This window comes from Microcella indica, assembly GCF_013414345.1.
In the GTDB taxonomy this organism is placed as follows: domain Bacteria; phylum Actinomycetota; class Actinomycetes; order Actinomycetales; family Microbacteriaceae; genus Microcella; species Microcella indica.
Genome location: NZ_CP058670.1, coordinates 1,357,955 through 1,412,870 on the forward strand (window position 1 = coordinate 1,357,955; position 54,916 = coordinate 1,412,870).

Sequence of the window (54,916 nt, forward strand, 5' to 3'; positions counted from 1 at the left end):
CCTCCGGGCCGGGCACCGCCCGCGGTCCGTGCTCACGAGCGAGCGCTGGCTCGACGACCTCGAACCGCTGCTGGTCGGCCACGACGTGCCCGTGTACGTCGGCGCGCCAGGACTGCTCGAGGAGCTCACAGGCTTCCACCTGCACCGCGGCGCGCTCGCGAGCATGCACCGCCCCGAGCCTCTCGACCCTGCAGACCTGCTGCGGGATGCTCGGCTCGTCGTCGTGGTCGAAGACGTCGTCGACCACACCAACGTGGGCGCGATCTTCCGCTCCGTCGCGGGGCTCGGCGCGGACGCCGTGCTCATCACACCGCGCTGCGCCGACCCGCTCTACCGCCGCAGCGTGCGCGTCAGCATGGGCACCGTGCTGCAGGTGCCGTGGGCTCGGCTGCCCGACTGGCCCGAGGGCGCGCGTCTGCTGCACGAGCACGGCTTCACGATCGCGGCGCTCGCGCTCGCCCCCGACGCAGTGGGGCTGCGCGAGTTCGCCGCCGAGCGGCTCGACCGCGTGGCACTGCTTCTGGGCTCCGAGGGCGATGGGCTCAGCCGCGGCGCACTCGGTGCTGCCGACGTCGTCGTCACGATCCCCATGGGGCACGGCGTCGACTCGCTCAACGTCGCGGCGGCCAGTGCTGTCGCGCTCTACGCGCTCGGCAGTGCGGCCGCGCCCCGCACTCCGCCTGCTTCCTAGACTGGAGCGCGTGACCCGCCGCCGCCCCCTCCTGCGCTCGGTCGCCATCGCCGCTCTCGTCGCCCTCGGCGCGAGCACCCTCGGCTACAGCGCCTTCGCCGTGCTCGCCCCCGTGCCGGCCGTGGAGCCTCACGTGCAGGCCCTGCCGGAACTCGTCACACCCGCGCCCGAGGTGAGCATCCCCGGCTACGGCGCCGCCGCGATCGGCGCCGCGGACCGGCGGCAGGTGTTCGCGAGCCGCGGTCTCGACGAGGTGCGCCCCATCGCATCGATCACCAAGGTCATCACCGCTCTTGTCGTGCTCGACGCGCACCCCGTCGAGGAGGGCTCGTCCGGCGCGACGATCACGCTCACCCAGGCCGACAGCGACCTCGTCGCCCGCTATCGAGCACTCAACGGCACGACGGCTCCCGCTCCGGTCGGTGCGACGATCACGCAGCGCGAGATCATCGAGCTCATGATGGTCGCCTCCGCCAACAACTACGCCGAGACGCTCGCGACGTGGGCGTTCGGCTCCGTCGCCGACTACCTGTCGGCCGCGCGCGCCTGGCTCGACGCGCACGACCTGGCATCCATCTCCGTGGGCGATACGACGGGGTTCTCGCTCCTCAACCGCGCGAGCCCCCGCGCGCTCCTGGACCTCGGCCGGCTCGCTCTCGCCGATCCGGTCGTGGCCGCGGCGGCCGCGCTGCCCGCGGTCACCGTGCCCGGCATCGGCACCTACGAGAACCGCAACCTGATCGTGGGGGTCGACGGTGTCACGGGGCTCAAGACGGGCACCCTCATCGAGGCGGGAGCGTGCCTGCTCTTCTCGGCGCGAGAGGTCGTCGACGGCGAGGAGGTCGATGTCGTCGGGGTGGTGCTAGCCGGGCCCGACCATCCCACCGTGGCCGACGACGTGCGCACCCTCCTCGCGAGCGCTCGAGACGACTTCCACGAGATCACGATCGCCACGGAGGGGCAGCTCGTCGCCCGCTACGAGACCGAGTGGGGCGCGAGCGCGAGCCTGCACGTCGCCGAGACCGTCGCCGACCTCGTGTGGGGAGAGGTGCGTGCGATCGGCGTCGTGCGCGCCCCGCAGCTGCAGCCGGGCGTGCCGCTGCCCGACCCCGGTAGCGTGACGGTGCGCTACGGGGACCGTCGGGTGAGCATCCCGCTCGAATGGCGCGGAGCGCTCGAGGGGCCCGACCTCGCGTGGCGCCTCGCGCAGCCGCTCGAGGCTGTCTGGGGCGAGTAGGGGAGTGCCGCGTCAGCGGTGCGGGTGCGAGGCGTCCGGTCGCTTGGGCGTGATGTAGTCGCCGGAGGACTGGTGGCGGATGCGCCTCACGACCCACGGGACGAGGTACTCGCGCGCCCACCCGAGATCCTCGACGCGCGCCTGGCGCCAGCTGCGGCGGGGCAGCGGTTCCGGCTCGCGCGGCTCGAGGTCGTGCTCGACGCCGAGCGCCTCGAGCGCCATGATCGCGATCGTGTGGTGGCCCATCGGCGAGAAGTGCAGGCGGTCGCGGTCCCACATCTGAGGGTCGCGAAGCTCACGCAGCTTCCACATGTCGGCGACGATCGCGTCGTGCTTGGAGGCGATCGCCCGCAGATTCTCGTTGTAGATCGCCACCTTGCCGCGCACGCGCCGCAGCACGGGCGTCATGCCGATATCGGGGCCGTTGAACATGAGCACCGTCGCGCCGTTGCTGCGCAGCTGCACGACGAGCTCCTCGAACCGCTCGGCGACCTGGTCGGGGTCTGTGCCGGGGCGGATGATGTCGTTGCCACCCGCCGAGACGGAGATGAGGTCGGGGCGCAGGGCGAGCGCGGGCTCCACCTGCTGCTCGGCGATCTGCTTCAGCAGTCGACCGCGCACGGCGAGATTCGCGTAGGCGAAATCATCGGTGCGCAGTGCCAGCTGCTCGGCCACGCGGTCCGCCCATCCGCGATGGCCGCCGCGGCTCTGCGGCTCCGGATCGCCGATGCCCTCGGTGAACGAGTCTCCGATCGCCACGTAGCGGGACCAGGGGTGAAGCTGTGCCATGGCTCTAGAATGCCAGAGCCGCACCGACTGCGCGGCCTGGGAAGTTTCTGAACGTGGAGTACCCCCGAACGGGGTCGACCTGGTTGACTACCTGCTGAGCGTTTCCACCGGAGCGCTCGAACAGCGGCTGACACTCGAACCGCGTGCCGCCATAACGAAAGGAGCGCCCCATGGGTTTCCTCGCATTCCTGCTCATCGGACTCATCGCCGGAGCCATCGCTAAGGCGATCCTGCCGGGCAAGGGCCCGGGAGGCTGGCTCGCCGCCCTCGTCATCGGAGTCATCGGCGCCCTCCTGGGCGGCTGGCTCGGCAGCGTCATCTTCGGCGTCGACCTCGGCGGGTTCTTCTCGATCGAGACCTGGCTGCTCGCCATCGGCGGGTCGCTTCTCGTGCTCGTCATCTACGGCGCCATCGCGGGCCGTCGACGCGCCTGACGCAGGACTCGCACGACGCCCGCGACGGGCGGGGCGCCACGGCGCCCCGCCCGTCGCGCTGTGTGAAGATGCATCGGTGAGGATGCACCCGTGAGGCGGCGAGCGTGAGCAAGCAGGACGGCAGCGGCCGGCAGGTCACCGCGACGCCCACGGACGACACGAGCGCGAGCATCCTGCACCTCGACATGGACGCGTTCTTCGCCTCCGTGGAATTGCTGACACGCCCCGAGCTGCGAGGGAAGCCCGTGATAGTCGGGCACCGCGGAGCGCGCTCTGTCGTGACCGCCGCGACCTACGAAGCTCGGCGCTACGGCGTCAACTCGGCCATGCCCATGAGCATCGCGCTGCGCCGCTGCCCGAACGCGATCGTGCTCGAGCCCTACTACGAGCGCTACCAGGAGGCGTCGCGCGCCGTCATGGCGATCCTCGGAGATGTGACACCGCTCGTCGAGCCGCTCAGCATCGACGAGGCGTTCCTCGACGTGAGCGGCGCCCGCGGCCTCTTCGGGCCGCCGTACACGATCGCCCAGAGCCTGCGCGCCCGCATCACGCACGAGACGGGCCTCGTCGCCTCGGTCGGCGCCGCCGCGACCAAGTTCGTCGCCAAGCTCGCCTCGAGCCGCGCCAAGCCCGACGGAGTCCTCGTCGTGCCCGAGGCCGAGACCGCGGCCTTCCTGCGGCCGCAGCCGATCAGTGCGCTCTGGGGTGTGGGAGCCGCCGTCGCCGAGCGGCTCGAGCGCATCGGCGCGCGCACCGTCGGCGACGTCGCCGACCTCCCGCTGCCCGCGCTCGATGCGGCCGTCGGCGCCGCAGCCGCAGGCAAGCTGCATGCGCTCGCGAACGGCATCGACCCGCGGGCCGTGACCCCCACACGGCTCGAGAAGTCGATCGGCCACGAGATGACCTTCGAGAGCGACCTGCACGACCGCGCGGCGCTCGACCGAGAGCTGCTGCGTCTCTCCGACCTCGTCGCGCGCCGGCTGCGGCGCGGCGGGTGGGTCGCGCGCACCGTCGCGATCAAAGTACGCTTCGGCGACTTCACGACCCTCACACGATCGCAGACGATCGCCGAGCCCACCGAGGTGGCGCAGCGGCTCGCGACCGAGGCCCGAGCGCTCTTCGCCGCCGCGCCGACCCAGGGGAGGGGCATCCGCCTCATCGGCGTGCGCGCCGAGAACCTGCTGCCGACGGGTGCCGTGGCGCGCGGCCTGTGGGACGACGACGAGTCGTGGCGCGAGGCGGAAGGCACGATGGATGCCCTCGCCGCGCGCTTCGGGCGCGGTGCCGTGCAGCGGGCGTCCCTGTTGTCGACCCCGGAACGCCGGCGCTCGGCGCTGTCGGGTCAGGATGCTCCGCCCGCGTCCCCGGAGCCGCCCGCCCGCGCGTGACCCTTCTGGGCTCATCGCCCGCAGTCCGCGTCGGCGACGTCGGTCGCCTCGACTAGCATCGAGGTCGCATGTCTCCGACCTTCCGCCGCGCACCCCACGTGGGCACCTTCGCCGCGGAGCATCTCTCGCCGTCCTACCCGGAGCGCGCGGCACGCGGCACGGCCGACCGGCTGCGCGCCTGGCAGGCCGAGGCGCTCGACGCGTACTTCGCCCACGAGCCGCGGGACTTCCTCGCCGCCGCGACGCCGGGAGCAGGCAAGACGACCTTCGCCCTCCGCCTCGCTGCCGAGCTGCTCGCGCGGCGCACCGTCGAGCGCGTCATCGTCGTGGCCCCCACCGAGCACCTCAAGCGGCAGTGGGCCGACGCGGCGCACCGCGTCGGCATCCGTCTCGATCCGGCCTTCCGCAACGCCTCCCGCGTGATCACGCGCGCCTTCCACGGGGCGGCCGTCACGTACGCCCAAGTCGCCGCGCAACCCTTCGTGCACCGCGTGCTCGTCGACCAGGTGCCGACCCTCGTCATCCTCGACGAGGTGCACCACGGCGGAGACGCGCTCAGCTGGGGGGAGGCCATGCGCGAGGCGTACGGCTCCGCGACCCGGCGGCTCTCCCTCACAGGCACGCCGTTCCGCTCCGACACCGCGCCGATTCCCTTCGTCTCCTACGTGGACGAGGGCGACGGCATCCGCGTCTCCCGCACCGACTACAGCTACGGCTACGGGCGCGCCCTGCGTGACGGTGTGGTTCGGCCCGTCCTCTTCCTGTCGTATGCGGGGCGTGTGCGCTGGCGCACGACCACCGGCGACGAGATGGAAGCCGTGCTCGGCCAAGGAGACACCGCCGACGTCACCGCCCAGGCCTGGCGCACCGCGCTCGACCCCGAAGGGCAGTGGATGCCCGGGGTGCTGCGCGCCGCCGACACCCGGCTGACCGAGGTGCGGCACGCGATCCCCGACGCGGGCGGGCTCGTCATCGCGAGCGACCAGGCGACTGCACGTGCCTACGCGGGCGTGCTCGCGGGCATCACGGGCGAGCAGCCCACCGTGGTGCTGAGCGACGAGGCGGGGGCGTCCGAGCGGATCGCGCACTTCGCCGAGTCGGAGGACCGCTGGCTCGTCGCGGTGCGCATGGTGTCGGAGGGCGTCGACGTGCCGCGCCTCGCCGTCGGCGTCTACGCGACGAGCGCCTCGACGCCGCTGTACTTCGCGCAGGCGATCGGGCGCTTCGTGCGAGCCCGCCGACGTGGCGAGGTCGCCTCGATCTTCATCCCGAGCGTGCCGACGATCCAGTCGCTGGCGAGCGAGCTCGAGCGGGAGCGCGACCACGCGCTCGACCGGGAGGGCGACGAGCTGCTCGACGACTCCCTGCTCGAGGCCGCGGAGCGGGAGGAGAAGGCGAGCGAATCGGAGCTCGCGGAGTACACCTACCAGGCGCTCGAGTCGTCGGCGACCTTCGACAAGGTGCTCTACGACGGCACCGAGTTCGGGCAGGTCGCCGAAGTCGGCAGCCTCGAAGAGCTCGACTTTCTCGGCCTGCCCGGCATTCTCGAACCCGACCAGGTGCACGAGCTGCTGCGCAGCCGCCACCAGCGCCAGGTGCGTCGCGCCGCCGAGCGGCCCGCGACCCAGCCGGCGCCTCAGCCCATGTACCGGTCGCTCAAGGAGCAGCGCACGCTCCTGCACAGCCTCGTCGGCCTGCGGGCGAAGCTCACCGGGCAGCCGCACGGCATCATCCACGCCGAGCTGCGTCGCGTGTGCGGCGGCCCCGCCGTGGGCCAGGCGACGGTCGCGCAGCTGCAGTCGCGCATCGAGCACGTGCGCCGCCAGCTCGCCACCGGCGGCTAGCGCGCCCGCGAGTTGTGCCAGATCTGGCGCGAACGGGCGCTCGCGACGAGCGATAGCGCCCATACTCGGCAATTCTGGGCCCCGTGCGGCGTGCCGCACACCTCCTCGTCGCACACCCCCACGTCGAACCCTCGCGCACACCCACGCACATCGGAGCGCCTCCAGATTGGTCGCAAAAGGTGACTCGGCCGTCGTGCAAGCGCCCGTTCGCGCCAGATCTGGCCCGAACGGGGGAGGATGGGGGGATGCGCGAGACTCCCTACCTTGTGGTTGACGAGCTCGTCGCCGAGGGCAACCTTGCGACGATGGCGGCGCACGCCCGCGCCCTCGGCGTCGCGCTGCGGCCGCACGCCAAGACGCACAAGACCGTGGAGCTCGCGCACCGGCAGCTCGAGCACGGGGCCGTCGGGCTCACGGTCGCGACCGTCGGCGAGGCCGAGGTGCTCGCCGACGCTGGTCTCGATGACCTGTTCATCGCGTATCCGCTGTGGGCGGTGGGGCCTCGAGCCGACAGGTTGCGTGCGCTCGCAGGGCGTGTGCGGCTTCGCGTCGGTGCCGACTCCGTCGACGGCGTGAGGATGCTCGCACGGGCTGTTCACGCCGGTCGCGACAGCGCGGCCCCCCTCGCCATCGCGGTCGAGGTCGACAGCGGTCACCACCGTAGCGGCATGCCGCCGGAGGATGCCGCGGAGGTCGCGGTCGCAGCGCTCGATGCTGGCCTCGCGGTGGACGGCGTCTTCACGTTCCCTGGGCACTCCTACGGTCTCGAGGCCGCGGGGCCTGCGGCGAGGGACGAGGCCGCCGCGCTGGAAGCGGCGCGCGATGCGCTGACGGCCGCGGGCATCCCGTGCCCTGTGGTGAGCGGCGGATCGACGCCGAGCGTGCGCTCGGCCGATGGCAGTGTGCTCACGGAGCTCCGGCCCGGTGTCTACGTGTTCGGCGATGCTCAGCAGTGGGAGCTCGGCGCCACGACCTCCGAGTCGATCTCCCTCACCGCCCGCGCGACCGTGGTGAGCCGTCGCGACGGAGTCGCCGTGCTCGACGCTGGCAGCAAGATCCTCGGCGCCGACCGCGCCCCCTACGCCACCGGATACGGTCGGCTCCTCGACCACCCCGAGGCCCGCATCAGCGCGCTGTCGGAGCACCACGCGACGGTCGCATTTCCGACCGGCACGACGATCCCGGCACTGGGCGCAGAGCTGCGCGTCGTGCCGAACCACGTCTGCAATGCGGTGAACCTCGTCGACGAGCTCATCGTCGAGCGCGACGGCATCGAGGTCGGTGCGTGGTCGGTCGCCGCGCGCGGTCGCAACACCTAGCCGAGGTTCGCGTAGCGGGCGCGCGCGAAGCAGTACACGCCGTAGGCGATGAGCCCGCCGCCGACGAGGCCGAGAATCCAGACGCCGAAGGGCAGCCCGAGCAGAGATCGCAGCGCCCCGTCGAGCCCCGTCGACTCTGAGGCGTCGGAGGTGACGGCCGCCGCGATGAACAGCCCGCCGACGGCGAGAAGCGCGACGCCCTTGGCCGCATAGCCGGCGATGCCCAGACCGGTGATCACGGTGCCCGCAGTGCCCTCGGGAATGCTGAGATCGTCGCGGAAGCCCTGGGTGACGCCCTTGTGGATGAAGTAGCCGCCGACGGCGAGGACGACGAGACCTACGAGGAACACGAGGATGATCCCCGCGGGAGCCGCCATGAGCTGCGCCGTCATGCTCTGGGTATCGCCGGAGGAGTCGGACGAGCCGCCCAGGGCGAAGGACAGCGCGGTGCTCGCGAGTGCCAGGTAGACGAGGCCCTTCACGATGCCGACCACGAGCTTCTTCTTAGAGTCCTGAGCGGGCCCCTGCAGGATGCCGTCGACGATGAGCCACAGGCCCAGCATGGCGAAACCGATCGTCACGATCCATAGCAGGATGCCGCCGAACGGTGTGGACGCGAGGCTCTGTAGCGCGCCGCTCTGATCGGCATCGGTGCTCTCCCCGCCGGTCAGGAGGAGCTGGAGCGCGATGACTCCGATGAGGATGTGGAGGAGGCCGTTCACCGCGTAGCCGCTGCGAGCGATGACGCGCACGGCGTGGCTGTTCTTCGCGGAGCGAGCACTGCTGCGTGTGGAGTGCGAGGACGACGAGTTGCTGGTGGACGGCATGGCCGTCACGGTAGCGCGGTGAGGCTCGGTGCCCTCCGGCACATTCTCAGGAGTCGACCGTTCGCGAGTGTCGCTCGCTCTGCGAGCACGAGGTCAGCGGAAGTCGCGGCTCGGCATCGTGACACGCAGGGGCAGCTGCTCGACGCGGTCGGCGACGATGTTGACGACGCCCTCGGCCGAGCGCTCGAGGGTGCCGCGCACGATGAGCGCGCGGGATTCGCGCACGGTGCGGCGGTAGCGGCTCCACAGCCCGACCGAGCAGATCACGTTGACGAGCCCCGTCTCATCCTCGAGGTTCAAGAAGGTGATGCCGCTCGCCGTCGCGGGCCGTTGACGGTGGGTGACGACCCCCGCGACCTCGACGCGTCGGTTCGGCTCGGCACCGCGCAGCTCGCGCGCGCTCAGCACCCCGCGCTCGCGCAGCAGCTCGCGCACGAAGCGCACGGGGTGGTCACCGGGGGCGATGCCCGTCGAGACGAGGTTGGCGACCATGGTCTCGTAGCCGTCGAGCTCGGTGAACAGCGGCGGCTGCACGGCCGTGACGATGCCCGGCAGGTACTCGGGCCGCGCCTGGGCGGCCGCGCCCGCCGCCCACAGCGCCTCGCGCCGGGAGAGCCCGAGCACATCGAAGGCGCCGGCGGTCGCGAGGGCTTCGACCTGCGCCGCCGTGAGCCCGGTGCGGTAGACGAGCTCGGTGAGGTCTCTGTACGGGCCTCCGCGCTCGCGCTCGGCGACGATGCGCTCGGCGGTCGGGCGGCCGATGCCGGTCACCCCGGCGAGCCCGAGCCGCACGGCGAGGTCACCGTCGCGGCGGTGCAGCGCGCAGTCGTCGAGGTCGCCGTTCGTCGAGGCGGGCTCGAACTCGGGCACGGGCGGCTGACGGCGGTGGATGCACTGCTGGAGCCCGGTCGGAGCCGCGCGCCGGGCATCCGGGGCCACGAGGTCGTGCGCCGAGGCGACGACCAGATCGAGGCGCTCGAGCCCCGCGTCGACCTCGGAACGGAGGATGCACGGCGTGCGCACCTCGACGCCGTGGCGTTCGGCGTCGGCCGTGAGCGAGGCGGGGGAGTAGAAGCCCATCGGCTGGGCGCGCAGCAGGGAGGCGAGGAAGACGCCGGGGTAGTGCAGCTTGATCCACGAGCTTGCGTAGACGAGCAGCGCGAAGCTCAGGGAGTGACTCTCGGCGAAGCCGAAGTTGGCGAAGGCCTGAATGCGGCCGTAGATCTCGTCGGCGAGGTCGCCCGTGATGCCGTTGCCCGTCATGCCGGCGTAGAGGGTCTCGCGCAGCGACTCGATGCGCTCGAGGCCGCGCTTGCTGCCCATCGCGCGGCGCAGCAGGTCGGCGTCGTCGCCCGTGCAGCCGCCGACCGCCATGGCGACCTGCATGAGCTGCTCCTGGAAGACGGGTACCCCCAGCGTGCGCTGGAGCGGGCCGATGAGCTTGGGGTGGTCGTAGGTGATGGGCTCCTGACCGAGCTTGCGGCGCACGAAGGGGTGCACGGCGCCGCCCTGGATGGGCCCGGGGCGCACGAGCGCGATCTGCACGACGAGGTCGTAGAACTTGCGCGGCTGCAGGCGCGGCAGGAGGCCCATCTGCGCGCGGCTCTCGACCTGGAAGACGCCGATCGAGTCGGCGCGGCACAGCATGTCGTAGGTCGCCTGCTCCTCCTTGGGCAGGGTCGACAGCTCCCACCGCTCGCCGAGGTGGGCATCCATGAGGTCGAAGGAGTGTTGCAGGGCCGCGAGCATGCCGAGGCCGAGCAGGTCGAACTTGACGAGGCCCATCCACGCGCAGTCGTCTTTGTCCCACTGCAGCACCGTGCGGTTCTCCATGCGGGCGTGCTCGATGGGCACGATCTCGCCGACGGGCCGGTCGGTGAGCACCATGCCGCCCGAGTGGATGCCGAGGTGGCGCGGGTAGGTAAGCACCTGATTTGCCAGGTCCACAACCTCGTCGGGGATGTCGTGGGTGGGTTGTTCTGGTGCCCGACGACCGGGACGGTCGTCGGCGCTGGCGTCGCGGCGACGACCAGAAATGGTCGTCGCTCTGTGCTCCAGCGCGCCCCATCTCTCCACCTGGCGACTCCAGGCATCCTGCTGCCCGGTCGAGTACCCGAGCGCACGTGCCATGTCACGCACGGCGTTCTTGGGCCGATAGCTGATGACGTTCGCGACCTGCGCGGCGTTGCGCCGGCCGTACCGCGCGTAGACGTACTGGATGACCTCCTCCCTGCGGTCGGAGTCGAAGTCGACGTCGATATCGGGCTCCTCGTCGCGCAGGGCGGAGAGGAAGCGCTCGAAGGGCAGCTGGTAGCCGATCGAGTCGACGGCCGTGATGTCGAGCAGGTAGCAGACGGCCGAGTTCGCGGCCGAGCCGCGGCCCTGGCAGAGGATGCCGCGCGCCCGCGCGAACTGCACGATCTCGTGGACGATGAGGAAGTAGCCGGGGAAGTCTTTCATCTCGATCACGTCGAGCTCGCGCGCGATGCGGGCGCGGTCGTCGTCGCTCGCGTCGGGATACTTGCGCGGCACGGCCGCCCAGACGAGCTCGCGCAGCCAGCTCATGGGCGTGTGGCCGGGGGGAACGGGTTGCTTCGGCAGGTTCGGCTTCGCCTGGCGCAGCGGGAACCCCAGCTCGGTCGCGAGCTCGACGCTGCGCGCCACGGCCCCCGGGTGGCGCGCGAACAGCCGCTGCATCTCGTCGCCGCTGCGCAGGTGGGCGGTGCCGGCGGCGGGCAGCCAGCCCTCCATCTCGTCGAGGCTGCGGTGCGCGCGCAGCCCGGCGAACGCGGTCGCGAGCGGGTGCCGCGCGGGGGTCGCGTAATGCACGGCACCGGTCGCGACGATCGGCAGCCCGCGCTCGGCGGCGAGGGCGGCGAGCACGTCGTTGTACACGGTGTCGAGCGGTCGGCCGTGGTCGAAGAGCTCGACGGTGACGCTGGATGCTCCGAAGCGGTCGACGAGCGCGTCGAGCTCGGCGCCCGCCGCGGCGATGTGCGCCCGCGTCGGCCGCGTGCGGGCGACGGCATCCGGCCCGGAGGCATCGCGCGCAGGATCGCGGCCCTCCAGCGCCGACCGCACGGCACCCTTGCGGCACCCGGTGAGGATCATCCAGTGGTCGCCGCTCGTGGTGTCGCCGCCGCGGCCCGCGTGCTCGGCGAGCGCGTCGAGGTCGTAGACCGGTCGGCCCTTCTCGCCGCCCGCGAGCTGCGCCTCGGTGATGGCGGCGGCGAGGCGGTGGTAGCCGGCCTGGCCGCGTGCGAGGACGAGCAGGTGGGTGCCCTCGGGGTCGGGCACGCCCTGCTGCGGGCCCGTGAGCCCGAGCGACAGCTCGGCGCCGAACACCGTCGTGAGGCCGTACGGTTCAGCGGCCTCGGCCAGGCGCACAACACCGTAGAAGCCGTCGTGGTCGGTCAGCGCGAGCCCGCTGAGCCCGAGCCGTGCGGCCTCCTCCAGCAGTTCTTCGGGGCTCGAGGCGCCGTCGAGGAAGCTGAAGGAGGAGTGCGCGTGCAGTTCGGCGTAGGGCACGACCGTGGCGGGATCGGGCTGTTCGATGCCGGATCGACGGTAGGGCGCCCGCTTGGGCGACCACGCGGGGGAGTCGCCCCCGTCGGCGCCGGGGGGCGGTGTGGTGCCGGGCCGATTGCCGTTGCGCAGGCTGCGCTCGAACTCGCTCCACGGGATCGGCGGGTTGTGCCAGCCCGCCATCAGGGCACCCTCGGAGGCGTGCGCGCAGTCCACTGAGACTGTGCTGCCTCAGTCATAGCGCGCCTCCGCCCACCACGAGCCGCCCTCGAGCACGAGCAGCCACGCGACCCCCGCGGAGTCCACGACCTGCAGGCGGTGCAGCAGGCGCCGCCGCGGGATGTCCCACCAGCGCTCCTCGAGCGGCCACGGCCCCGCCCACGAGGTCACGGGCCGCGCCGCGCCGCCCGCACTCGGGGCGAAGCCCGCGGGGGCAGCGCTGAGCCGCATCCTCTCGTCGACGTGCACCGGGGCGCCGGACGCATCGAGCACCATCACAGCATGCCGCGAGGGGAATACGGTGCCGGGGGTCGGCTGGGGCAGGGCGCCGGGCCAGGGTCGATCCACGGGGCGGGGGCTCACGAGCCGGTCGCCCCAGGGCACGAGGGCGCCTCGTTCGGCGAGCGTGCGGCCGCCCGTGCGCTGGGCGGTGAGCACGGCCTCGTGCCCGAGCAGGCTCTGCACACGCGAGAGGGCGTGGTGCACGCGCTCATCGGGCGCGGCCCCCCACAGCCCGGGTTCGTGGTGGGCGAGCGCGTCGACGCTCTCGGGCACGATCGTGACGCGCGTGATGGCCGAGCGCAGCCCCGGCCCGCGATCACTGTTGGCACGCGCGCCGAGGGTGCGCGTCTCACCGCTGAGCTGCCAGCGCACGCGGTCGACGATCTCGCTCGCCCGGAAGGAGCGGGGGTGCAGCCACGCGCGCTCGCTCTCGACGCCGTGCTCGTCGCGGAACCCGATGCGAATGGCCGTGGCGACGAGCAGGCGTGCGACGAGGGATTCGACGAGATCGTCGGCGATCTGCCGCACGGCGAAGGCGAGCTGGTCGACGCGGTCGAGGGGCGGCTCGAGCTCGAGCGTGCGCTCGAGGTCGGGCGGGGGAGTACGGGGCCTCAGCGGAGTGGCATCGGCGGCGCCCGCGAGCGCGTGCCGGTGGGATCCCGCCGCGCCGAAGCGGTCGCGCACGGCCTCGGCGGGCAACGCGGCGAAGTCGCCGAGCGTGCGCACCCCGAGCCGCCCGAGGAGGGTGGCGAGGTCGGGGTCGCCGAGCGTCGTGACGGGGAAGGGCGCGAGGAAGGCGGCCGCGGCGTCGCGGGGCACGATGCGCACGCTCTGCCCTGGCGTCGTGGATTCAGGCGCGGTGCTGCGGGCGGCGAGTTCGGCGGCGAAGGGTCCGTCGGCGAGGCCGAGCCGGGCATCCGGCACCCCCTCGGCGAGGAGGGCGCCGCGCAGGGCGAGGGCGGCGGCCTTCTCGCTGCCGTAGTAGCGGGCGGGCCCTCGGGAGGCGAGGGCGAGCAGGCCTGGCCGTACGACCTGCACGCCCGCGACGAGGGATTCGATGACGTCGACGAGGGGGGAGAACAGGCGGTGGTCGCGGTCGTCATCGGCGGGCAGGATGCGCAGCTCGGTGCACAACGACTGGGCTTCGCGGCGGCGCTGCCCCGCCCGCACGCCCTGCGCGCGCGCCGTCGACGAGCACGCGCGGATGCGGTTCTGCTGCACGACTGCGACGGCCTGCTCCGCCGTCACGAGCCCCTCTCGCACGGCGGCGAGGATCGGCCAGTCTGGTACCCACGCTACGATCGTGCGGGTCATCAGCCGGCCCTGCGGGCGGGCGTGCTCCAGCGCTCGTGCGCCCGCTGCGTCGCATCACCGTGCTCGTCGGCGCCCCCGCGCTGGGCTGCGTCAGATCGGTCCAGACGCCGGATGCCCAGCTCACCATCGGGCAGCAGCAGTCGCCCGCTGCGGGGGCGCGGGCTGCGTCGCGAGCTCACGGTGATCGTGACCTCGCGCTCGCTCAGGTAACCGTGGCCGTCGCCGAGGCCCGACCAGCGGCTCTCGGTGATGCTGATCATGGCCTCGGCCTGAGGCCAGGCGCCGGTCACGAGCAGCGTGGAGCCGCGCTCGCGTACGCGCCCCGCGAGCTTCGCGATCGCGCCGTCGCTCGCCGCACGCCCGGGCCGCACGACGATGACGCTCAAGGCGTCGGCGATCGCCGCGGTCACGGTGAGCCACTGGTCGCCGGGGTGCGGCACGAGCACGAGTCGATCGAGGTCGATGCCCATGGCCTCGGCCGCCTCGATGCCGAACTCGGGCATACCCACGACACCGCACCAGGCCCCTGCCGCCGACGGGCCCGCGAGCAGCGCCATCGTGAGGGCGCTCGAGGGGCTCAGCGTGTAGACGGCGCCCTCCTGCAGCCCTCCCGCGGGCAACAGGTCGGCGAGGGCCTCGTGCGTGGGCAGCAGACGAGTGTCGAGGCGCGTGCGCTGCAGGGAGTCGATGCGGGCCTGCAACGCCTGCACGGTGTCGACCGTCTCAACCCGCGCCGCACCCGTACCGTCGACGGGGGGCTCCTCAACAACAGAGAGCGCAAGGGCGGGCATCTCTCCATGATCGAACATACATTCGAATATGGCAACTGCCACCGACACTCGAGCGGCGTGTCGCGCGAGCCTCCGAGGTTGCTGGCAGGTCACCGCGGGGATGCACGCTCGAGGCCAGGATGGAAGGTGACGACCGCACCGGCGAGGGAGAGGAAGCCACCCGATGCAGAGCGAACTGGCCGCGAAGATCTTCGGCGATCGCGCCGACCCGAGCGAGCGCCTGCAGCGGCTCTTCGACGACTACTCGACGACGATGGGCGCTCCGCCCTCAGCGAGAGAGTGGGCCGCGAAGGTGCTGCGTGAGCGGCGCATCGACCCCAAGACGGATCCCGAAGGCGCTGTGGCGGCCGTGCGGCAGGCCTACCCGCGCCTCACGACGAAGGTGGCGCGCTACCTCGTGGAGGATGCTCGCCAGCGCTGAGCCCACCAGGGCTCGCGCCCTCGAGCAGCTCTGCGCGAGCATCCCGACCCATGGCGCGGTAGGCGACCGCCCAGTCGTCGGCGCGCGCCATCACGAGACCCCGCCACGTACCGCCCGCCCTGGCCGGAATCGCGACGACCCCGTCAGGAGTGCGCAGGGCGAAGCCCACGAGCACGTCGATCGTGTGATCGCCCGCGTCGACCGTGAACATCGCCTCGGTGGCATAGAGCGGATGCTCGTCCGCAGCCCGCGTCGCCTCGAGCCCGAGCGCCGCGAGCACCCGCTCGACGGCCTCGACGCTGCCCGCCGGCAGCACGAGATCCCAGTCCCTCGCCTCGTCCACCAGCTCGAGGGCGGCGAGAAGCCCGGAGCCCCCGACGACGGAGGGCACCCCCGCCTCCGCGAGCGCCGCCTGCAACGCGCGCACCGTCTCGAGCGGGGGAGTGCGCGAGGCGGTCACGGCAGCTCGGCGACGCGGCGACGCAAGAACGCCGCCCCCGCGTGGTCGTGCACGAGGTCGCCCTCGACGACGACGTCGTACTGCTTGCCGAGCACGCCGTCGGCCGGCCGCACATCCAGGTGCGCCACGGGGATGCCGCGCGCGTGCACCGCGTCCGCCATGCGGTAGTCGGAGCGCGAGTCGCCGACCGACCACCAGCGCTGCGCGGTCACCCCGCGCGCGGCGAACCAGTCGAGCGCGCGATCCGCCCCGCGATTCTTGTCGAGCAGCACCGATTCGACGTCGGTCGAGATGATCGTCGAGTCGATGCGCCACGGCACGCGGCCGAGACCGTCGTGTGCCTCGCGGTCTCGATAGCGCAGCCCGAGGCCCGAGCCGACGAGACGCTCGTAGACCTCCGCCTCGTAGCGCGCCTGGGCGGCGTGGTAGGCGGCGGGGGAGACATCGGTGCACGCTTCGAGGGAGATCATGACGTGCTTGCCCTCGTCGACGAACATCGTGTCGGCGTACTGCTCGCGCGCGAGCCCTTCGACCGCCTCGCGCACCGACTCGGGCACGGCGAGGTCTCGGTCGATCTCGAGCTCACCCAGCCCCGTCGCGCCAATGCTCGCCCAGCAGCCGCCCTTCTCGAACACGCCGAAGACGTGAGATCGAGCATCCAGCCCACCGTCGACGAGTCGTGCGACCACCTGCTCGCGCATGAACGCGTCGCTGCGGCCCGTGATGAACGCGATCGGGATGCCCGCTGACGCAAGGGTCAGCAGGTCGTCCACGATCGAGTCGAGGGCGATGCGACGCGACTCGGGGCTCGCGATGGGGCCGTCGACGTCGAGTAGCAGCCCGAAGGGGGCGATCATGGTGTCATGACTCGTCACTGGAATGCTCCTGCCATCGTGTTCCTCATCCTCGCCGTCGTGGGGCTCATCGGCACCTGGACGTACAACATCCAGGCCATCGTGCAACGCACAGACTTCCTCGGCGACTGGTTCGCGAACGGCCCAGCCGTGGGCTCCCTCACCATGGACCTCCTCATCATGGCAGTGGCCGCGTGCGCGTTCATCGTCATCGAGGGGCGGCGCCTCGGCATGCGTCACCTGTGGGCGTACATCGTGTTCTCGGGGCTCACGGCGATCGCCTTCACCTTTCCGCTCTTCCTGGCGAACCGCGAGCGGCATCTCGCCGCTCGACGCGACGCCGTGGCACCCTCCTAGCGGGGGAAGGGGCGCGACCGAGTGACACGATGGCGAATCTTCGGCGTGCTGCGCCTCGCAGCGGCCGTCGCCGGTATCGTCGCGCTCTCGAGCCGCTTCGTCTACGGCCTGGGGTTCAGCAGCTTCGCCTCGCTCAACTTCTTCGGCTATCTGACGGTGCAGAGCAACATGGTCGCCGTCGTCGCGAACGTGATCGGCGGTGTCGTCGCCCTGCGCGCTCGCGGTGAGCCGTCCTGGCTGCCGGGGATGCGCGTCTCGATCGCGACGTTCCTCATCGTCGCGGGCATCGTGTTCACGATCCTCGTGACGCAGTCGGCGAGTCGCGGCTACCTCATCGAGGTGCCGTGGAGCGACCGGATCCTGCACTACTGGCTGCCGGCCTTCCTGCTCGTCGACTGGCTCGTCGGGCCTGGTAGCCGGCGTGCGCCGTGGCGCACGCTCGCGATCGTCGTCGGGTATCCGCTCGGCTGGGGAACGGTCACGCTCGTGCGCGGGAGCATCGTGGGCTGGTACCCGTACTTCTTCATGGATCCCGCACAGGTGTCGGGGCCGGGGGAGATCGTCGGCTACGGCGCCGCCGCGCTCGCGCTCTTCGCGGGTGTCGCCACGATGCTCCTGCTCGCTCCCGCGGTGGAGGATCGCGTCGTCGACGCGCGCGTGATGCAGATTCTCAGGGAGCGCCGAAGAACGGCGCGAGCTCGGTCATCGCTCGGTCCACAACCTCGTCGTCACTGAGCGCCGCGAGTCGAGCGACGCTCTGCGGACCGACGATCCCGACGAGCACGGGCGCGCTGACGAGCGCGTCGAGGTTGATCCACTCGGTCACGAGTGCCTCCTGCGTCGGGTCGGTGAGCCACACGTGCGCCGTCTCAGCCCACGTCGCCTCGTCGAATCGGAGGATTAGCGTGTCGAGCGACCCCACCCCGAGCGAGGCGATCGCCTCGCGGTGCGCGAGCGGCAGTGCGGGCTCGAAGGTGATGCCGTCGTCCTGCAGCACGCCGAGCGGCACCGTCACGACGACACGGTCGACGGCCAGCGACTCACCGGAGCCGAGGCGCAGGGCGGCCCCGTCCTCGTCGTAGAGCACGGCTGCCACGGCGCTCGCCCGCAGCACGTCCACCCCCTCGAGGAGGCTCTTGATGAAGCTCTCGAGCCCGCCCGAGACGAGGGCCTCCCAGCCACCGGGCACCTCGTCGAGGCCGGGGTCGACCGAGATCTGGCGCGCGAGCGCCCCGAAGCGCGCCCCGACCAGCTCCGCCGTCGCGGCTGCAGCCGCCTCCGTCTCGCTGAGCGCGTTCTCCGCAGAGTCGGTCCCGAGGGGTGCCAGTCGGGCGAGCGCGGTCGAGAGCGGGATGTCGAACTCCACCTCGCTGGCGACCTCTCGAGCGCGCGCGAGAACCGCCTCCCGCATCCCATCCGCGTCGATCTCGTCACCCGATGCCGCCCGCCGCATGATCGTCGTGACATCCAGAACCGACAGCTCGAGCTCGTCCAGCGCGTCGCGCAGGGCGCTCGGCTGCTCCCGCCCGATCCGCAGGGCGCCGAGCTCGACCGGAACCGGCCAGTCGCGTGCCGTCAGGGTGTGCACACGACCGCCGAGTCGCTCGCGCGCTTCCACCACGACGACATCGTGACCCGCCTCGCTCAGTCGGTGAGCGCACGCGGCACCCGCCATACCGGCACCGATGACGGCGATGCGCTCCCCGAGGAGGGCGGTGCGCAGAACCTCGCCAGCCGCCCGCAGGCCGCTCGCCCGGGCGCCCTCGACACTGTTGGGCGCGTCCACCGACGTCGCCTCACCGGCAAAGAACAGTCGGTCGGCGACGGGCGCGGCGAGGCGCGCCCGGTCGGCCGGTTCGGCACCGACCGGCAGAAAACTCGTCGCACCGCGCGAGAACGACTCGGTGGCCCACGCACTGCGCGCCATGCCGGTCGGGCGCGGTGGGCCCGCCGTGGACGGTGCGCTGGGTTCGGGGCTCGGCCCGGGCTCCTGAGTGCACGCCGCGACGGCCAGAACGGAGAGCCCGGTGACCCCGGTCATCAGTGTGCGTCGCGTGATGCTCATGACAGGGCCACTGTATCGGCGTGGCCCGCACGCGCGATCGGTTCGGGATGCGACGAAGCCCCGGCGGGTGACCCGCCGGGGCTTCGTCGTACTGTCTCAACCAGTTCGTTGTTCACACACGGGGTGAACCGTGCGCGAGGGGGGACTTGAACCCCCACGCCCTATCCGGGCACTAGCACCTCAAGCTAGCGCGTCTGCCATTTCCGCCACCCGCGCTGGTCGTGATCGCGCCGCACGAGGCGGCTCGACCGAGGTATGACATTAGCACGGAATGGGCTCTCGCCAGCACGCCCGGTAGCGTGGTCAACATGGCCCTCGAGCAACTCGACGACACGGCGCGCATCGCCCGCGATCTGATTCGTTTCGACACGACGAACTACGGCGAGGGCCGCAGCAAGGGCGAGACCGAGGCAGCCGAGTACGTGGGCGCGATCCTCGAGGCCCTCGGGCTGCAGACGGAGTACATCGACTCCGCGACGGGGCGCACGAGCGTCATCACCCACGTCGAGGGGCGGTACGAGAACGACGTCGATACGCGACGCGGCGAGCGCCCGGGTCTCGTCGTCCACGGTCATCTCGATGTCGTGCCCGCCGACCCCGCGAACTGGTCGGTGGACCCCTTCGCCGGCGAGGTCCGCGACGGCATGCTGTGGGGGCGCGGGGCGGTCGACATGAAGGACATGGATGCCATGATCCTCACCGCGCTCGACGAGATCCTGAGCGGGGGCGGCCAGCCGAACCGTGATCTGACGATCGCCTTCTTCGCCGACGAGGAGAACGGCGGCGCGTACGGCTCCCACCACATCGTGCAGAACCGGCCCGAGCTCTTCGCGGGGGCGACGGAGGCCATCAGCGAGGTCGGCGGGTACTCCGTCGAGATCGGGGGCAAGCGCGCCTACCTGCTGCAGACCGGCGAGAAGGCTCTCGTGTGGATCAAGCTCATCAGTCGCGGCACGGCCGCGCACGGCTCGCGCGTGATCCACGACAACGCCGTGACGAAGCTCGCGGAGGCGGTCGTGACCCTCGGCCGGCGCGAGTGGCCTCTGCACCTCACGGCGACCACCGAGCTCCTCCTGAGCGAGCTCGGTCGCATCCTCGGTGTCGACGTCGAACAGCTGGGCCCCGACGAGGTCATGCTCCGCACCGGCACTGCGGCGGGGTTCCTCACCGCCACGGTGCGGACGACGAGCAACCCCACACTGCTGAGCGGGGGGTACAAGCACAATGTGATTCCCGACCGGGCCGAAGCACTCATCGACCTGCGCATGATGCCGGGCGAGGAGGATGCGATCCTCGCGGAGCTGCAGAAGCTCGTGGGAGACGAGATCGAGATCGAGGTCATGCATCGCGATCTGGGGCTCGAGAACCCTTTCTCCGGCCCGCTCGTCGACGCGATGGTCAGCACGCTCAACCGCCACGACCCCGAGGCCGAGGTGCTGCCGTACCTCATGAGCGGCGGCACCGACAACAAGGCGCTCAGCCTCCTCGGGATCGCCGGCTATGGGTTCGCGCCCTTGCGCTTGACGCCCGAGCTCGACTTTCCGGCCATGTTCCACGGGGTGGACGAACGCGTGCCGCTCGAGGCGCTGAGCTTCGGGCACCGCGCGCTCACCGACCTGCTCACGAACTACTGAGCCGCTCTCCGCTCACCAACCCCCTTCTCAGAACGGACGCCGCCGCGTGTCACTCCTCGAAGCGCTCATCCTGGGGCTCATCCAGGGCCTCACCGAGTTTCTCCCCATCTCCTCGAGCGCCCACCTGCGCATCGCGGGGGAGGTGCTGCCGAGTGCGACCGACCCCGGCGCCACGTTCACCGCGATCACCCAGATCGGCACCGAGGCCGCCGTGCTCGTCTATTTCTGGAAGGACATCACGCGCATCATCGGCGCGTGGTTCCGGCACGTCACGCGGCGCGGCCTTCCCGCGAGCGATCCAGACGTGCGCATGGGGTGGCTCATCATCATCGGAACCGTCCCAATCGTCATCATCGGGTTCCTCGCCCAGGAGTACATCCGCTCCGCCTTCCGCTCGCTGTGGCTCGTCGCGATCGTGCTCATCGTCTTCGGCATCCTGCTCGGCATCGCCGACTGGCTCGGCCGTCGCGACCGCGAGCTCACGCAGCTGACCTACCCGCACGGCCTCGCCTACGGGGCCGCACAGACGCTCGCGCTCATCCCGGGCGTCTCGCGCTCGGGCGCGACGACCTCGATGGGGCTCGCCCTCGGCTACACGCGACCCGCGGCCGCGCGCTACGCCTTCCTTCTCGCGGTGCCCGCGGTCTTCGGCAGCGGCTTCTACGAGCTGCTCACGGCGATCCGCGAGCCGGGCTCGAGCCCGTTCAGCTACGTCGAGATCGCGGCGGCCACGGTCGTCGCCTTCGGCGTGGGGCTCGCGGTCATCGCCGGCCTGATGGCCTACATCTCGAAGCGCTCGTTCCTGCCCTTCGTCATCTACCGGCTGCTGCTCGGCGGCACGCTGCTCGTGCTGCTCGCCACGGGAGTCATCGACCCGCTCTGACCGGGAGCTCGCCAACCGCGGCGGCCCGACTGCCGACTCCGCGAGCGCGCCCCCGAGCATCCCGTGCCCGTCTCCACAATTCAGGAGATGCCAGCTTCACATAGGGCCTCAGGATGCTCGACCGGCGTGTCGCGCAGGCGGCGAGCGCGCGACTCCTGAGTTGTGGAGACGCGGCTCGGCAGCCGCGCGGGCGGTGAGGTCGCCTAGGAGACTGCTGAACAAGGGGTCTTGACCGTGGTCGGCTGGGCCGTGTCGGTTCTCTGGGCGGGCGTCGGTGGCTCGGTTCTTGGTCTGCCGTGCCAATAGTTGTCTGCCCGGAAGGCGGCGTTGCGGCACTGTTGGCGGGGGTTCCGCCGAGCTGCGACCGTGATTGGGCGCACTGGCTGGCTCTATCCGAGCGCCCAGTTCCCGTTGTGGAAGGTGAGGCCGAGGTTGAGAAGTCGTTTGAGGTTGATTCCGGCGGCGCGGGTGACCCACCAGGCGTTGTTCTTCGCGACGCCACGGAACGGCACGCGTCTGGCGTCGCGGGTGAGCCACGCGATTGAGCGTTCGACCATTGGCCGGTGTTGCCGGTAATCGGCTTGGAAGCCAGGATCCGCGGCTCGGGCCCGGTGTTCGCGTTTGATCCGGTCATGCGCAGTCACGGTCATCTTCCGTCCTCGCGCCGCCGTGGTGCATCGAAGCTTCAACGGACAGGAGGAGCAGACGCTGCCGAAGGTCACTGTTCCCTTGGCGGCGATCGGTCGGGTGACTCCGGCCGGGCAGGTCATCGTTCCCGCGGTGTCATCGACGGTGAAGTCATCGATGGTGAACCCGTCAGGAACCGCCCGGGCCAGCGGCATCGGCTTGATAATCGCGGTGTGACCGGCGGTTCCGATCTGGTCGAGCAGCTCACCGCTGCCGTAGGCCGAATCGGCCAGCACGTCGACCGGTTCCTCGCCGATGCTGGTATCGGCGGTGAGCAGCTCCGCCCCGCGGGCCGCGTCGCTGTTCGCCGCCCCGGACGCCTTCGTGAGGGCGGCAGCGGTGACCAGACCGGTGTCCGGCTCGATCACAACGTGGGCTTTGAAGCCGTCCTGCTTCTTCTCCCGCGACTTGTGCGCATGCCGGGTGTCCGGATCAACGGTTGAGATCATCCGCTCCGGGGCGACCTTCCGGGCGATCCGCCACCGCCCATCGGTGCCATCGGAATCCTCCGCCGGCTCAACGTCCTGCCCTGCGACCAGTGCCAGCAACGCCACCGTTTCCTGCTGCTTCTCGCTCAGTTCGACACCGTCGAGCTCCGCCAGCAGCGTCAACGCGTCGTTCACCAACGCTGAGACGAGCAGATCGCGGGCGGCCGGGTCATCCCAGGCAATGTCCGGCTTCCCAGGCGTGGAGTAGTCATGCCCGGGCAGGCCCGCGATGAGCTCCGCCGTTGCGGGGACCTCCCGCCCGACTCGGCGGATCTGCGCGATCAGCTGGGTCACCGTGTCCTGCCGGGCAACCGCATCGTCGAGGATCGTGGAATCGATCGCCCGTCGCCGTCGACCGGTCAACGCCCCCGACTGAGCGATGACCTCGGCCACGGCATCGAAGATGCGATGCGGCCGCTCACTGCCAGCCAGACGGCGCCGCCAATACGTCAACACCGACGGGTGGAACGCTGTCTGGGCCACCGCGAACCCACAGGCCGCTTTCCAGCGCAGATCAAACGTGACCGCCTCCGCAGTCTCCCGATCGGAGAGGTTATGAATCGTCTGCAACACCAACACCGACGCGATCACATCCGCCGGGATCGAGGGACGACCCCGCCCGGACGGGAACAGATCCGCGAACGCGTCATCCGGGAACAGTTGCCTCCGGTGAGCGGCCAGGAACGCGAACACCGACCCCCGCGGGAGCAAATGACCCGCCCAGGACTGAACATCCAACAGTTGACGCTGACCATCGTCACTACCCTGCATGAACCAAGTCTTAACCCGCAGCCCGGACCAGTCCGCAGGCGCGCCTTAAACCCCCGAATTGTTCAGCGGTCTCCTAGACGGGGTTCTCGCCCGCGACTCCGCCGGCCGGCGGGTCGTCGCGGCGGCGCCGCAGGTAGCGCTCGAACTCCTGCGCGATCGCCTCGCCGCTCGCCTCGGGAGCCTCGACGGCGTCTCGTGCCGTCTCGAGCTGCGAGATGTAGGCGGTCATCTCGTCGTCCTCGCCCGCGAGAGTGTCGATGCCCTCCTCCCACGCGCGGGACTCGTCGAGCAGGTCGCCGCGCGGGATGACGACGTCGACGAGCTCCTCGAGCCGGTCGAGAAGAGCGAGGGTCGCCTTGGGGGAGGGCGCGTTGTGCACGTAGTGCGGCACCGAGGCCCACAGCGACACGGTGGGGATGCCCGCCTCCTCGGCCGCCGACGCGATGACGCTCAGGATGCCGACCGGCCCCTCGTAGGTCGAGCGCTCGAGGCCGAGCTCGTCGCGCACGTCGGGGTTCTCGCTCGAGGCGTGCACAGCGATCGGTCGAGTGTGCGGCACGTCGGCAAGCAGCGCGCCGAGCAGGATGATGCCCGTGATGTCGACGGCGAGCGCTTGGTCGATCGTCTCCGTCGCGAAGGTCTTCCACCCGCGGGAGGGCTCGGTGCCCAGCAGCAGGTAGATGTTCTCGTGATTGTCGCCGCTCACGTCGAGAGGCGAGTCGGTGCTGGGACGCTCGCGCGGCATCCCGTCATCGCCCACGGGCCCGAAGAGCGTCACGCTCGGCCACTGCAGGCGCCGATTGCCCTCCTCGTCGAGCTCGATCATGGGGCGGTTGAGCTGGAAGTCGTAGTAGTCCTCGGGGTCGATGTCGGCGATGGGCACGACATCGAGCACGTCCTTGAGCGAGCGCACGGCCCCGCTCGCCGCCTCGCCCGCATCGTTCCAGCCCTCGAAGGCGACGACCAGCAGTCGGCCGCCGCGGAACAGATCGCTCGTCGTCACTCGCTCACTCTCGTCGCCGGATCCCCGAACCTCACCGGGGCGTCGCCCCAGGATAGAACGCAACTAGACTTGCCCGTCGTGACCACTCCGATCCGCCCCTCCGCCGTGCTCTGGGACATGGACGGCACGATCGTCGACACCGAGCCGTATTGGATGCGCGCCGAGGTCGACCTCGTGACCTCCCACGGCGGCGTCTGGACCGAGGCGGACGGCATGCAGCTCGTCGGCTCCGGGCTCGTGCAGTCCGCGCGCATCCTGCAGCAGGCCGGCGTCGATCTTCCCGTCGAGTCGATCATCGACGCGCTCACCGACCGCGTCCTGGCGCAGATCGAGAAGGAGGTGCCCTGGCGCCCCGGGGCCCGCGAGCTCATCGAGCACCTGCGCGACGCGGGCATCCCGATCGCGCTCGTGACCATGTCGATCCGGCGGATGGCGCTCCAGGTGGCTGCGGCGATCGGCGACGACGTGTTCGACATCGTCGTCGCGGGCGACGACGTGGCGAACCCCAAGCCGCACCCCGAGCCGTACCTGCGCGCCGCCGAGCTGCTCGGCGTCGACATCGCCGACTGCGTCGCGCTCGAGGATTCGCAGTTCGGCCTCGTCTCGGCCGTCTCCTCCGGGGCCGCGACGATCGGCATCCCATTGCACTTGACGCTCCACGAGGGCCCCACGCACGAGCTGTGGCCGAGCCTCGCCGGCCGCAGCGTCGACGACCTCTCCGCCGCGCTCGCGCGGCATCAGCACCGGGCGACGGGAGTCGAGTCGTGACGCTGCGTCGCCAGAGCGGCCCCTTCGTCGAGGGTGACCAGGTGCAGCTCACCGACCCAAAGGGCCGCCTCAACACGATCACGCTCATCCCCGGCCAGGTGTTCCACAGCCACCGCGGCACGGTCGCGCACGACGACCTCATCGGCCTGCCCGATGGCAGCGTCATCGAGAACTCGAGCGGCATCTCCTACCTCGCGCTGCGCCCGCTACTCACCGACTTCGTGATGTCGATGCCGCGCGGCGCCGCGATTATCTATCCGAAGGATGCCGCGCAGATCCTCGGGCACGCCGACATCTTCCCCGGCGCCCGCATCGTCGAGGCGGGGGTCGGCTCCGGCGCTCTCTCGATGTGGCTGCTGCGCGCGATCGGCGACCATGGCGAGCTGCTGTCGTTCGAGCGTCGCGAGGAGTTCGCGCAGATCGCCCGCGGCAATGTGAGCGCCTACTTCGGCGCGGAGCCCGAGAACTGGTCGATCACGCTCGGTGATCTCACGGATGCTCTGCCGGAGCGCGTCGAGGCAGGCAGCGTCGACCGCGTCGTGCTCGACATGCTCGCGCCGTGGGAGTGCCTCGAGGCGGTCGCGCATGCGCTCACGCCCGGGGGAGTGGTGCTGTGCTACATCGCGACCGCGACCCAGCTCTCGCGCGTCGCCGAGGCGATCCGCAACACGGCATCGTTCACCGAGCCGGTATCGAGCGAGACGATGGTGCGCGGCTGGCATGTGGACGGGCTCTCGGTGCGTCCCGACCACCGCATGGTCGCTCACACGGGATTCCTCATCACGGCGCGCCGGCTGGCCGACGGCACCGAGCGCTTCATCAAGGCCAAGCGCGGTTCGAAGACGGAGTTCACCGACGAGGACGTCGAACTGTGGACCCCGGGAGCGGTCGGCGACCGTACCGCGAGCGACAAGAAGCTGCGGAAGGCCGCCCGTGAGGCGCAGTCCCTCGCCGAGCGGTCGGCGCGACGCCAGCCGATAGAGTGACCTGCGACGCTGCTCGCCCGATCGAAAGAGGTTCCGTGCGCTCCCTGGCACCCGCGCTCATCCTGACCACCGCACTGGTCGGCTCGCTCGCCGCGTGCTCCACGCCGGTCGATGCGGAGTCCTGCACGCCGCTCGTCCCCTCCGGCGAGCCCGCTTCCTACGTGCAGGCCTCGGGCGCCATCGGCACGCCTCCCGAGGTGACCTTCCCCACTCCGCTGCGGGCCGAGAGCGCGCAGCAGGCGGTCATCGAGAGCGGCGACGAGGGGGGCGCGATCGCGGGCCCCGGCCAGGTCGTCGACTTCCAGGTGAGCCTCTTCAACGGCGCCGATGGCGAGCTCATCACGCAGACCTCCTACGACCCGGACGCCGCGCCCGTGCGGCGCACCGCGGGTGCCGACACCGACATCCTCGCGAGCGTCGTGCAGTGCGCGGCGGTCGGCTCGCGCATCGCCGCGACCGGCACGATCGCCGACGTTTTCGGCGAGGGCCAGCTCGACGCGGGACTGGGTCTCGCCGACGACGATGCCGTCGTCATGGTCATCGACGTCGAGGCCGCCTACCTCGGCAAGGCCACCGGTATTCCGCAGCTGGGCAGCCAGGGTGTTCCCGCGGTCGTGACGACGCCCGAGGGCGTGCCGGGCATCACCATCCCCAACGAGGACGCCCCGACCGACCTCGTCGTGCACACTCTCCTGCTCGGCCAGGGCGCCGAGGTCGCGGAGGGCGATGCGGTCGTGCTCCACTACACGGGTGTTCTGTGGAACACGGAGCGTGTGTTCGACTCCAGCTGGGAGCGCGAAGTGCCGTCGACCTTCACGGCGGCGAGCTTCGAGGACGACCCCACGGGCGTCGTGCCGGGCCTCGCCGACGGCCTCATCGGCCAGACGGTCGGGTCGCAGGTCATCGTCGTCATTCCGCCCGAGCTGGGCTATCCCGCCGGGCAGGCGCCCGCGAGCGTGCCCGAGGGCTCGACGATGGTGTTCGTCGTCGACATCCTCGGCCTCGAAGGCTGACCGCCGGAAGCGCCGGAGTTCTCGTGGCCCGCACGATTCCCGTCGAGGAGCGCCTCTTCAGCCTCGTGCTGGCGCTTCTCGCGACCGAGCACGGCCTCACGAAGCACGAGATCCTCTCCACCGTCACGGGATACGCGGCCCGCTACGCGACCGACCGCGATCGCGGCAGTCTCGAGCGGCAGTTCGAGCGCGACAAGGAGGAGCTGCGCGACCTCGGCGTGCCGCTGGAGACCTTCGATGCGCAGGGCGCGGAGAACGACACGAAGTTCCAGCGGTACCGCATCCCTGCCGACCGCTACCAGCTGCCCGAGGAGGTGCGCTTCACGCCGGACCAGTACGCGCTCCTCGGTCTCGCCGCGCAGGTCTGGCGCGAGGGCTCCCTCTCGCAGGACTCGCGTCGAGCGCTGACGAAGCTGCGCTCGCTCGGGCTCGCGCTCGACGACGCCATCATCGGCATGGCGCCGACGATCCGCACCCGGGACTCCGCGCACGAGCCGCTCACTCTCGCGATCGACCGCGGCCAGCAGGTCACCTTCCGGTACCTCAAGCCGGGTCGCACGTCACCGGAGCTGCGCCGCGTCTCGCCGCTCGCCCTCGTGCATCACGAGGGCCGCTGGCACCTGCAGGCCCACGATGATGCCGCGGATGCTCCGCGCACGTTCCTGCTGCGCCGCATCGTCGGCCAGGTCGCGGTCGCGGGCAGCGCCACACACCGCCCTGCGCCCGACGAACCGGCTCGAGCCCTCGCCGAGCTGCGCGAGATCTGGCAGAGCACGGTCGCGGTCGTGCGGCCCCGCCCCGGCAGCGAGGCCGACGTCGTGCTGCGCAACCGCGCGGAGACGCGCACGGTAGACGGCGGGCTCGAGATTCATACGACCGACCTCGACATCCTCGCCGACGAGCTCACCGCTTTCGGCGCCGACGTCGTGGTCGTCGATCCGGCGTCGTTGCACGATGCGGTAGACGCGCGCTGGCACGCGATCATGGAGCGTCATGGCTAAGCGCGCTCCCGCCCCGAAGGCGGGCGACAAGCTCACCTTCCTCCTCGCTCTCGTGCCGTACCTCATCGACCAGGTGCGCGTGAGCGTCGATGAGGCCGCCACGCACTTCGGCGTGTCGCCGCAGCGCGTGCGCGACGCGGTCGCGCTCATCACGACGAGCGGCCTGCCGGGCGACGACGGCGCATACTCGCACGCCGACCTCTTCGACATCGACTGGACGGCCTACGAAGAGCGCGACCTCATCACGATCATCCGCGCACCCGTCGACGAGATTCCGCGCCTCTCGTCTCGGGAGGCTGCTGCGCTCCTCGCCGGCCTGCAGGTGCTGGCGGCGAGCCCGAGCTTCGCGGCACGCACCGACGCCGTCGAGCTCATGGAGCTGCTGGGCAGGGGCGCCTCCGAGTCCGTCGCGCCCGTCGCCGTCGCCCCGTCCGCGCCCGATGACCTGCGCGCGCTGCTCACGCGAGCCCTCCACGATCAGCTCCGCGTGCGGCTCGACTACGTGTCCACGCGCGGGGAGCGGCAGTCGCGCGAGGTCGATCCGATCCGCCTCGACGGGCTCGACGACGTCTGGTACCTGCGGGGGTGGTGCCTCCTGCGCGACTCCGAGCGCACCTTCCGGCTCGACCGCATCGCGGGGGCCGAGCTGCTGGGCCCCGCCGCCGAGCACGAGGCCGTGAGCGTCGACCCCGAGCAGCTGTTCCGTCCGGCGCCCGACGATCAGCGCGTCACCCTGCGCCTGCCGGTCTCGGCGCTACCGCTCGTCACCGACTACCGCGGCCCCGATGATGAGCTGAGCGTCGACTCCGAGAGCGGCACCGCGACTCTCACCCTCATGGTCAGCCACGACGGCGTGCTCGGGCGACTCGTGAGCTGCGCTCCCGGCGCGATCGAGATCGTCGCCCCGCCCGAAGCGCGCGCAGCGGTCGCGGCGTGGGCGCGCACGGCTCTCGCCGAGGAAAGCGTCTAGACTCGACGCACACTGCTTCTCGAGCTCAAAGGATCAGAGCACATGCCGGCAAATCTCGGAGGCTGGACAGGCCTCATCCTCCTTCTCGTGGTCATCCTCCTCTTCGCCGCGCCCAAGCTTCCCCAGCTCGCCCGCAGCCTCGGCCAGTCGATGACGATCTTCAAGAAGGAGATCAAGAACAAGGACGGGGATGCTCCCGCCGACGCGAGCGGCGAGGCGAGCTCCACGAAGCAGGAGTCGACGGGCTCCAGCGAGGGTTCCGACTCCTCCAGCTCGAAGTAGGCCGTGGCAGACCGCCCGCCGCGGTCCCGGAATCCCGAGGGCCGCATGTCCCTCGGCCAGCACCTCGTCGAGTTGCGCAAGCGACTCACGCGCGCCGGTGCGGCGATCCTGGTCGCCGCGGTCGGCGGCTGGTTCCTCGTCGACATCGTCTGGGCCGAGCTCAGCCGACCCGTGCTCGAGTTCGCCGAGCGCGCCGACCGCGAGGCCGCGATCAGCTACACCACGGTGACCGAGGCGTTCGACACCCGACTGCTCATCACTCTCACGCTCGGCGTCGTGATCGCCTCGCCCATCTGGCTGTATCAGCTGTGGGCCTTCATCGTGCCCGCTCTGCATCAGCGCGAGAAGCGCTACGCGATCGGATTCCTCGGCGCGGCCGTGCCGCTCTTCCTCGCGGGCTGCGCTACGGGCTGGCTCATCCTGCCCAACATCGTGAGCCTTCTAACCGGCTTCGCTCCCGATGACACGACGACGCTGCTCACGGCGCGGTTCTACCTCGACTTCTCGCTCAAGCTCATCATCGCGATCGGTATCGGCTTCGTGCTGCCCGTCGTGCTCGTCATGCTCAACTTCGCGCGGGTGCTCACCGCGGCGTCGATCCTCAAGAGCTGGCGCTGGGCGATCATCGCGATCGCGCTGTTCACGGCTCTCGCCACTCCTGCCGCTGACGTGCTGTCGATGTTCCTCCTCGCGATCCCCATGGTGGGCCTGTACTTCCTCGCCGCGGCGATCGCGACCTTCCACGACCGTCGACTCGCCAAGCGAGAGGCGGCCATGAACGCGAGCTACGGCATCCCCACCGATGCCGAGTAGCGGCGTGCCGGCGGCAGAACCCACGCCGGCCGAACGATTCGCGGCAGCGCGCACCCTGCGCGGGCTTCCCCGACTGCGCGCCTTCCGCGACGGTCTGGCGATCGACCTCGACCCGTTCCAGCTTGCCGCGTGCCAGGCGCTCGAGGAAGGTCGCAGCGTGCTCGTCGCCGCCCCCACGGGTGCGGGCAAGACGATCGTCGCCGAGTTCGGCGTGTTCCTCGCGATGTTCGAGCCGAAGGCGAAGATCTTCTACACGGCGCCCATGAAGGCGCTCAGCAACCAGAAGTACACGGAGCTCGTCGCCGAGTACGGAGCGAGCGAGGTAGGGCTGCTCACGGGCGACACGAACATCAACGCGAGCGCGCGCGTCGTCGTCATGACGACCGAGGTGCTGCGCAACATGCTCTACGCCGATTCGCCGCTCCTGACCGATCTGGCCTACGTCGTCATGGACGAGGTGCACTACCTCGCCGACCGGTTCCGCGGGGCCGTGTGGGAGGAAGTGATCATCCACCTGCCGCTCGCAGTGCGGCTCATCTCCCTGAGCGCGACAGTCTCCAACGCCGAGGAGTTCGGTGACTGGCTGCAGGCCGTGCGCGGCGACACCGACGTCATCGTGAGCGAGACCCGCCCCGTACCGCTCACGCAGCACGTGCTCGTGCGGTCGAAGCTGCTCGACCTCTTCGACTCGTCGGGGCAGGCGGCCACGAACCGCGTCAACCCGGAACTCGTGCAGCTCGCGCGCGCCGGCGGGGCGAAGGTGCACCGCGGTCGCGGCCACCACCCGAAGCGGTGGGAGAAGCGCTCGGGGCGCTCCGGCGGCTTCGGCGGCGATGAAGGCCGCATGGATCGTGCCGCGATCGCCGGGATGCTCGGAGCCAGGAACCTGCTGCCCGCGATCTTCTTCATCTTCAGTCGGGCGGGGTGCGACGCCGCCGTCCGCCAGCTCGTGCGCTCGGGTCTTCGCCTCACCGACCAGGCGGAGCGCGACGAGATCCGCGCGATCGTCGAAGAGCGCTGCCGCACGCTGCGCGACGATGACCTCGCGGTGCTCGGCTACTGGGAGTGGCTCGACGGGCTGCAACGCGGCGTCGCCGCCCACCATGCCGGTCTTCTGCCGGCCTTCAAGGAGGTCGTCGAGGAGCTCTTCCAGAAGAAGCTGCTGCGCGTGGTCTTCGCGACGGAGACGCTCGCCCTGGGCATCAACATGCCCGCACGTACTGTCGTGCTCGAGAAGCTCGAGAAGTTCAACGGCGAGGCGCGCGTTCCCATCACGCCGGGGGAGTACACCCAGCTCACCGGCCGGGCAGGCAGGCGCGGCATCGACACGGAGGGTCACGCGGTCATCCAATGGACGGGCGGCCTCGACCCGCAGGCGGTCGCCTCGCTCGCCTCGCGACGCACCTATCCGCTCAACTCGAGCTTCCGGCCGACCTACAACATGGCGGTCAACCTCATCGAGCAGTTCGGCCGCGACCGCGCCCGCACCATTCTCGAGAGCAGCTTCGCGCAATTCCAGGCCGACCGCGCCGTCGTCGACCTCGCGCGCACGGTGCGCAAGCAGCAGGAGTCTCTGCAGGGCTACGCGACGGCCATGGAGTGCCACCTCGGCGATTTCGCGGAGTACTCCGCCCTGCGACGCGAGCTCAGCGACCTCGAGAAGGGCTCGACGGGCCCGGGGAAGGGCGCCTCGCAAGCAGACCGCGTACGCCGTCAGAAGCAGATGGAGGGCGTGCGCAAGCGCATGCGCACGCACCCCTGCCATGGCTGCGCCGATCGCGAGGCGCACTCCCGGTGGGCGGAGCGCTGGTGGCGGCTCAAGCGCGAGAACGACAAGCTCGGCCGCCAGATCTCGGGCCGCACGGGTGCCGTCGCCGCGGTCTTCGACCGCGTCACGGTCGTGCTCGAGAAGCTCGGCTACCTCACGAAGGACGAGCACGGGCGCACTGCCCTCACCGTCCATGGCCGCTCGCTGCGCCGCATCTACGGGGAGCGCGACCTGCTCGTCGCCGAGTGCCTGCGTCGCGGGCACTGGAAGGATCTCGACCCCGCCTCCCTCGCCGCGATGGCGAGTGCAATCATCTTCGAGGCCCGTCGGGATGACGGCCAGGCACCCGAGTACAACCTGCCGCGGGGCGCCTTCCGCCCCGCTCTCGAGCGCACCCAGGAGCTGTGGGCGCGACTCGACGACCTCGAGCGCGACCACCGGCTGCCCGGGTCGATCCCGCTCGCCACGACCCTCGCCCTCCCGATGCAGCGCTGGGCGCAGGGCGCGAGCCTCGACGTCGTGCTGCGCGACGCCGACATGGCCGCGGGCGACTTCGTGCGCTGGACCAAGCAGACCATCGACCTGCTCGACCAGATCTCGATCGTCGCCGACGGCGCCGTCGGGCGCACCGCGCGGTCGGCCCTCGACGCGATCCGCCGCGGCATCGTCGCCTACAGCTCGGTCGCCTGATGACTCACGGCACGAACGCTCCCGCTCCGCGCGCTTCGTCGTGGTCGCTCCCCGCCGCGCCCCGGCTGCCGCTCGCCCTCGCGATGGGCGCGCTGGGTGGCTGGATGACCGACCTCGGGTTCCCCGACGGCGCGGCCTGGCCGCTCACGATCGTCGGGGTCGCGCTCGTGCTCGCGAGCCTGCGCGGTCGCAGCGTCGGCGGGGCGCTCCTCGTCGGCGCGGTGAGCGGCTTCGCCTTCTACGGCACCCTCATCGAGTGGCTCACGATCTACCTCGGCGTCGTGCCGTGGCTCGCCCTCACCCTCGCGCAGGTGTTCTTCACCTCGCTCGGCGCTGTCATCATCACCCTGGCCTGGCGCTGGGTTCCGCGAGCCTGGCCGGGCACGGCCGGGCGCCTCCTGCTGACCCCGGTCATCGTGGCGGGGGCCTGGACGCTCCGGGAGGCCGTCTCGAGCACGTTCCCGTTCGGCGGCTTCGCGTGGGGCCGTCTCGCGCACAGTCAGGCCGAGGGTCCGCTCGGGCACTGGGCCGCGTGGATCGGCTTCTCCGGCCTCACCTGGCTGCTCGCCACGCTCGCGGCGCTGCTCGTCGTCGTGGCGATCGAGTCGCGCGAGGGGGTGCTGCGGCGCAGCATCCTCGTCGTCGGTGTCACGGCGACCGCCCTCGTGTGGCCCGCGTTCCCCGTGGCCGTCACGGGCACGACGACCGTCGCCGCGGTGCAGGGCAACTCCGATGCGGGGCTGTTCGCCGGGCGCGAGCCCGGCGACATCCTGCAGGACCACTACGACGCGACCGTGCCGCTCTTCGATACCGGGCTCGATCTCGACATGGTCGTCTGGCCCGAGAACGCCTCCGACCTCGACCCCCTGCGCAGCGAGCTCTCTGCCGCGGTGCTCGACCAGGTGAGCGATCGCCTCGACGCTCCCGTCGTCGTCGGCACGATCACGGTCGACGGTGACGAGACGTTCAACAGCGCGCTGCTGTGGCGCGACGGCGAGGGCGCTCTCGATCAGTACGACAAGGTGCGGCCCGTGCCCTTCGCCGAGTATCTGCCGGCGCGCGAGTTCTTCTACCCGCTCGCGCCCGACCTGTTCGACCTCGTGCCGCGCGACTATGCCTTCGGCCAGAGAGACACCGTGTTCGACATCGACGGAGTGATGGCGGGCATCGCGATCTGCTTCGACATCGTGGACGACGATCTCGTGCAGCGCATGGTCGACGAGGGCGCCCAGGTGCTGCTCGCGCCGACCAACAACGCCGACTTCGGGCGCACCGACCAGAGCGTGCAGCAGCTCGGCATCGCGCGCTTGCGCGCCATCGAGCAGGGCCGCAGCCTCGTCAACGCATCGACCGTCGGAGCGAGCGCGATCGTGGCTCCCGACGGCTCGACCATCGACGCCCTGCCGCTGTTCGAGAAGGGCACGATGGTCGCCGAGGTGCCGCTGAGCGACACCATCACGCCGGCGCACGCGCTCGGACGCACGATCGAGTGGTTCGCGATCCTGCTCACGCTCGCGAGCATCGCGATCGCCGGCGTCAGCGCACGACGGGAGCCCGCATGAGGGGCACCCTCGTCGTCGTGCCGACGTACAACGAGGCCGCGAGCATCCGCAGCCTCGTCGGCCGCGTGCGCGACGCCGTGCCCGACGCCGATGTGCTCGTCGTCGACGACGCCTCACCTGACGGCACGGGGGCGATCGCGGACGAGCTGGCCGCCGTCGACAGCCGCATCGTGGTGCTGCATCGCTCGGCCAAGAGCGGGCTCGGCTCGGCGTACCTGGCCGGGTTCGCACGGGCGCGCGAGGGCGGCTACCGGTACGTCGTCGAGATCGACGCCGACGGCTCGCACGATCCGCTCGAGCTGCCGGGAATGCTCGCGCTGGCCGAAGCGGAGCAGCTCGACCTCGTGATCGGCTCCCGGTGGGTGCCGGGCGGCTCGGTCGTCAACTGGCCGTGGTCGCGACGGTTCATCTCCCGCACGGGCAACCGGTACGCGCGCGCCATGCTCGGTTCGGGCATCCGCGACATCACCGCGGGCTTCCGGGTCTACCGGCTGAGCGCTCTCGACGGCCTGGACCGCGCCGTGGTCTCCTCCCAGGGCTACTGCTTCCAGGTAGAGCTCGCGTGGCGCGTCGAGCGAGCCGGCGGGCGCGTGCGCGAGCTGCCGATCCAGTTCGTGGAGCGCGTGAGCGGTCGATCCAAAATGGGTCCGGGAATCGTCGCCGAGGCCCTCTGGCGGGTCACCGTCTGGGGTGTCGCGACGCGTCTCGGCCGGTCACCCCTCGCCGACGCCTAAGCGCCCTTGCGCGCCGCGCCTCCGCGACGCTCGCGCAGCAGAGCGAGTCGATCTTCGAGAAGCTCTTCGAGCTCGTCGCGCGTGCGACGCTCGAGCAGCATGTCCCAGTGCGTGCGGGCGGCCTTGATCTCGCTCTCGACGAGGTCGACCGGGGTGCCGTCGGGGGAGAGCTGCACGCCTTCCTTGCCCGACTTCGGGGACTGCCAGCGGTCGGGCAGCTCGGCATCGGAGGCGAAGATCACGTCGAAGGTCTCGCCGTCGGCGGTACGGAACTGCACGCGCTGACGAGACGCGAATTCCACGCCTTCCTCCGTCTGCATGCTCTGGGAGCCGAGTCGCATGCCTCGCAGGGTTCGATCTGCCATCGCGCACCTCCATCAGTCAACGGGAAATCCATGTATAGGTATAGACCCCTGAGGGGGTGCACGCCCAGTGAACAGGGGCTTTCCCAGAGACTTGCCAGCGCTTACGGACGTGAGCGAACCACATCCATCGCGAGGTCCGCACGATCGGTCACGATGCCGTCGACCCCGAGGTCGAGGAGGCGGTGCATGGAGTCGACGTCGTTGATCGTCCACACGTGCACCTCGACGCCGGCTGCGTGGTACTGGCGCAGCCGACCAGGGGTGACCGTGTTCATGCCGAGCGCGCGCTCGGGAATCTGCACCGCCTGGATGCCGCGCAGGAGGCGCCGCACCGCGGGTCCGCCGCGTACGGAGGCGGCGAGCAGCGCGCCCGCGAAGAGGGGCCCCGACGCGCTCGTGGCGACACCGGGCAGCCGGGCGATCGCCGCGCGCCGACGCCGCTCGCTGAACGAGGTGAGCAGCACGCGCTTCTCTGCCCGCAGCGAGGTGATCGACTCCACAGCCGAGGGCACCGCCGCGGCGTCCTTGAGGTCGATGTTGACGCGCGCGTCGGGAAAGGCATCGAGGGCTTCGGCGAGGGTGGGCATGTGCTGCCCCTCGCCGAGGTCGAGCGCTGCCAGCTCTGCGACGGTCAGATCGCTGACCTTCTCGGGCCGACCTATCACGCGCGACAGGTCGGGGTCGTGCGCGACCATCGCAACCCCGTCCGCGCTCGCGTGCACGTCGGTCTCGAGGTACTCCACACCGAGGGCCAGCGCGTGCGCGAAGGCGAGCAGGGTGTTCTCCGGCGCCTCCACCGCGAGCCCCCGGTGCGCGAGCACGCGGGGGCCGTCGGGGGAGAAGTAGTGGTCGTCCGGCGACACCGCTCAGGCCTTGGGCGGAGTGCCGCCGGGGCCGAAGAAGCCCTGACCGATGCCCTTGAGCGCCTCGGTGAGCTCGCTCGGGATGATCCACATCTTGTTCGAGTCGCCCTCGGCGAGCTTCGGCAGCGTCTGCAGGTACTCGTAGGCGAGCAGCTTGCTGTCCGGGTTGCCGGCGTGGATGGCGCCGAAGACGATCTTGATCGCCTCCGCCTCCGCCTCCGCACGCAGAACCTGCGCCTTGGCGTCACCTTCCGCATTGAGGATCGCCGACTGCCGCGCGCCCTCCGCCTCGAGGATCTGCGACTGCTTGGTGCCCTCCGCGGTGAGGATGACTGCGCGGCGGTCGCGCTCGGCGCGCATCTGCTTCTCCATCGAGTCCTGGATGCTCACGGGCGGATCGATGGCCTTGAGCTCGACGCGGTTGACGCGCAGGCCCCATTTGCCCGTCGCTTCGTCGAGCACGACGCGCAGCTGGCCGTTGATGTTGTCGCGGCTCGTGAGCGCCTCCTCGAGGTTGAGGCCACCCACGACGTTGCGCAGTGTCGTGACGGTCAACTGCTCGACTCCGGCGAGGTAGTTCGCGATCTCGTAGGTCGCGGCACGAGCATCCGTCACCTGGAAGTAGATGACGGTGTCGATCGAGACCACGAGGTTGTCCTCGGTGATGACCGGCTGCGGGGGGAAGGAGACGACCTGCTCGCGCATGTCGACGAGAGGCCGCATGCGGTCAATGAACGGCACGAGGAGGTTGAGGCCCGGCTGGAGCGTCTTGTGGTAGCGGCCGAGGCGCTCCACGACGCCCGCGTAGGCCTGCGGCACGATGCGGATGGCGCGAATGAGGACGACCACGACGAAGATGCCGAGGACGACGAGGAGAGCGATCACGAAGATCTGCCCGAGGAACTCCGAGGGAGCGATCACGAGGGGTCATTCCTTTCTTCCGGAGCGACCTCCACGGTCGCTCCATCGACACGGGTGACGACGACGCGGTCGCCTTCCCCGAGACTGAGGTGGTCGGTCAGGTCGGCGGCGAGGCGCGCCGTCCAGGTCTCGCCGTTGGCGAGCTTGACCTGGCCGCCGGTGTCGGTCACGGGGAGCAGCACGCGAGCACGCATCCCGTAGAGCGCATCGACATTGCTCTTGGCCGGATCCGAGCCCTTGCGCAGCGTTTGCAGCAGCAGGGGTCTGATGGTGAAGAGGAGCAGCGCGGAGAGGATCGCGGCCGCCCCCACCTGCACCCACCACTCGGCACCGATGAGGTTGAGGCCGAGGCCCCCCAGGAGCGAACCCGCCGCGATCATGAGGAAGGTGAACTCGAGTGTGACGACCTCGATGATGACGCAGATGATCACGAAGACGAGCCAGATGATCCAGAGATACTGCGTCAGATCGATCACGATGCCCTCCTCCCCGGCGTGCGGCTCACGCTATCACCGGGAGGTGACCGTTGATCGGGTGCCACGAGCCGGTAGGGTCGAGAACCGTGAACAGCCCTCTGCAGCCCGGCCAGCTCGCCGGCACGACCACCCTTGTCACCGGCTCCTCGCGCGGCATCGGCGCCGACACGGCACGCTACTTCGCGGCCGCCGGCGCGAATGTCGTCATCAACTACCGCTCGAAGGCGCCGCGCGCCGACAAGCTCGTCGCCGAGCTCGAAGCAGCGGGCACCGAGGCGATCGCGATCGGTGCCGACCTCACCGACCCCGCGTCGGTCGAGTCGATGATGGAGACGATCCGCTCCCGCTTCGGCACCCTCGAGATCCTCGTGCTCAACGCCTCCGGCGGCATGGAGTCGGGCATGGGCGAGGACTACGCGCTACGCCTCAACCGCGATGCGCAAGTGAACGTGCTCACCGCAGCGCTCCCGCTCCTGGGGGAGGGCTCGCGCGTCGTCTTCGTGACGAGCCACCAGGCTCACTTCATCCGCACGACGCCGACGATGCCGGAGTACGAGGCCGTCGCCCTCTCCAAGCGTGCGGGAGAGGATGCTCTGCGGGAGCACATCGGCACGCTCGCCGACCGCGGCATCGGGTTCACGGTCGTCTCGGGCGACATGATCGAGGGCACCATCACGGCGACCCTGCTCGAGCGGGCGGCCCCCGGCGCGATCGACGCGCGCAAGGAGGCCGCTGGCCGCCTCTACAACGTCAGCGAGTTCGCCGCCGAGGTCGCGCTCGCGGCGGTCGAGCCCGTACCGGAGGACAACACGAAGCTCGTCGGCGACGTCAGCTTCTTCACCGCAGCGGAGCAGTAGTGGCGGCGGCGGGCCTGCGCCGGACATCCCGAATTCTGCTCATCGACGCCGACGGCGCCGCCCTGCTGTTCTTCACGGCCGCGCCGGACTCGAGCCGCTTCTCGCGCTGGATCACGCCCGGCGGGGGAGTGGACCCGGGGGAGGACCACGCGCGGGCCGCCGTGCGCGAGCTGTTCGAGGAGACGGGGCTCGTCGTCGACGCGGTCGGCGAGCCGGTCTGGAGCCTCGACTTCGACGTCGCGTGGGACGAGGCCGATCACGATCGCGGCCATGCCGAGTATTACGTGGTGCGGTGCGAGCGCTTCACGCCGGCGTCGACGAACTGGACGGCGGAGGAGCACGTCGACGTGACGGCGCACCGGTGGTTCACGGCCGACGAACTCGAGGCCGCGGGAGAGCCGTTCGAGCCCGCCGAGCTGCCCGCCCTCCTGCGCCGCTTCGCCTCGACGGTCTGAAAGACTGGCTCCATGGATCTCGCGAGCATGGGCATCGGTCTGATCTCCATTCCGATTGTCGTGGCACTCGCAGTGCTCTGGATCGCCTCGCTCGTCTCGATCTTCCGCCGGTCGAACGCCATGTCGGGCCTCGAGCTCATCGGCTGGTGCGCGCTCGTGCTCTTCGCGCAGTTCTTCGGCCCGCTCATCTGGTTCTTCATCGGGCGCAGTCGCTACGCAGCACCATGACGCCCGCCTTGTTCGTGCTGCGCGCTCCGCGGGAGGCCGACATCGAAGCGCTCGCGCGAGTCCACGTCGATGCGTGGCGCGAGACCTATGCGGGTCAGTTGCCCGAGGAGTTCTTCGACGATCGCTCTCTCGAGTTCCGGCGGAGAATCTGGACGCGCATGCTCACCGAACCCGCTGAAGGACTGCGCACCGTTCTGGCAGAGCGCGAGGGCACGGTCATCGGGTTCGCTGCCGCGGGCGCCCCTGTCTCGCCCGAACCGCCGCCAGCCGCGTCGCACGAGCTATACATGATCTACCTGCTCGCCGCGCATCACGGCTGCGGGGCCGGGCAGGCGATGTTGGACATGGTGCTGGGCGATTCGGCGGCCTTTCTCTGGGTCGCAGCCGAGAACCCGCGAGCGCACGCCTTCTATGAGCGCAACGGCTTTCGCCTCGACAGCGTCGAGAAGGCAGACCCCAGGGTGCCGAGCTTCCTCGAGCGTCGGATGGTGCGCCCATAGTGCTCGTGCGCACATAGTGCTTGACTTGATCGATGATGATTGCGCAGTTCTGGGGGCCCGAGACGGACGATTTCGTGAATCCGATGATCCCGGCCGGGTACGACCTCGTCTGGTCGATCGGGGGAGTCGTCATCCTCGTCGCACTCGTCGTCGTGTGGGCGGTCGCGCTGCTCTCGATCCAGCGGCATAGCGACCGACTGCCGCCCGCGGCGACCGCGGTGTGGGTCGGCATCGTGCTGTTCGCGAGCGTTCTCGGCGCGATCGCGTGGTTCACGATCGGGCGTCCGCAGGCCCGAGAACGGCCGTCAGCGACGTAGCTCGCTCGCACCGTTTGAGACAGTTCGTGCGCCCGATTCCGTGCGCGGAGTCCGAAACGGTGCGAAAGAGCGGTACTGCGAGCGACGCACGCCGTTTCGGAGCCGGTACTGGGGGCTACGCTCGCGGCATGATGATCGATCCAGGGGTGATCAGGTGGATGCTCGACACCGACCCCGCCCTTCGGTGGCAGGTCGAGCGCGATCTGCTCGAGGAGCCCGAGGCTGTATGGCAGGCGACGCGCGCCCGCATCGCGACGGAGGGGATGGGGGCCGAACTGCTCTCGCACCAGGACCCCGACGGGCAGTGGGCGGGCGGCGCCTACTTCCCCGGCGACTTCGACTGGCACGGCCCCGAGGCGGCCGACGGTGCCGGCCAGCCGTGGACGGCGACGACGTGGACCCTCAACACCCTGCGCGAGTGGGGTCTGGAGGCGTCGGCGCTCGCCGGCACGGCCGAGAAGCTCGCGGCGAACAGCACGTGGGAGTACGACGACCTGCCGTACTGGGGCGGCGAGGTCGACGCGTGCATCAACGGCTTCACCCTCGCCAACGGCGCCTGGCTCGGTGTCGACGTGGAGGGCATCGCCACCTGGTTCGCCGAGCACGCGATGGCCGAAGGCGGCTGGAACTGCGAGTGGGTCGAGGGCTCGACGCGCGCGAGCTTCCCCTCGACGCTCAACTCGCTGAAGGGCATCCTCGACTGGGAGATCAGGACGGGCGACGCGCGCCTCCGCGAGGCGCGTCAGGCGGCCCAGGAATATTTGCTGCGGCGACGGATGCTCTACCGCGAGTCGACGGGCGAGCTCGTCGGCCCCTGGGCGACGTCGTTCGGCTACCCCTTCCGCCACGTGTACACAGCGCTCAACGCCCTCGACTACGTGCGCCGAGCATCCCTGCACGACGACGTCGCGCCCGACGAGCGCGCCACCGACGCGATCGAGGTCGTCCGCGCCGCCCAGCAGCCCGACGGCACGTGGCTGCAGGAGCGCCGCTACCCGGGTCGCGTCTGGTTCGAGCTCGACGTGCCCGTCGGCGAGCGCTCGCCGTGGCTCACGTTCTTCGCGCTGCGCGTGCTGCGTTGGTGGGACGAGAATGACGCGCGCTGACGGTGCATGGCACCAGAATGTCGACATGACCTCAGCGCAGCATCCGGCCGACATGCACGACATGATCCGCGTGCAGGGCGCGCGCGAGAACAATCTGCGCGACGTGAGCCTCGACATCCCGAAACGCCGCCTGACGGTCTTCACGGGCGTGTCGGGCTCGGGCAAGAGCTCGCTCGTCTTCGCGACGATCGCCGCCGAGTCGCAGCGCATGATCAACGAGACGTACAGCGCGTTCGTGCAGGGCTTCATGCCGAGTCTCGCGCGACCGGACGTCGACGTGCTCGAGGGGCTCACGACCGCGATCATCGTCGACCAGGAGCGCATGGGAGCCAACTCTCGCTCCACCGTCGGCACGGCGACGGATGCGAATGCCTTGCTTCGCGTGCTGTTCAGCCGCCTCGGCGACCCGCAGATCGGGCCTCCCAACGCTTTCTCCTTCAACGTGCCGACGACGCGCGTGAGCGGCGAGAGGACGAGCTCGACCGGGGAGACCGTCACGATCGAGAACGAGATCTACCTCGGCGGTATGTGCCCGCGATGCGAGGGCATGGGGGCGGTGAACGACATCGATCTCTCCGAGCTCTACGACGACGGCAGGGCGATCAACGATGGCGCGATCACGGTGCCCGGCTACACGGCCGACGGCTGGATGGTGCGCATCTTCACCGAGTCGGGCCTCGTTGACGGCACCGTGCCGATCCGCGACTTCAGCCCCGAGATGCTGCAGGCCTTCCTCTACAAGGAACCCACCAAGGTCAAGGTGTCGGGAATCAACATGACCTACGAAGGGCTCGTGCCGCGCATCCAGAAATCGATGCTCAGCAAGGACGTCGACGCGATGCAGCCGCACATCCGCGCCTTCGTGGAGCGCGCCGTCACCTTCACGGCCTGCCCGGAGTGCGAGGGCACCCGCCTGAGCGAGGCAGCCCGGTCGTCGCGCATCGATGGCGTGAGCATCGCCGAGGCGTGCGCGATGCAGATCAGCGACCTCGCGATCTGGGTGCGAACGATCGACGCACCGGGTGTCGGCCCGCTGCTGACGACCCTGCAGGGCGCGCTCGACTCGTTCGTCGAGATCGGGCTCGGCTACCTGAGCCTTAATCGGCCAGTCGGCACGCTCTCCGGGGGAGAGGCGCAGCGCACGAAGATGATCCGGCACCTCGGCTCCTCGCTCACCGACGTCACCTATGTCTTCGACGAGCCGACGGTGGGCCTGCACCCGCACGACATCCAGCGCATGAACGAGCTGCTGAAGCGCCTGCGCGACAAGGGCAACACGGTGCTCGTCGTCGAGCACAAGCCCGAGGCGATCGCGATCGCCGATCATGTCGTCGACCTCGGGCCGCGCGCAGGTACGGCGGGCGGCGAGATCGTCTTCGAGGGAACCGTCGCGCAGTTGCGGGGGAGCGGCACCCTCACCGGCCGCCACCTCGACGATCGGGTCACCCTCAAGACCTCGGTGCGAACGCCCTCGGGTGCGATCGAGGTGCGCGGAGCATCCAGCCACAATCTGGAGGCCGTCGATGTCGACGTGCCCCTCGGCGTCCTCGTCGTCGTCACCGGTGTCGCGGGCTCGGGCAAGAGCTCGCTCATTCACGGCTCGATTGCCGGGCGCGACGGCGTCGTCGCGGTCGACCAGGGGGCGATTCGCGGTTCGCGGCGCAGCAATCCCGCGACCTACACGGGCATGCTCGAGCCGATCCGCAAGGCCTTCGCGAAGGCCAACGGCGTCAAGCCGGCGCTCTTCAGCGCGAACTCGGAGGGCGCGTGCCCAACCTGCAAGGGTGCCGGCGTCATCGACACCGATCTCGGGATGCTCGCCTCGGTGTCGTCGCCGTGCGAAGACTGCGGCGGCCGGCGCTTCCAGGCGTCCGTGCTCGAGTACCGGCTGGGCTCAGCCACCATCACCGACGTGCTCGAGATGCCGGTGAGCGAGGCCGTGGGGTTCTTCGCGACGGGGGAGTCACGCGTGCCCGCCGCCCATGCGATCCTCGAGCGTCTCAACGACGTCGGGCTCGGCTACCTGACGATCGGGCAACCGCTCTCGACCCTCTCGGGCGGCGAGCGTCAGCGGCTCAAACTGGCCATGGCGATGGCCGACACCGGCCGAGTGCTCATACTCGACGAGCCCACGACCGGCCTGCACCTCGCCGACGTCGAGCAGCTGCTCGGGCTGCTCGACAGGCTCGTCGACAGCGGCACCTCAGTCATCGTCATCGAGCATCACCAGGCCGTCATGGCGCACGCCGACTGGATCATCGACCTCGGGCCCGGCGCGGGCCACGACGGCGGCCGCATCGTCTTCGAGGGAACACCCGCCGACCTCGTCGCGGACCGCGCGACGCTGACCGGTCAGCACCTCGCGGAGTATGTGGGCGCGTAAGCGACAGTGTTGCACTTTGCTATCAGTGCTACACTTTCGACATGCCCACCGCACGAGCGCGCCACATGCTGACGGAGACCGATGATCTCGCGCGTGCTCTCGACGATGCAGCGGCGGCCTGGCCCGAGCTGCGCGGCGATCGCCCAGCTCTCCTGCGCAGGCTTGTGCAGGCAGGGCACGCGACCCTCGAGGTGCGCGGGGGAGCGCGGGAGGTCATCCGAACCGCAGCGGGCGCTGCAACGGGATCCTATCCACGCGACGCACTGGCCACCCTGCGGACAGAGTGGCCAGAGTGATCATCCTCGACGCGAACGTCCTCATCGCCTTCCTCGACGGCAGCGACGCGCACCACGAGGCGACGCTGGATCTGCTCGAGCGGCGACTCGTTGACGGGTTCGGTGCGAGCGTGCTGACGGTGGCCGAGGCTCTCGTACATCCCACCCGCGCAGGTCGCGAGGCCTCGGCCATGGAGTCTCTGAGAGCGATCGGAGTGGACGTGCTTCCGATCACGGCGAACTCCGCCGAGGCGCTGGCGCGGGTACGGAGCGAGCACCGAGTACGCATGCCGGATGCCGTGGCTCTGCATGCAGCCGTGACCACAAAGTCGGCACTCGCAACGTTCGACGACGCGCTTGCGGCCCCGGCTGAGCGTGCCGGCGTCGTCGTCGCACGCTAGAGCCGACTAGCGGCCCATGCTTCCTCGCATACCTAGTATCCGATAATGCACATTATGTCAGCTCGCTCCAAGTTGGCACTCGAAGGGTGCGCCAGCCGGGTCTAGAGTGACGCTCATGAACACCTCCCCTGACTTCGGACCGTTCGCCGCACTGGGAATCCTGGGCTTCCTGCTGTGGCTCGTCTTCACCGCCGGCATCATCGTGCTGTCGGTGTGGATCACCTACACGGTGATCTGGCGCGCCGTGCGCCGAGGGATGCGTGAGTTCTACTCACAACGTCCTGAACTCCGATAGTCGTCGACACGGCGCACAGGGGCACTGCCGGGTCGGCGACGACTACAGCGTGGTCGCGGGCACGCAGCGCTCTGCGCGCGCACCCGAGGCGAAGCGCGTCGTGCCGATGAGTCGCAGGTCGAGCGGCGCGGCGAGACCCTCGAACAGCCGTGGCCCGTGACCCACGAGCGTCGGGTAGACGACGAACTCGTACTCGTCGATGAGGCCTGCGTCGGCGAGAGCAAGCGGCAGCGCGACGCCGCCCATGTAGAGCCCCTCCCCTGGTTGCTGCTTCAGCATCCTGATTGCGTCCACTGGATCGCCGGTGAGCAGCTCCGTGCTCCAACCATCCGGCTCGCGCGTGCTCGATACGAGGTACTTCTTGGCCGCGGTGATCGACTCCCGGAACGGTCGCATCCACGCGGGCAGTTCCTCCGCGGTGCACCAGAACTCCATGAGCTCGTAGGTCGTGCGGCCGAGGATGATCGCGTCGGCACGGGCGATCGTCTGCGCGGCGTGCTGGTGGGACTCCTCGTCGGGGCGGCCCGCCATGTGGTCGATGCAGCCGTCGAGCGAGACGTTGATGGAGTACCGGAGGGGTATCGCCTGCGGCGGATGTTCTCGTCGCTCGCCGGCATGCCGCTCTCCGAGTACATCCGGCGGCGCCGGATGACCGTGGCCGCGGCCGAGCACGAGCGCCTCACGGCACTGAGCTCGGCCGATCCGCGAGGACTTCTCCCGGTGAGCGCCGACGTCGCCCCGACTTCGCGTCGTCGACGTGCGAGCTATGGCTGCCGCTCGAGAGCGCCTGACGAGTGCGCTGGCGATGACGTCAGTCGTCGAGGTCGCCGAGCACGGCAACGGATGACTCGAGTTCGCCGCCCCGCCAGGCTTCGAGCCCTTCGCGCACGGCGAGGGCGGCGATCACGAGGGCCGCGACGGCGTCCGCCCACCACAGCCCGAACAGGCTGTTGGCGAGGAGCCCCACGAGCGCGGCGCCCGAAAGGTACGTGCACAGCAGCAGCTGCTTCGCATCGGCCTGCACGCTCGTGGATCCGAGCTCGCGACCCGTGCGCGTCTCGACCCACGCGAGCAAGGGCATGACGAGGAGGCTCAGCAGCGCGATGCCGATGCCCCACGGGCTCTCTTCGGGCCGCTCCCCCGTCATGAGGCTCAGGACGGCGTCGATCACGAGGTAGCCCGCCAGGAGGAAGAACGCGACAGCGATCGCTCGTACAGCGGATCTCTCCCAGCGCTCCGGATCCTTGCGGGTGAACTGCCACGCGACCGCGATCGCCGAGAGCGTCTCGATGACCGAGTCGAGCCCGAAGCCGATGAGCGCGGCCGACCCGGCGACCGTACCCGCAGAGATCGCGATGATGGCCTCGACCACGTTGTAGACGATCGTGAAGCCGACGATCAACCTCACCCGTCGGCGCAAGCGTTCACGGCGGGTCAGCATGCGTCGACAGTACTGCGCTCTCGCCGCTGCATCACAGCTGTGAGCCCTGCCCGCTAGCATGCCTGGCATGGCCACCGCACCCGCAACCCTCGAGCGGGTCGCCCGCATGACCGTCGCGACCGTGTACCCGCTCTACGTCGCGAAGCTTGAGCGCAAGGGCCGCACTAAGGCCGAGCTCGACGAGGTCATCACGTGGCTGACCGGGTTCGACAACGCGACGATCGCACGGTATGTGAGCGAGGAGGCGACGTTCGCCGAGTTCTTCGAGCAGTCACGGTTCAACCCGAACGCATCGCTCATCACCGGCGTGATCTGCGGCGTGCGAGTCGAAGAGATCGAAGAACCCCTCATGCAGCGGGTGCGCTACCTCGACAAGCTCGTCGACGAGCTCGCCAAGGGAAAGGCAATGGAGAAGGTGCTGCGGAACTGACACATGCCGACGCGCTGTCCCTGCCTCAGCGGGCTGCCCTACGACGAGTGCTGTGGCCGACTGCACCGCGAAGACTCGCACGCTGCGACCGCCGAGCAGCTCATGCGCTCGCGCTTCAGCGCCTTCGCGGTCGGTGACGCCGAGTACCTGCTCGCCACGTGGCATCGCTCGACGCGCCCGCCAGCTCTCGAACTCGATCCCGAACTGCGCTGGTACCGACTCGACATCCTCGGTTTGAGTGCCGGTGGGCCGCTCGATCGCGAGGGCAGGGTCGAGTTCGAAGCGTTCTACCGCTCCCCCGCCGGCGCCGGGTCTCAGCGCGAGAACAGCAGCTTCCTCCGCGAGGACGGACGTTGGTACTACGTGTCTGCATTGGACTGAGGCGGGTACGAGAGGAGCGCTCAGCGGTCCGTACGCACCGAAGGGCCTCCGCCGAGCTCCTGGAAGAGGGTGAGCTCGACCCCGTCCGGCGCGATCAGTCGGGCGTTGAGCGATTTCCACGGCGTCTCGCGTGCCGACGCGACGACGGTGGCGCCAGCCTCCTGTAGCTCGGTGCTGACACCGACAGAGTCGTCGACCTCGACGGCGACGCGCAACGGCGGGCTGTGATGCCCGTCGGTCTCGATGCGGTCGATGAGGTCGACCTGCGCGGCGTTGGCGAGCTCGAGCGTCGCGCGCCCCACCTCGAGAATCATGACGCGGGCATCCCCCTCGCCCTCGAAAGCGGCCGTCTCCTCGAGACCGAGCGCGTCGCGCCAGAAGGCGACCGCGGCGTCGTAGTCGTCCACCTGGATGACCAACCGAAGCTGACGCGCACTCATCTCAGGCACGCCCCGACTGCGTCGCGTGGGCCCACGCGTCGAGCTTCGCCGCGGCGCGCCCCGAGTCCACCGCGTCAGCCGCGACCGCGAGCTGCTCCCCCAGACGCTCGACGAGCGGTCTGCGCACCTGATCGGGATCCTGCGCGAGGGCGAACGAGACGAGCCCCGCAGCCGCGTTGAGCAGCACGATGTCGCGCACCGGGCCCGACTCCCCCGCGAGCACCGCGCGCGCGAGACCCGCGTTGTGCTCCGGCGTCGACCCCAGCAGGTCGTCGATCTGCGCGGTCGCGATGCCCAGGTCGCTGGGGTCGAGGTCGTGCTCCGTCACCGAGCCGCGTGAGACCTCCCACACGTGCGAATGCCCCGTCGTCGTGAGCTTGTCGATGCCGTCATCGCCGCGATACAGCAGTGCCGTCGCGCCCCGCGTGCGAAACACGCCCACCATGAGCGGCACGCGGTCGAGGTGAGCGACGCCGACGGCCGACGCCTCCGGGCGGGCCGGATTGCACAGCGGGCCGAGGATGTTGAAGACCGTGGACACTCCGAGTTCACGCCGCGCCGGCCCGGCATGGCGGAACCCGGGGTGAAAGGTCGGCGCGTGCAGGTAGGTGAGCCCCACCTCGTCGAAGACGCGCGCAACCCCGTCGGGGTCGAGCTCGAGGTCGATGCCGAGCACGCCGAGCACATCCGAGGCGCCCGAGGCCGAGCTCGCACCCTTGTTGCCGTGCTTGGCGACGGGTACGCCCGTCGCCGCCGCGACGATCGACGCGATTGAGGAGACGTTGACGACGGCGCCGTACGGGTCTCCCCCGGTTCCCACGATGTCGAGAACCATGGGCGGGATGCTCACCTCACGTGCATGCGCGAGCGCAGCATCCCGAAACCCGACGATCTCGTCGACCGTCTCGCCCTTCGCCCGAAGCGCGACGAGGAAGCCGGCGAGCTGCGCCTCGGTGACCTCCCCCGACATGACCTGGCGCATCGCCCAGGACGCGTCGGCGATCGAGAAATCCTCGCGCTCGAGGAGTCTCGTGAGCAAAGTCGGCCAGGTGAGCGTCGCGGGCATGGCCCCAGGCTACTAAATAGGTGTCATTGGGCATGTCGGCGGGCCCGAACCATCAGGATCATCGGTCATAATGGGTGAGTGACCAGCACCTCTCTCTCCAGTTCGCTCAGCGCGCCCACGATCAACCGACCGAATGTCGTCGCCGTGGGCACGATCGTCTGGCTGGGTAGCGAAGTCATGTTCTTCGCCGGCCTCTTTGCGATCTACTTCACGCTCAGGTCGACCTCCCCCGACCTGTGGACGGCGGGCACGGAGAAGCTCAACGTCCCCTTCGCCGCGACGATCACGACGATTCTGGTGCTCTCCTCGGTCACCGCGCAGTTCGGCGTCTTCGCCGCCGAGCGCCTGCAGCCGCGACGCACGGGTTGGAAGCCCACGCAGTGGGGCATGATCGAGTGGTTCTTCCTCACCTACGCCATGGGCGCGGTCTTCGTCGCCGGCCAGGTCTACGAATACTCGGTGCTCGTGAGCGAGTTCGTGACCCTCAACTCCGACGCTTTCGGCTCGGCCTTCTACCTCACGACCGGCTTCCACGGCCTCCACGTGACCGGCGGCCTCATCGCCTTCCTCCTGGTAATCGGGCGCGCGTATGCCGTGAAGATCTTCACACATCAGGATGCGACCAGCGCGATCGTGGTTTCCTATTACTGGCACTTCGTCGACGTGGTCTGGATCGGCCTGTTCCTCGTCATCTACATCCTGCAATAGCCGCAGCGCCCCGAACCGCTTCGACGAGACGCCCCCTACAGACGAAACGAGACACAGCACACCATGGCACTCACCTCCGCAGCATCGCCCCGGCGGGCCGGCCGTCGTAGCCCACTGGCCACAACCGCCCTGCTCGTGGTCGGGCTGCTCGCGACCGGGGGTGCTTACGCGCTCGTCACCGCTTCGGCGACGGCAGACGCAAAAGCAGCTAGCGCCCAGATCGTCGAAGAAGGCGGCAAGCTCTTCGCTACGAATTGCGCGAGCTGCCACGGCCTCCTGGGGCAGGGCACCGCAGCCGGGCCGAGCGTGATCGGGGTCGGCGCTCTCGCAGTCGACTTCCAGGTCGGCACGGGACGCATGCCCCTGGCCGCGTCGGGCCCGCAGGCCGAGGTCAAGCCCGCTCAATTCACGCAGGAGCAGATCGATGCGATGGCCGCATGGGTCGCCGAACTCGCCCCGGGCCCCGCGATCCCCGCAGACCGCTATGTCGAAGGCGACGGCAACGCCGCCAACGGCGCCCAGCTGTTCCGCACCAACTGCGCCATGTGCCACAACGTGGCCGGCGCGGGGGGCGCCTTGACGGAGGGCAAGTGGGCGCCGGGCCTGGCCAATATCGACCCCGTGTATGTCTACGCCGCCATGGTCACGGGCCCCCAGAACATGCCGGTCTTCAGCGACCTCAACCTGTCGCCTGAGGAGAAGAACGACATCATCACGTACCTGCGGTACATCGATGAGAACCCGTCAGTCGGCGGTTTCGATCTCGGTAGCCTGGGCCCCGTCTCGGAGGGCCTCTTCATCTGGATCTTCGGCCTCGGAGGACTCGTCGCAGTGACGATCTGGCTCACCGCCAAGTCCAACTGAGCCGCGACACGTACCTGACGAAAGGGACTTGGCAATGGCGGAGGTTCACGAGGGAGCCGCGGGCTCGGAGGTCGAGAAGCACGAGAGCACAGCGCCCAGGTCGGCGACTGCGGTCGTGCGTGCTGATCGCATCCCCAACCCCGGCTTCCCGCCGGAGCGCCTGAGGGTCACCGATCTCGACCCGAAGAAGGAGAAGCAGGCGGAGCGCACCGTGAGCGGGCTCTTCCTGCTGTCGATCGTGGGCAGCATCATCGCCGTCGTCGCGTACATCGTGCTCCCCATCGAGGAGGGCAACCCAGGCTCGGTCCGCCTCAACAACCTCTTCCTCGGCGTCGGCATCACCCTCGGCCTCCTCGGCATCGGCATCGGTGCCGTGCACTGGTCGAAGGCGCTCATGCACGGCCACGAGCTCGTCGAGCAACGCCACCCCACGCGCGGCAGCGACGAATCGCGCACGCGCGCCGTCGAGATCTTCCGCGAGTCCAACAAGGAGTCGGGCTTCACGCGTCGCAGCCTCGTGCGCAACACCCTCATCGGTGCTCTCGTGGCCACGCCGATCCCCGCAGTCGCCCTGTTCCGCGACCTCGCGCCAGAGGAAGACCCGATCGCGCTCCTCAAGCAAACGATGTGGGAGGAGGGCACGCGCCTCGCCCTCGATCCCTCGGGCGTGCCCATCCGGGCTTCCGACGTCACCATCGGCTCCGTGTTCCACGTCATTCCCGAGGGCCTAGCCGAGCTCGAGTCGCACCGCCTGGAGGAGAAGGCGAAGGCCGCCGTGCTCCTCATGCGCCTCCCTCCGGACGAGCTCAACATCCGCGAGGGCCGCGAGACCTGGTCGTACGACGGCATCGTCGCCTACTCCAAGATCTGCACGCACGTGGGGTGCCCCGTTGCGCTGTACGAGCAGCAGACGCACCACCTGCTGTGCCCCTGCCACCAGTCCCAGTTCGACGTCGCGAACCACTGCGAGGTCATCTTCGGGCCGGCGGCACGCCCTCTTCCCCAGCTCCCGATCACTGTGGACGACGAGGGTTACCTAGTCGCGCGACGCGACTTCGAAGAACCTGTGGGACCGAGTTTCTGGGAGCGTGAACTGTGAGCACCACTGCCGCTGCACCCGCCACCGGGTCGACCGAGGCCGTGCCGTCGCGCGGCATGCGGTTCACCGGCTGGGCGGCGAATTACGTCGACGAGCGGACGAGCGCGTCCACGGCCGTCAAGGCCCTGGGGCGCAAGATCTTCCCCGACCACTGGTCGTTCATGCTCGGCGAGGTCGCTCTCTACAGCTTCATCGTCATCCTCCTGAGCGGCACCTTCCTCACCTTCTTCTTCGACCCCTCGATGACCGAGGTCGAGTACGAGGGCTCCTACCTGCCGCTCAACGGCATTCCGATGTCCGTCGCTTACGCGACCTCGCTCGACATCTCGTTCGAGATCCGCGGCGGACTCCTCATGCGCCAGGTCCACCACTGGGCCGCACTGCTGTTCGTCGCCTCCATCGGCTTACACATGCTGCGCGTGTTTTTCACGGGTGCCTTCCGCAAGCCGCGCGAGCTCAACTGGATCGTCGGCTTCCTGCTCTTCGTCATGGCGATGGCGCTGGGCTTCACGGGCTACTCGCTCCCCGACGACCTCCTCTCGGGCAACGGCCTGCGCATCATCGACGGCATGATCAAGGCGGTTCCCGTCGCCGGCGGCTGGATCTCCTACCTGCTGTTCGGCAACGAGTTCCCCGGCACCGACATCATCCCGCGCCTCTACGTGCTCCACATCATGCTGCTGCCGGCGATCACGATCGCTCTCATCGGTATTCACATGGTTCTGCTCGTGGTCAACAAGCACACTCAGTTCGCCGCGCCGGGCCGCACCAATGACAACGTCGTGGGCGCCCCCGTCATGCCGGTGTTCGCCGCCAAGGCCGGTGGGTTCTTCTTCATCGTCTTCGGCGTCATCGTGCTGATCGCGTCATTCTTCACGATCAACCCGATCTGGAACTACGGGCCGTACGACCCCTCCCCCGTCTCGGCCGGCACCCAGCCGGACTGGTACATCGGCTTCGCGGACGGCGCCTTGCGACTTATCCCGTCGAACCTGGAGTCGGTCATCTTCGGCTACACCTGGTCGTGGGGTGTGCTCATCCCGTTGGTCGGCCTCGTGCTGTTCCTCGCCGTCGTGGCGCTCTACCCGTTCCTCGAGGCATGGGTGAGCGGCGACAAGCGCGAGCACCACATCGCTGAGCGCCCTCGCAACGCCCCAGCCCGCACCGCCATCGGCGCCGCCGGCGTGGTGTTCTACGCCGTGCTGTGGGCTGCTGCGAGCTCAGACCTCATCGCGACGCACTTCCGGCTGTCGATCGAGGGGGTGATCCTCGCCCTGCAGACCCTCGCCATCGCGGGCCCCATCATCGCGTACCTCGTCACGAAGCGCGTGTGCCTCGCCCTGCAGCGCAAGGATCGCGAGATTGCCCTGCACGGGTTCGAATCGGGCCGCATCGTGCGCCTGCCCGGCGGCGAGTACATCGAGGTGCACGAGCAGCTCGACGACTACGAGCGCTGGAAGCTAGTGAGCTACGAGGAGTACCAGCCGCTCATGGTCCGACCGGACGACCGCGGACGCATCACCGTCCGTCAGCGCGTCCGTGCCGGTCTCTCGCGCTGGTTCTTCGAAGACCGCATCGCGCCCGTCACGGTGCGCGAGCTGGAGCAGCAGAAGCACTAGGCACGCTTCACGAGAAGGGGGTTCCCGCTCACCTGGACGGGAACCCCCTTTCGTGTCCGCTAGACGAAGAACTCCAGCTCGACCTCGTCACGCAGCGAGGCTACGAGTTGCTCGACGATGAGCGAACGCTCCTGCGCCGTTGCCTGTTGCTGCAGCTGGTCGCGCACATCCTCGAACGGTGGAATCACCTCCGCGGCCGCGCCTGACTCCTCCTGCTGGGCGAGGACGGCCTCGTAGAGCTCGCGTAGCTCGTCCTCTGTGAACGTGAGCTCACCGACCTCCGTGGCGATCACCGCGTCGATCGTGGCCTGTGCCGTAAGTTCCTCTCGAGCCTGCTCCTCATTCAGACCCTGCTTAGCGAGCAGGTCGAACAGCTCCTCCACGGAGCCGAGCTGATTCTGCGCGGCCAGCGTCTCCGCGAGGCGATCAACGTCGGCCTCCGACGCCTCGATCCCCTCTCGTTCCGCTTCCCGCTCCAGCAGTTCGACGGTGACGAGGTTCTCCGCCACCTCGCGCTGCAGAGCTGACTCGTCGACCGGCACCCCGGTCTGCTGAGCCTGCAGCGATGCTTGCGCGTACTGAGACGAGTACGCCTGAAGGAAGTCCTCCCTCGAGATCGCCTCGCCGTCGATCTCGGCGACGACCTCGGGAATGCTCGCCAGGTCGGGTGCCCCACTCTCCTGCTGCTCACTCGACGAGTCATCCGCCGAAGACGTGTCCTCGTCCGTCGACGCCATCGTGCATCCCGCGATGCCGAGAAGGCAAAGAGCGGCTCCTGCCGCCCACACGGTGGTCGTTCGTCTGGTCATGCCGTCGTCCCTTCACGTGCGTACAAAGGGACGACTCTACGAGGATGAGCCTTGGTGACGACTGAGGCGGTGGAGCAGTGGCGGGAGCCGCCTAGAAGACCCGTCGCATGTATTCGGCGTTCTGCGTGTAGCCGAGTCGGTCGTAGAAGCCGCCGGCTCTCCGAGCGGCGACGGTGAGCTGGCGTACACCACGGCGCACGCACTCGGTCTCGACGGCATGCACGAGCTGCGTACCCAGATCCTGCCCCCGCACCGCTTCATCCACGGCGATCTCCTGCAACTGGGCCGAGAGTCCGTTGGTCGACAGAAGGCGGGCGACCGTCGTGAGCGCGTAGCCGCTCACCGCCCCCTCGTCGTCCTCCGCCACATAGAGGAAGGCGCCGGAATCGTCCGCCCCATCCACGAGTGCCGCGAAGCTCTCGTCGAAGGCCGCTCGAACGGGCACGAAAGCCGCGCCGAGCTGCCGTACGAGGGCGAACACCGCGTCCGCATCAGCGGAGGCCGCAGAACGCACGATCATGTCAGCGCCCGAAGTTGCCGCGGTAGTACTCGTACACCCAGCCCACGAGGGCGATGAGAGGGATGACGACCGCGTAGCCCACGATCCAGAAATCGATCGCCAGACCCAGGAAGACCAGTGCGGCACCGCCGGCGAGGACGACGGGCCACCAACTCCACGGCGGGAAGAAGCCCTGCTCGGCATCGCCGTCATCGATGTCGGCGTCACCACGGTCCTCCGGCAGCTCGCCACCCTGATTGCGGTAGACGAGTCTCAAGTAGAAGGCGATGAACACCGAAAGCACGGCGCACAGGCCCAGGGCCACGGCGCCGACCCACTCGACCTGGCCGGTGTCGAGAATCGACCAGCCGACGTAGATCGCGGTCAGGGCGACGAAGAAGACCAGAAGGATCCAGAACAGGTTGATGTTCGTCTTCATGTCGGGCCGCTCACTTCACCTTGTCTTCGCTGATGTCGTACGTGTCCGCATCCGGGGCGTCCTTTGCCGGACCGATGCCCATGGGCATTCCCGCCTCCGGGTGGTTGAGGTCGAACGCCGGCGACTCCGATCGGATGCGCGGGATCGACGAGAAGTTGTGCCGCGGCGGCGGGCAGCTCGTCGCCCACTCGAGCGAGCGGCCGTAGCCCCACGGGTCGTTGACCGTCACCTTCGGGGCGCGACGCGCGGTGATGTACACGTTGAGGAGGAACGGGATCATCGACGCCGCGAGCAGGAACGAGCCGAAAGTCGACAGCTGGTTCATCCAGGTGAACCCGTCTTCGACGAGATAGGTCGCGTAGCGGCGGGGCATGCCCACGACTCCGAGCCAGTGCTGCACCAGGAACGTCGCGTGGAAGCCGATGAACAGGGTCCAGAAGTGGATGTGGCCGAGACGCTCGTTGAGCATCTTGCCCGTCCACTTGGGCCACCAGAAGTAGAAGCCGGCGAACATCGCGAACACGACGGTGCCGAACACCACGTAGTGGAAGTGGGCGACCACGAAGTAGGAGTCGGAGACAGCGAAGTCGAGCGGTGGCGAGGCGAGGATGACGCCCGTGAGCCCGCCGAATACGAAGGTTACGAGAAACCCGAGCGCCCACACGATCGGTGTCTCGAAGGTCACCGAGCCGCGCCACATCGTGCCGATCCAGTTGAAGATCTTCACACCCGTCGGCACGGCGATGAGCATCGTCATGAGCGAGAAGAACGGCAGCAGCACCGAGCCGGTCACGTACATGTGGTGGGCC

The 54,916-nt window shown here is 69.8% G+C and carries 59 protein-coding genes, 1 tRNA gene and 1 pseudogene (2 of these 61 cut by a window edge); 38 read left to right on the top strand and 23 right to left on the bottom strand.

Translation table 11 applies throughout. The annotated features are described in order from the left end of the window. Positions 1–691: the 3' portion of a TrmH family RNA methyltransferase gene (locus tag HUJ41_RS06575; protein WP_179871887.1), read on the top strand. Its footprint begins 140 nt before the window's first position; only the last 691 of its 831 coding nucleotides appear in the window; its start codon lies off the left edge, out of view; it ends in the stop codon at positions 689–691. Positions 692–701: 10 nt separating this feature from the next. Further along, the gene (locus HUJ41_RS06580) at positions 702–1,928 is read left to right on the top strand and encodes a D-alanyl-D-alanine carboxypeptidase family protein (RefSeq protein WP_179871888.1); all 1,227 of its coding nucleotides are present in this window, start codon (positions 702–704) and stop codon (positions 1,926–1,928) included. A 12-nt stretch (positions 1,929–1,940) separates the two neighbouring features. Here the strand turns inward: HUJ41_RS06580 and HUJ41_RS06585 are convergent, their stop codons facing one another. Further along, positions 1,941–2,717, bottom strand: coding sequence for an SGNH/GDSL hydrolase family protein (locus HUJ41_RS06585; protein WP_179871889.1), 777 nt, complete (start codon positions 2,715–2,717; stop codon positions 1,941–1,943). A 170-nt stretch (positions 2,718–2,887) separates the two neighbouring features. Here HUJ41_RS06585 and HUJ41_RS06590 point away from each other — a divergent pair, with 170 nt between their 5' ends. From HUJ41_RS06590 to HUJ41_RS06605, 4 genes are all read left to right on the top strand, one after another. After that, entirely contained in the window at positions 2,888–3,151 is a 264-nt protein-coding gene (locus tag HUJ41_RS06590) for a GlsB/YeaQ/YmgE family stress response membrane protein (RefSeq protein ID WP_179871890.1), read from the top strand. A 104-nt stretch (positions 3,152–3,255) separates the two neighbouring features. Beyond that, complete coding sequence (locus HUJ41_RS06595; RefSeq protein WP_179871891.1) at positions 3,256–4,539, top strand: DNA polymerase IV; 1,284 nt, start codon at positions 3,256–3,258, stop codon at positions 4,537–4,539. A gap of 68 nt (positions 4,540–4,607) precedes the next feature. Then, complete coding sequence (locus HUJ41_RS06600; RefSeq protein WP_179871892.1) at positions 4,608–6,383, top strand: DEAD/DEAH box helicase; 1,776 nt, start codon at positions 4,608–4,610, stop codon at positions 6,381–6,383. A gap of 245 nt (positions 6,384–6,628) precedes the next feature. Beyond that, positions 6,629–7,702 (top strand): alanine racemase, encoded by a 1,074-nt coding sequence (locus HUJ41_RS06605; RefSeq protein WP_179871893.1) that lies wholly within the window; start codon positions 6,629–6,631, stop codon positions 7,700–7,702. Here the strand turns inward: HUJ41_RS06605 and HUJ41_RS06610 are convergent. The 4 genes from HUJ41_RS06610 to HUJ41_RS06625 all read right to left on the bottom strand — a co-directional run bounded on the left by HUJ41_RS06610 (position 7,699) and on the right by HUJ41_RS06625 (position 14,660). Next, positions 7,699–8,529 carry a DUF1206 domain-containing protein gene (locus tag HUJ41_RS06610; protein ID WP_179871894.1) on the bottom strand — a complete coding sequence of 277 codons (831 nt, stop codon included), beginning with the start codon at positions 8,527–8,529 and terminating at the stop codon, positions 7,699–7,701. The genes HUJ41_RS06605 and HUJ41_RS06610 overlap by 4 nt on opposite strands. Positions 8,530–8,622: 93 nt before the next feature. Beyond that, a complete protein-coding gene (locus tag HUJ41_RS06615; RefSeq protein WP_179871895.1) occupies positions 8,623–12,237 on the bottom strand; it encodes an error-prone DNA polymerase in 3,615 nt (1,204 codons plus the stop codon). A 48-nt stretch (positions 12,238–12,285) separates the two neighbouring features. After that, the gene (locus tag HUJ41_RS06620) at positions 12,286–13,869 is read right to left on the bottom strand and encodes a DNA polymerase Y family protein (protein ID WP_179871896.1); all 1,584 of its coding nucleotides are present in this window, start codon (positions 13,867–13,869) and stop codon (positions 12,286–12,288) included. Further along, positions 13,869–14,660 (bottom strand): hypothetical protein, encoded by a 792-nt coding sequence (locus HUJ41_RS06625; protein ID WP_179871897.1) that lies wholly within the window; start codon positions 14,658–14,660, stop codon positions 13,869–13,871. The genes HUJ41_RS06620 and HUJ41_RS06625 overlap by 1 nt, the downstream gene beginning before the upstream one ends. Positions 14,661–14,823: 163 nt before the next feature. Here HUJ41_RS06625 and HUJ41_RS06630 point away from each other — a divergent pair, with 163 nt between their 5' ends. Next, complete coding sequence (locus tag HUJ41_RS06630; RefSeq protein WP_179871898.1) at positions 14,824–15,081, top strand: hypothetical protein; 258 nt, start codon at positions 14,824–14,826, stop codon at positions 15,079–15,081. On the opposite strand, the gene HUJ41_RS06635 is transcribed toward HUJ41_RS06630, so the two are convergent. Both HUJ41_RS06635 and HUJ41_RS06640 read right to left on the bottom strand, forming a co-directional pair. Beyond that, positions 15,032–15,541, bottom strand: a complete 510-nt coding sequence (locus HUJ41_RS06635) for a hypothetical protein (RefSeq protein WP_179871899.1) — start codon at positions 15,539–15,541, stop codon at positions 15,032–15,034. The genes HUJ41_RS06630 and HUJ41_RS06635 overlap by 50 nt on opposite strands. Beyond that, positions 15,538–16,398, bottom strand: coding sequence for a Cof-type HAD-IIB family hydrolase (locus HUJ41_RS06640; RefSeq protein ID WP_246299172.1), 861 nt, complete (start codon positions 16,396–16,398; stop codon positions 15,538–15,540). Before HUJ41_RS06640 ends, HUJ41_RS06635 begins: the two co-directional genes overlap by 4 nt. A 6-nt stretch (positions 16,399–16,404) precedes the next feature. Between HUJ41_RS06640 and HUJ41_RS06645 the strand changes: the two genes are divergently transcribed. Both HUJ41_RS06645 and HUJ41_RS06650 read left to right on the top strand, forming a co-directional pair. Continuing rightward, positions 16,405–16,752, top strand: coding sequence for a DUF2834 domain-containing protein (locus HUJ41_RS06645; RefSeq protein WP_179871900.1), 348 nt, complete (start codon positions 16,405–16,407; stop codon positions 16,750–16,752). Between the two features lie 21 nt (positions 16,753–16,773). Further along, positions 16,774–17,487: a Pr6Pr family membrane protein gene (locus HUJ41_RS06650; protein WP_179871901.1), complete on the top strand. Its 714-nt coding sequence runs from the start codon at positions 16,774–16,776 to the stop codon at positions 17,485–17,487. On the opposite strand, the gene HUJ41_RS06655 is transcribed toward HUJ41_RS06650, so the two are convergent. Both HUJ41_RS06655 and HUJ41_RS06660 read right to left on the bottom strand, forming a co-directional pair. Beyond that, a complete protein-coding gene (locus tag HUJ41_RS06655; RefSeq protein ID WP_179871902.1) occupies positions 17,423–18,817 on the bottom strand; it encodes a flavin monoamine oxidase family protein in 1,395 nt (464 codons plus the stop codon). The genes HUJ41_RS06650 and HUJ41_RS06655 overlap by 65 nt on opposite strands. A 131-nt stretch (positions 18,818–18,948) precedes the next feature. Then, a tRNA-Leu gene (locus HUJ41_RS06660) sits at positions 18,949–19,033 on the bottom strand. A gap of 92 nt (positions 19,034–19,125) precedes the next feature. Here HUJ41_RS06660 and HUJ41_RS06665 point away from each other — a divergent pair. Together HUJ41_RS06665 and HUJ41_RS06670 are read left to right on the top strand one after the other, a co-directional pair. Beyond that, positions 19,126–20,451 carry a M20/M25/M40 family metallo-hydrolase gene (locus HUJ41_RS06665; RefSeq protein WP_179871903.1) on the top strand — a complete coding sequence of 442 codons (1,326 nt, stop codon included), beginning with the start codon at positions 19,126–19,128 and terminating at the stop codon, positions 20,449–20,451. 46 nt (positions 20,452–20,497) lie between these two features. Next, positions 20,498–21,334 (top strand): undecaprenyl-diphosphate phosphatase, encoded by an 837-nt coding sequence (locus tag HUJ41_RS06670; RefSeq protein ID WP_179871904.1) that lies wholly within the window; start codon positions 20,498–20,500, stop codon positions 21,332–21,334. Positions 21,335–21,723: 389 nt separating this feature from the next. Here the strand turns inward: HUJ41_RS06670 and HUJ41_RS06675 are convergent, their stop codons facing one another. Together HUJ41_RS06675 and HUJ41_RS06680 are read right to left on the bottom strand one after the other, a co-directional pair. Then, complete coding sequence (locus HUJ41_RS06675; RefSeq protein ID WP_179871905.1) at positions 21,724–23,280, bottom strand: IS1182 family transposase; 1,557 nt, start codon at positions 23,278–23,280, stop codon at positions 21,724–21,726. A gap of 73 nt (positions 23,281–23,353) precedes the next feature. After that, the gene (locus tag HUJ41_RS06680) at positions 23,354–24,283 is read right to left on the bottom strand and encodes a proteasome assembly chaperone family protein (RefSeq protein ID WP_179871906.1); all 930 of its coding nucleotides are present in this window, start codon (positions 24,281–24,283) and stop codon (positions 23,354–23,356) included. A 78-nt stretch (positions 24,284–24,361) separates the two neighbouring features. Between HUJ41_RS06680 and HUJ41_RS06685 the strand changes: the two genes are divergently transcribed. The 10 genes from HUJ41_RS06685 to HUJ41_RS06730 are packed head-to-tail and all read left to right on the top strand — an operon-like array spanning position 24,362 to position 34,870. Then, entirely contained in the window at positions 24,362–25,051 is a 690-nt protein-coding gene (locus tag HUJ41_RS06685; protein WP_246299173.1) for an HAD family hydrolase, read from the top strand. Beyond that, a complete protein-coding gene (locus HUJ41_RS06690; RefSeq protein WP_179871907.1) occupies positions 25,048–26,037 on the top strand; it encodes a tRNA (adenine-N1)-methyltransferase in 990 nt (329 codons plus the stop codon). Before HUJ41_RS06685 ends, HUJ41_RS06690 begins: the two co-directional genes overlap by 4 nt. Before the next feature lie 35 nt (positions 26,038–26,072). Then, positions 26,073–27,050: an FKBP-type peptidyl-prolyl cis-trans isomerase gene (locus HUJ41_RS06695; protein ID WP_179871908.1), complete on the top strand. Its 978-nt coding sequence runs from the start codon at positions 26,073–26,075 to the stop codon at positions 27,048–27,050. Between the two features lie 23 nt (positions 27,051–27,073). Continuing rightward, entirely contained in the window at positions 27,074–28,051 is a 978-nt protein-coding gene (locus HUJ41_RS06700; protein WP_246299175.1) for a helix-turn-helix transcriptional regulator, read from the top strand. Then, positions 28,044–29,021 carry a helix-turn-helix transcriptional regulator gene (locus HUJ41_RS06705; protein WP_179871909.1) on the top strand — a complete coding sequence of 326 codons (978 nt, stop codon included), beginning with the start codon at positions 28,044–28,046 and terminating at the stop codon, positions 29,019–29,021. The genes HUJ41_RS06700 and HUJ41_RS06705 overlap by 8 nt, the downstream gene beginning before the upstream one ends. A gap of 42 nt (positions 29,022–29,063) precedes the next feature. Next, positions 29,064–29,303 (top strand): twin-arginine translocase TatA/TatE family subunit, encoded by a 240-nt coding sequence (locus HUJ41_RS12860; protein WP_179871910.1) that lies wholly within the window; start codon positions 29,064–29,066, stop codon positions 29,301–29,303. A gap of 3 nt (positions 29,304–29,306) precedes the next feature. Beyond that, a complete protein-coding gene (gene tatC, locus HUJ41_RS06715; protein ID WP_348531827.1) occupies positions 29,307–30,116 on the top strand; it encodes a twin-arginine translocase subunit TatC in 810 nt (269 codons plus the stop codon). Beyond that, entirely contained in the window at positions 30,106–32,574 is a 2,469-nt protein-coding gene (locus tag HUJ41_RS06720; RefSeq protein ID WP_179871911.1) for a DEAD/DEAH box helicase, read from the top strand. Before tatC ends, HUJ41_RS06720 begins: the two co-directional genes overlap by 11 nt. Further along, positions 32,574–34,136, top strand: coding sequence for an apolipoprotein N-acyltransferase (lnt, locus tag HUJ41_RS06725; RefSeq protein ID WP_179871912.1), 1,563 nt, complete (start codon positions 32,574–32,576; stop codon positions 34,134–34,136). The genes HUJ41_RS06720 and lnt overlap by 1 nt, the downstream gene beginning before the upstream one ends. Then, positions 34,133–34,870: a polyprenol monophosphomannose synthase gene (locus tag HUJ41_RS06730; RefSeq protein WP_179871913.1), complete on the top strand. Its 738-nt coding sequence runs from the start codon at positions 34,133–34,135 to the stop codon at positions 34,868–34,870. The genes lnt and HUJ41_RS06730 overlap by 4 nt, the downstream gene beginning before the upstream one ends. On the opposite strand, the gene HUJ41_RS06735 is transcribed toward HUJ41_RS06730, so the two are convergent. The 4 genes from HUJ41_RS06735 to HUJ41_RS06750 all read right to left on the bottom strand — a co-directional run bounded on the left by HUJ41_RS06735 (position 34,867) and on the right by HUJ41_RS06750 (position 37,495). Beyond that, positions 34,867–35,235 carry an RNA polymerase-binding protein RbpA gene (locus HUJ41_RS06735; RefSeq protein ID WP_179871914.1) on the bottom strand — a complete coding sequence of 123 codons (369 nt, stop codon included), beginning with the start codon at positions 35,233–35,235 and terminating at the stop codon, positions 34,867–34,869. The genes HUJ41_RS06730 and HUJ41_RS06735 overlap by 4 nt on opposite strands. Positions 35,236–35,336: 101 nt before the next feature. Then, positions 35,337–36,098 carry a glycerophosphodiester phosphodiesterase family protein gene (locus HUJ41_RS06740; protein ID WP_179871915.1) on the bottom strand — a complete coding sequence of 254 codons (762 nt, stop codon included), beginning with the start codon at positions 36,096–36,098 and terminating at the stop codon, positions 35,337–35,339. A gap of 3 nt (positions 36,099–36,101) precedes the next feature. Next, positions 36,102–37,019 (bottom strand): SPFH domain-containing protein, encoded by a 918-nt coding sequence (locus HUJ41_RS06745; RefSeq protein ID WP_152582782.1) that lies wholly within the window; start codon positions 37,017–37,019, stop codon positions 36,102–36,104. Next, positions 37,016–37,495, bottom strand: a complete 480-nt coding sequence (locus HUJ41_RS06750; RefSeq protein WP_246299178.1) for an NfeD family protein — start codon at positions 37,493–37,495, stop codon at positions 37,016–37,018. The genes HUJ41_RS06745 and HUJ41_RS06750 overlap by 4 nt, the downstream gene beginning before the upstream one ends. Positions 37,496–37,581: 86 nt before the next feature. Between HUJ41_RS06750 and HUJ41_RS06755 the strand changes: the two genes are divergently transcribed. From HUJ41_RS06755 to HUJ41_RS06800, 10 genes are all read left to right on the top strand, one after another. After that, positions 37,582–38,352, top strand: coding sequence for an SDR family oxidoreductase (locus HUJ41_RS06755; protein ID WP_179871916.1), 771 nt, complete (start codon positions 37,582–37,584; stop codon positions 38,350–38,352). Further along, positions 38,352–38,807: an NUDIX hydrolase gene (locus HUJ41_RS06760; protein WP_179871917.1), complete on the top strand. Its 456-nt coding sequence runs from the start codon at positions 38,352–38,354 to the stop codon at positions 38,805–38,807. The genes HUJ41_RS06755 and HUJ41_RS06760 overlap by 1 nt, the downstream gene beginning before the upstream one ends. A 12-nt stretch (positions 38,808–38,819) precedes the next feature. Beyond that, a complete protein-coding gene (locus HUJ41_RS06765) occupies positions 38,820–39,035 on the top strand; it encodes a PLDc N-terminal domain-containing protein (RefSeq protein ID WP_179871918.1) in 216 nt (71 codons plus the stop codon). Further along, positions 39,032–39,535, top strand: coding sequence for a GNAT family N-acetyltransferase (locus HUJ41_RS06770; protein WP_179871919.1), 504 nt, complete (start codon positions 39,032–39,034; stop codon positions 39,533–39,535). Before HUJ41_RS06765 ends, HUJ41_RS06770 begins: the two co-directional genes overlap by 4 nt. A 32-nt stretch (positions 39,536–39,567) precedes the next feature. Beyond that, positions 39,568–39,852, top strand: coding sequence for a PLD nuclease N-terminal domain-containing protein (locus HUJ41_RS06775; protein ID WP_179871920.1), 285 nt, complete (start codon positions 39,568–39,570; stop codon positions 39,850–39,852). A gap of 128 nt (positions 39,853–39,980) precedes the next feature. Beyond that, on the top strand, positions 39,981–40,958 hold the full coding sequence (locus HUJ41_RS06780) for a squalene cyclase (RefSeq protein ID WP_179871921.1): 978 nt from the start codon (positions 39,981–39,983) through the stop codon (positions 40,956–40,958). Between the two features lie 25 nt (positions 40,959–40,983). Further along, positions 40,984–43,341 carry an ATP-binding cassette domain-containing protein gene (locus HUJ41_RS06785; RefSeq protein ID WP_179871922.1) on the top strand — a complete coding sequence of 786 codons (2,358 nt, stop codon included), beginning with the start codon at positions 40,984–40,986 and terminating at the stop codon, positions 43,339–43,341. Between the two features lie 41 nt (positions 43,342–43,382). Next, a complete protein-coding gene (locus HUJ41_RS06790) occupies positions 43,383–43,637 on the top strand; it encodes a hypothetical protein (RefSeq protein ID WP_179871923.1) in 255 nt (84 codons plus the stop codon). Further along, on the top strand, positions 43,634–44,017 hold the full coding sequence (locus HUJ41_RS06795) for a type II toxin-antitoxin system VapC family toxin (protein ID WP_179871924.1): 384 nt from the start codon (positions 43,634–43,636) through the stop codon (positions 44,015–44,017). Before HUJ41_RS06790 ends, HUJ41_RS06795 begins: the two co-directional genes overlap by 4 nt. A 115-nt stretch (positions 44,018–44,132) precedes the next feature. Beyond that, positions 44,133–44,312 (top strand): hypothetical protein, encoded by a 180-nt coding sequence (locus HUJ41_RS06800; RefSeq protein WP_179871925.1) that lies wholly within the window; start codon positions 44,133–44,135, stop codon positions 44,310–44,312. A gap of 42 nt (positions 44,313–44,354) precedes the next feature. Here HUJ41_RS06800 and HUJ41_RS06805 read toward each other — a convergent pair whose 3' ends face one another. Beyond that, positions 44,355–44,843 (bottom strand): dihydrofolate reductase family protein, encoded by a 489-nt coding sequence (locus tag HUJ41_RS06805; protein WP_179873913.1) that lies wholly within the window; start codon positions 44,841–44,843, stop codon positions 44,355–44,357. On the opposite strand from HUJ41_RS06805, the pseudogene HUJ41_RS12765 reads away from it, so the two are divergent. Beyond that, a pseudogene (locus HUJ41_RS12765) lies at positions 44,844–44,981 on the top strand (helix-turn-helix transcriptional regulator); the annotation flags it as partial. Positions 44,982–45,123: 142 nt separating this feature from the next. Here HUJ41_RS12765 and HUJ41_RS06810 read toward each other — a convergent pair. Next, on the bottom strand, positions 45,124–45,753 hold the full coding sequence (locus HUJ41_RS06810) for a cation efflux transmembrane domain-containing protein (RefSeq protein ID WP_179871926.1): 630 nt from the start codon (positions 45,751–45,753) through the stop codon (positions 45,124–45,126). A 67-nt stretch (positions 45,754–45,820) separates the two neighbouring features. On the opposite strand from HUJ41_RS06810, the gene HUJ41_RS06815 reads away from it, so the two are divergent. Both HUJ41_RS06815 and HUJ41_RS06820 read left to right on the top strand, forming a co-directional pair. Further along, positions 45,821–46,183: a DUF2200 domain-containing protein gene (locus HUJ41_RS06815; RefSeq protein WP_179871927.1), complete on the top strand. Its 363-nt coding sequence runs from the start codon at positions 45,821–45,823 to the stop codon at positions 46,181–46,183. Positions 46,184–46,186: 3 nt separating this feature from the next. After that, on the top strand, positions 46,187–46,564 hold the full coding sequence (locus HUJ41_RS06820) for a YchJ family protein (RefSeq protein ID WP_179871928.1): 378 nt from the start codon (positions 46,187–46,189) through the stop codon (positions 46,562–46,564). Positions 46,565–46,584: 20 nt separating this feature from the next. Here HUJ41_RS06820 and HUJ41_RS06825 read toward each other — a convergent pair whose 3' ends face one another. Continuing rightward, positions 46,585–47,004 carry a VOC family protein gene (locus HUJ41_RS06825; protein ID WP_179873914.1) on the bottom strand — a complete coding sequence of 140 codons (420 nt, stop codon included), beginning with the start codon at positions 47,002–47,004 and terminating at the stop codon, positions 46,585–46,587. Between the two features lies 1 nt (position 47,005). Further along, complete coding sequence (trpD, locus tag HUJ41_RS06830) at positions 47,006–48,070, bottom strand: anthranilate phosphoribosyltransferase (RefSeq protein ID WP_179871929.1); 1,065 nt, start codon at positions 48,068–48,070, stop codon at positions 47,006–47,008. 78 nt (positions 48,071–48,148) lie between these two features. On the opposite strand from trpD, the gene ctaE reads away from it, so the two are divergent. From ctaE to qcrB, 4 genes are all read left to right on the top strand, one after another. Further along, positions 48,149–48,778 carry an aa3-type cytochrome oxidase subunit III gene (gene ctaE / locus HUJ41_RS06835; RefSeq protein WP_179871930.1) on the top strand — a complete coding sequence of 210 codons (630 nt, stop codon included), beginning with the start codon at positions 48,149–48,151 and terminating at the stop codon, positions 48,776–48,778. Between the two features lie 63 nt (positions 48,779–48,841). After that, positions 48,842–49,642 (top strand): cytochrome bc1 complex diheme cytochrome c subunit, encoded by an 801-nt coding sequence (qcrC, locus tag HUJ41_RS06840; protein WP_179871931.1) that lies wholly within the window; start codon positions 48,842–48,844, stop codon positions 49,640–49,642. 34 nt (positions 49,643–49,676) lie between these two features. Then, positions 49,677–50,741, top strand: coding sequence for a cytochrome bc1 complex Rieske iron-sulfur subunit (qcrA, locus tag HUJ41_RS06845; RefSeq protein WP_179871932.1), 1,065 nt, complete (start codon positions 49,677–49,679; stop codon positions 50,739–50,741). Then, positions 50,738–52,360, top strand: a complete 1,623-nt coding sequence (gene qcrB / locus HUJ41_RS06850) for a cytochrome bc1 complex cytochrome b subunit (protein ID WP_152584287.1) — start codon at positions 50,738–50,740, stop codon at positions 52,358–52,360. Before qcrA ends, qcrB begins: the two co-directional genes overlap by 4 nt. A 59-nt stretch (positions 52,361–52,419) precedes the next feature. Here qcrB and HUJ41_RS06855 read toward each other — a convergent pair whose 3' ends face one another. The 4 genes from HUJ41_RS06855 to ctaD all read right to left on the bottom strand — a co-directional run. After that, a complete protein-coding gene (locus HUJ41_RS06855; RefSeq protein WP_179871933.1) occupies positions 52,420–53,169 on the bottom strand; it encodes a SurA N-terminal domain-containing protein in 750 nt (249 codons plus the stop codon). Positions 53,170–53,260: 91 nt separating this feature from the next. Continuing rightward, positions 53,261–53,689: a GNAT family N-acetyltransferase gene (locus tag HUJ41_RS06860; RefSeq protein WP_152583494.1), complete on the bottom strand. Its 429-nt coding sequence runs from the start codon at positions 53,687–53,689 to the stop codon at positions 53,261–53,263. Between the two features lies 1 nt (position 53,690). Further along, a complete protein-coding gene (ctaF, locus tag HUJ41_RS06865) occupies positions 53,691–54,107 on the bottom strand; it encodes an aa3-type cytochrome oxidase subunit IV (RefSeq protein ID WP_152583495.1) in 417 nt (138 codons plus the stop codon). A 10-nt stretch (positions 54,108–54,117) separates the two neighbouring features. Continuing rightward, on the bottom strand, positions 54,118–54,916 hold the end of the coding sequence (gene ctaD, locus HUJ41_RS06870; RefSeq protein ID WP_152583496.1) for an aa3-type cytochrome oxidase subunit I. 938 nt of this gene lie beyond the right edge of the window; 799 of the gene's 1,737 nt are visible here — the last part of the coding sequence; the start codon falls outside the window, past its right edge; the stop codon is at positions 54,118–54,120.

What these genes read in the sequence shown, in the direction of transcription:
- HUJ41_RS06800 (WP_179871925.1), top strand. Translation starts at nt 44,133, where the DNA reads ATGAACACCTCCCCTGACTTCGGACCGTTCGCCGCACTGGGAATCCTG.
- HUJ41_RS06780 (WP_179871921.1), top strand. Translation starts at nt 39,981, where the DNA reads ATGATGATCGATCCAGGGGTGATCAGGTGGATGCTCGACACCGACCCC.
- HUJ41_RS06805 (WP_179873913.1), bottom strand. Translation starts at nt 44,843, where the DNA reads ATGGCGGGCCGCCCCGACGAGGAGTCCCACCAGCACGCCGCGCAGACG.
- HUJ41_RS06585 (WP_179871889.1), bottom strand. Translation starts at nt 2,717, where the DNA reads ATGGCACAGCTTCACCCCTGGTCCCGCTACGTGGCGATCGGAGACTCG.
- HUJ41_RS06815 (WP_179871927.1), top strand. Translation starts at nt 45,821, where the DNA reads ATGGCCACCGCACCCGCAACCCTCGAGCGGGTCGCCCGCATGACCGTC.
- HUJ41_RS06860 (WP_152583494.1), bottom strand. Translation starts at nt 53,689, where the DNA reads ATGATCGTGCGTTCTGCGGCCTCCGCTGATGCGGACGCGGTGTTCGCC.
- HUJ41_RS06785 (WP_179871922.1), top strand. Translation starts at nt 40,984, where the DNA reads ATGACCTCAGCGCAGCATCCGGCCGACATGCACGACATGATCCGCGTG.
- HUJ41_RS06765 (WP_179871918.1), top strand. Translation starts at nt 38,820, where the DNA reads ATGGATCTCGCGAGCATGGGCATCGGTCTGATCTCCATTCCGATTGTC.
- HUJ41_RS06615 (WP_179871895.1), bottom strand. Translation starts at nt 12,237, where the DNA reads ATGGCGGGCTGGCACAACCCGCCGATCCCGTGGAGCGAGTTCGAGCGC.
- HUJ41_RS06825 (WP_179873914.1), bottom strand. Translation starts at nt 47,004, where the DNA reads ATGAGTGCGCGTCAGCTTCGGTTGGTCATCCAGGTGGACGACTACGAC.
- HUJ41_RS06655 (WP_179871902.1), bottom strand. Translation starts at nt 18,817, where the DNA reads ATGAGCATCACGCGACGCACACTGATGACCGGGGTCACCGGGCTCTCC.
- HUJ41_RS06675 (WP_179871905.1), bottom strand. Translation starts at nt 23,280, where the DNA reads ATGCAGGGTAGTGACGATGGTCAGCGTCAACTGTTGGATGTTCAGTCC.
- HUJ41_RS06810 (WP_179871926.1), bottom strand. Translation starts at nt 45,753, where the DNA reads ATGCTGACCCGCCGTGAACGCTTGCGCCGACGGGTGAGGTTGATCGTC.
- HUJ41_RS06640 (WP_246299172.1), bottom strand. Translation starts at nt 16,398, where the DNA reads ATGATCGCCCCCTTCGGGCTGCTACTCGACGTCGACGGCCCCATCGCG.
- HUJ41_RS06855 (WP_179871933.1), bottom strand. Translation starts at nt 53,169, where the DNA reads ATGACCAGACGAACGACCACCGTGTGGGCGGCAGGAGCCGCTCTTTGC.
- HUJ41_RS12860 (WP_179871910.1), top strand. Translation starts at nt 29,064, where the DNA reads ATGCCGGCAAATCTCGGAGGCTGGACAGGCCTCATCCTCCTTCTCGTG.
- HUJ41_RS06605 (WP_179871893.1), top strand. Translation starts at nt 6,629, where the DNA reads ATGCGCGAGACTCCCTACCTTGTGGTTGACGAGCTCGTCGCCGAGGGC.
- HUJ41_RS06730 (WP_179871913.1), top strand. Translation starts at nt 34,133, where the DNA reads ATGAGGGGCACCCTCGTCGTCGTGCCGACGTACAACGAGGCCGCGAGC.
- lnt (WP_179871912.1), top strand. Translation starts at nt 32,574, where the DNA reads ATGACTCACGGCACGAACGCTCCCGCTCCGCGCGCTTCGTCGTGGTCG.
- HUJ41_RS06620 (WP_179871896.1), bottom strand. Translation starts at nt 13,869, where the DNA reads ATGACCCGCACGATCGTAGCGTGGGTACCAGACTGGCCGATCCTCGCC.
- trpD (WP_179871929.1), bottom strand. Translation starts at nt 48,070, where the DNA reads ATGCCCGCGACGCTCACCTGGCCGACTTTGCTCACGAGACTCCTCGAG.
- HUJ41_RS06775 (WP_179871920.1), top strand. Translation starts at nt 39,568, where the DNA reads ATGATGATTGCGCAGTTCTGGGGGCCCGAGACGGACGATTTCGTGAAT.
- HUJ41_RS06770 (WP_179871919.1), top strand. Translation starts at nt 39,032, where the DNA reads ATGACGCCCGCCTTGTTCGTGCTGCGCGCTCCGCGGGAGGCCGACATC.
- qcrA (WP_179871932.1), top strand. Translation starts at nt 49,677, where the DNA reads ATGGCGGAGGTTCACGAGGGAGCCGCGGGCTCGGAGGTCGAGAAGCAC.
- HUJ41_RS06705 (WP_179871909.1), top strand. Translation starts at nt 28,044, where the DNA reads ATGGCTAAGCGCGCTCCCGCCCCGAAGGCGGGCGACAAGCTCACCTTC.
- HUJ41_RS06625 (WP_179871897.1), bottom strand. Translation starts at nt 14,660, where the DNA reads ATGCCCGCCCTTGCGCTCTCTGTTGTTGAGGAGCCCCCCGTCGACGGT.
- HUJ41_RS06630 (WP_179871898.1), top strand. Translation starts at nt 14,824, where the DNA reads ATGCAGAGCGAACTGGCCGCGAAGATCTTCGGCGATCGCGCCGACCCG.
- HUJ41_RS06790 (WP_179871923.1), top strand. Translation starts at nt 43,383, where the DNA reads ATGCCCACCGCACGAGCGCGCCACATGCTGACGGAGACCGATGATCTC.
- HUJ41_RS06645 (WP_179871900.1), top strand. Translation starts at nt 16,405, where the DNA reads ATGACTCGTCACTGGAATGCTCCTGCCATCGTGTTCCTCATCCTCGCC.
- HUJ41_RS06590 (WP_179871890.1), top strand. Translation starts at nt 2,888, where the DNA reads ATGGGTTTCCTCGCATTCCTGCTCATCGGACTCATCGCCGGAGCCATC.
- qcrC (WP_179871931.1), top strand. Translation starts at nt 48,842, where the DNA reads ATGGCACTCACCTCCGCAGCATCGCCCCGGCGGGCCGGCCGTCGTAGC.
- ctaF (WP_152583495.1), bottom strand. Translation starts at nt 54,107, where the DNA reads ATGAAGACGAACATCAACCTGTTCTGGATCCTTCTGGTCTTCTTCGTC.
- HUJ41_RS06735 (WP_179871914.1), bottom strand. Translation starts at nt 35,235, where the DNA reads ATGGCAGATCGAACCCTGCGAGGCATGCGACTCGGCTCCCAGAGCATG.
- HUJ41_RS06720 (WP_179871911.1), top strand. Translation starts at nt 30,106, where the DNA reads ATGCCGAGTAGCGGCGTGCCGGCGGCAGAACCCACGCCGGCCGAACGA.
- HUJ41_RS06610 (WP_179871894.1), bottom strand. Translation starts at nt 8,529, where the DNA reads ATGCCGTCCACCAGCAACTCGTCGTCCTCGCACTCCACACGCAGCAGT.
- HUJ41_RS06820 (WP_179871928.1), top strand. Translation starts at nt 46,187, where the DNA reads ATGCCGACGCGCTGTCCCTGCCTCAGCGGGCTGCCCTACGACGAGTGC.
- HUJ41_RS06665 (WP_179871903.1), top strand. Translation starts at nt 19,126, where the DNA reads ATGGCCCTCGAGCAACTCGACGACACGGCGCGCATCGCCCGCGATCTG.
- HUJ41_RS06600 (WP_179871892.1), top strand. Translation starts at nt 4,608, where the DNA reads ATGTCTCCGACCTTCCGCCGCGCACCCCACGTGGGCACCTTCGCCGCG.